We start from the raw sequence: 57,239 nt of genomic DNA on the forward strand, positions 1-57,239 counted from the left end.
GATGCCCGAGGACTTCCGCGACCTGTTTCTCGGCGTGCCGGACGAGACCGACGAGCAGCGAGCCGTCCGGCTCGCCGCCGCCCGTGACGTGCTGGCGGAGCTGCGGGAGTCGAGCGACGCCGACGAGGTGTCGACGCTGAACTCGCTCTACGCCGAGCAGCTGTTGAGCGCGGCGCCGCTGAAGAACAGGGCCGTGAAGACCCAGGCTCTCTGGTCGAGGAAGGCCGCGTGAACAGGTCCGACCCGCGCACCGCGACGCCTACTCAGCTCCCGCCACTCACGAGGAGCGAGCGGGCACTCCTCGGTGCGGTCGCTCCCACAGGCGCCGGAGTCGGCGGCCTCGGCCTGGCCTCTTCTTTCAACTCCGTCTCGGAGGCGGCGGAGCGCTGGGGCTTCACACAGCCCTGGATGCTCCCGATCGGCGTCGACTTCGCGATCCCCGTCTTCACGGCGGCGAACCTCCTGCTCATCCGATTCGGTATGCCGCTGTCCTGGGTCCGCGTGGTGCCGTGGGCGCTGACGCTCGTCACCTGCTGGCTGAACATCGCGGCCGGCTCGTCGACTTCGTCCCGAATCGCACACGGGACGATGCCACTCCTCTGGGTCGTCCTCAGCGAGATCGTCGCTCACGGGTACGCGGTCCGGATCGGCGCGGCCACCGGCCGCCGCATGGAGCGCATCCGGCGTTCCCGCTGGCTCTTCGCGCCCCGCGCGACACTCGCCCTCTGGCGCCGCATGGTGCTCTGGGAGCTGACCGACTACCGCGAGGCCCTGCACGAGGAGAAGAGGCGCCTGCTGGCCCGCGCCGAGCTGCGCGAGCAGTACGGCCGCCGGTGGCGCTCGAAGGCACCGCGCCGTGACCTCGTACTTCTCCGGATGGGCGAACTCGACCCCGAAGTGGCCCAGGACGAGCACGACGAGGAGGCCGATCCTCCGAAGCCCCAGCCGCGGCGCCGCACCGCACGCGACAAGAACAGTCCTCGCATGAGCTGGGACAAAGCGCTCACCAAGGCCCGTTCCCTGACGGCCGACTGGTCGTACGAGCACCTGGACGCCGAGCGGATTCGCAAGGCCGTCGGGTGCAGCCAGGACCGGTCCCGTCAGCTTCGGGACGTCCTCAGGACCGAACGCGAGGAACAGATGCTGCCCGACCCGGCCGGCGTCTGACGCCCCCGCACCTCTTTCGCCGGGCCCAGCCGCTGCTTTGGCGGGTAGGGCCGGGGCCCGGCTGCCCCCTCCGTTCAGGAAGGAATGTCAGTGAAACACGAGAGCGGTGACGCTCACGAGCGCGAGCTCTTCACGCGCTTGGAGAAGGAGATCGCCGCCGACTCCCCGGAGTCGGCATCCACCCCGGAGGGCGGAGAGTCGGGTACCGGCCGTTCCGCTGAGTCGGCTCCGGCCGGGCCGGACGAGTCGGCCGACCAGACTGCCGTAATCATGGTGGACCGCCCCGGCGGACCGTCGGGCCCCGGCCTCATGGATCGCGTCCTCGGCTCGAAGCGGCGCCCCGTCATCCCCGCGTGGGCGCGATCCTGGAACGAGTTCAAAACCGCGGGGAAGGGTGTCGCGGCGTACGTCTGGCACGTCGCTGCGTATCACGCTGTACGAACGCCCTGGTACGCGCTCCGGCTCACCGTGCAGGCGCCGCTCGGCGCCGCCCGGTTCCTCGGCAACTCCATGCGGTGGATGTCGGACGCCGAGGGGGATCCACTGCGGCTGGACGCCGCCAGGCGCGAGGACGTCGGCGACTACCTCAAGCTGTCCCGGCAGCGGGATCGCCGGGTCCGGTGGCGGACTCTCGTTTCGGTCGTCGCGACCGTCGTCGGCCCGATTGTCGCCATGGCCCTGTACGTCCTCGCCCCGAAATGGCTGACGGTGCTCGCCGCGGCGGTCGGCGTGATGATGCTCGGTCGGCTCGGAGAGTCGGCCGACGCTCCGGTCATCAACAGAGCCGTGGAAATCCCGAAGGCGACGAAGCTCACGAGCGACATCGTCCTTCGCGCCCTGGGCTCCCTCGGCATTCCGGCGATCAACCAGGACCAGGCCAAGGGCGGCCCCGGCTTCACCTTCACCGCCCCGATCACCCGGGACGGCCCGGGGTGGCTCGCCGAAGGAGATCTCCCGTACGGCGTCACCGTGACCGACGTCGCCGACCGGCGCGAGCGCCTGGCCTCCGGTCTGCGCCGCCCACTCGGCTGCGTCTGGCCGGAGGCCACGGCAGACGAGCACACCGGGCGCCTCCGGCTGTGGGTCGGTGACCAGGACCTGTCGAAGACCCGGCTGGCGCCTTGGCCGCTCGCGAAGTCGGGGACGGTGGACCTCTTCCGGCCGATCGACTGGGGGACGGACCAGCGGGGCCGGTGGGTCGGAATCACGTTGATGTTCATCGCCGGCGTGATCGGCGCCATCCCCCGGATGGGCAAGACCTTCCTCCTCCGTCTGCTGCTCCTCATTGCAGCCCTCGACGTGCGGGCGGAGATCCACACGTACGACCTCAAGGGCACTGGCGACCTGGACGCGGTCGGCGACCGGGTCGGCTACCGGCACCGGGCCGGGGAAGAGGACGCGGATATCGAGTACGCGATCGCCGACCTCCGCGAGGTCCGCGAGGAGATGCGACGGCGGGCGAAGGTGATCCGGTCCCTGCCCAAGGACGTCTGCCCCGAGTCCAAGGTGACCACCGAGCTCGCGTCGAAGCGCTCGCTCGGCCTCCACCCGATCGTCATCGGCGTGGACGAGTGCCAGGTCTGGTTCGAGCACGACAAGCACGGCGCGGAGTTCGAGGAGATCTGCGTCGACCTCGTGAAGCGCGGCCCCGCGACCGGGATCGTGCTGCTGCTCGCGACGCAGCGGCCGGACAAGGACAGCATCCCGAAGGCAATCAGCGCCAACGCCTCCGCCCGCTGGTGCCTCAAGGTCATGGGCCAGGTCGAGAACGACATGGTCCTCGGGACCGGCGCCTACAAGCGGGGCGTACGAGCCACCCTGTTCGCCTGGTCCGAGAAGGGCGTCAGCTACTTCCTCGGCGAAGGCGCGGACGCCCGGATCGTGCGATCCGCGTTCATCGACGCCGTGGAGGCCGACCGCATCGCGCTTCGGGCCCGTGCCCTGCGCGAGCGCGCCGGGACGCTCGCGGGCCACGCAGTCGGCGAGCAACCGGAGGCCGAGGAAGCCCCGACGTACGACCTGCTCGCCGACCTCCTCGCCGCCATCCCGGACGGCAGGCAGAAGGTCTGGAACGAGGTGGCGGTAGCCGCCCTCGCCGAGCTGCGGCCCGGTGTGTACAGCGAGTGGACGGGCGAGCAACTGACCCTCGCACTCAAGCCGTTCGGCGTCCGGGCCGGCCAGGTGTGGGGCACCGCGGAGGACGGCAAGGGCGCGAACCGGCGTGGCATCAAGCGTGCCGATCTCCTCAAGGCCGTCGCCGAACGTGACGGCGGAACCGCCGCGGCCTAGCCCTCCGCGCCACTAGACCTAGCAGGCCACCCTGCTAGGTCTAGCACCTCCGCTAGCGCCCCCAAGGGCCTCTGAACTGCGAACTAGCACCTAGCACCACTCCCTGAGCAACCCCAGAATCCTGCCCTGAGAGGGGTCTCCATGCCCTCGGTGTTCGACTTCGCCGCGGTTCTCCTGCTCCTCACGCTCAGTTACGTCGCCCTGTGCGCGGCCAGCCCCCTCGGCGCCTGCCGCAAGTGCAGGGGCTGGGGTGCCAAGGTCCGCGTCTCCCGCTTCAGCGGGCGGCTCAAGCGCGGGCGCGACTGCCGCCGCTGCGAGGGCTACGGGCAGCGCGTCCGGGTCGGACGCCGCCTCTACAACCTCGCCGTCCGGCTCCACCACGACGGCACCCGCTGACGAGGAGACCGCCGTGCGCCGACTTCTCCACCTTGCCCTGCTCGGTCTGCTGCTCGGGTTCGCAGCCACCTCGTGCCCCGCCAACGAGCCGCAGCCGGCTCGGCCGACCGTATCGCCCGAACTCCCGTGACAGAGGACTGATCTTGACCTTCACGATCTCCGCCCTGCTCCTCTTCGGACTCCTGCTCTTCATGCTCATCCGCTCGAAGTCGGTCGGGGGCGTGGCGGCAGTGGTCGCCGTGCTCTTCGGCTACTACCTCTCCCACACCCCGGCCGCACCGGCCATCGACCAGGTCATGGCGGCGCTCGCCGGTGCCATCCCCGACTTCGACTCCTGAGGAGGAACACGCGTGACCATCGACCGCACCACCGAGGACCTGGGCGCCGCCTACGCGGACGCTCCGGCGCTGGACGACGAGTTGGCATGGCTCCGGGCATGCGCTGGTCATCCGGCGTTCGAGCCGAGCCGCGAGTTCCTACTCCGTCAGGCGGCGCTGCTCGACCGCCTCGCCCTCCAGAGCGCGGTCATGCCGCTCGTCCGGGTTGCGCTCGGCGCCGCCGATCGCCTGGTCGTACACGACATCGAGCACCGTGGGCTGAGCCTCAGGGGCCACGACCTGTTCGCCGCTGACCACCAGGCGTACGTCCGCGAGGAGTACCGCGCCTGGCTGCTCGCGCAGAACCACTGAATCGACCCGGGGCAGCGGTCGACGGGCCAACGAAGCCCGCTGCCCCGGTACTCCCCATCCCATCCAAGGAATCAGGAGGTGCCACCAGGATGCACCACTTCACCCCACCCCCGGCAGTCCTGCAGTCGGCCGAGCAGGGCTGGCACGTCTTCCCGCTCGTCCAGGGCAGCAAGCGTCCGGCCGTCCGCTCGTGGGAGACCCGCGCCACAACCGACTGCGCCCGCCTCACCCGCTGCTGGTCGGCCGGTGACTACAACCTCGGCATTGCCACCGGCCCCTCGCGCCTGGTCGTCGTTGACCTGGACGTCCCCAAGGGAGACGAGGACCGTCCGCCCGCCGGGACCCAGGCAGGCGTGACCGACGGCGCGGACGCGCTCGGCCTGCTCGCCGAGGAACACGGCGAGCGGTACCCCAGCGACACGTACGCGGTCCGAAGCGGCAGCGGAGGCCTTCACCTCTACTTCATGGCCCCAGCCGGCGCCGCTTTGCGGAACACCGCGGGCAGGCTCGGCTGGAAGATCGACACGCGGGCGAACGGCGGCTACGTAGTGGGCGCGGGCAGCACGGTCGAAGGTCGGCCCTACCGGGTCGTCCACGAGGCGTCCCCGGCACCGCTTCCGAGCTGGCTGGCGAAGCTCCTCGTCCCGGCAGCGCTGCCGCCGCAGCGTCCACTGGACGTGTGCCTGCTCAGCGCTGACGGCTTGGACCGCTACCTCGCGGCGGCCGTCTCCGGAGAGATCCAACGGGTCGAGCGGGCCGTCAAAGGCAACCGGAACAACGCCCTCTATCAGGCGTCCGTGGCCCTCGGGCAGCTCGTCGCCGGCGGAGAGCTGGCGGAGGGCCACGTCACGGCGAGGCTCGTCGCCACCGCCGTGGGGAAAGCCCTGGACGAGTCGGACGCGCGCCGCACCGTCGCCTCCGGCCTCCGCGCCGGTGCCCGCAAGCCCCGCACCGTCACGCGGAGGGCCGCATGAACCTCAGCGTTCAGGACGTCTACCTCGGCTGGCGCGAGCTGGCCCACGGGGCAGACTGCCCGCGGCCGTCGTGGACCGTCGACGTCCGCGAGGACGAGCACCACCGCTCGTCGTACGGCGGCGCGACCGAGCGGCACGCATGCCCGAACGAGGACTGCGACCACAGCGGTTCCTATCCCCGCTCGACGATGCGAGTGGTCTGCCTCGCCTGCCACGTCGCCCACGTCATCAGCGGCGAGAGCGTCAGCAGCCGGAGCACGAGCACCAGAGCGACCGGCTTCGGCGAGGCTCCGCGCAAGGTCGCCGGCTTCTACCTGTGGCCGGGGCAGCCCTGGTTCGACGACGAGCCGCACGAGTTTTTGGTCAGCCGCGCCAGGCCGCAGCGGCTGACGGCGGCGGACGTGGTCGGCGAGATCTGCGAGGGACGCGGTCCGCGCGGCGGGAAGCGGTTCTCCGCCGCCGCGCTGCCGTCGCCCAACGGTGAGTACGGAATCAGGACGCTCCGCTGGTCGCGCGCCCAGGAGGGCTTCATCTCCTGCTCCGCCGCCGCGAAATGGATCGAGGCGCAGACCCCCGAGAGTGACGAGGCGAAGTGAACGACAACCCGTACGACCCGCCCCACCTGTACTCCGCCCCGCCGCCGGAGCCGCGCCCGCTCCAGCCCTCCCAGCAGCGCATCCGCACGGCCTGGACGGCCGACGAGCTGATGGCGACCGAGTTCCCGGAGCCGAAGTGGGCCGTCCCCGGGATCATCTCCGAAGGCGTCAACCTGCTCGCCGGTCCGCCGAAGGTCGGCAAGTCCTGGCTCTCCCTCGGCCTGGCCCTCTCGGTCGCGGCTGGCGGCACGGCCATGGACACGATCACCGTCGAGGGTGGGCCTGTGCTGTACCTCGCCCTGGAGGACACACCGCGGCGGCTCCAGACCCGCATGGGGAAGATCCTCGGCAGCAACCGTGCGCCGTCGGGGCTGACCCTGGCCACCTCGTGCCCGCCGTTGCCGCAGGGCGGGAATGAGGCCATCGCCCAGTGGCTCGACCGCAACCCCGAGGCACGGATGGTCGTTATCGACGTCTTCGCGAAGATGCGCGGCAACTCGGCTCCGGGCGCCTCTGCCTACGACGCGGACTATGCGGCCGTCGGTCACGCGAAGCGGATCGCGGATCACTACGGCATCGCCGTGGTCCTGGTCCACCACGTCCGCAAGGCCGCGTCGGACGACTTCCTCGCCGAAGTCTCCGGCACCAACGGCCTCGCGGGCGCTGCGGACGCCACCCTCGTCCTGAAGCGCTCGCGTGGCCAGGCCGACGGTGTCCTTCACGTGACCGGCCGCGACGTCGACGAGGCCGAGTACGCACTCCGCTTCTACGCCGAGGCCGGCGCCTGGCAGCTCCTCGAAGGCCCCGCCGTCGACCACACGATCGGCGACAGCCGCGCGACGATCCTGCGCTACGTCCGTGAGAACCCTGGGGCCGCGCCGAAGCAGATCGCCGAGGGGACCGGGCTGACGTCGGACCTCGTACGGCAGACCTGCTCGCGGATGGCCAAGGACGTTCAGCTCATGAGGAAGGACGGCGGCTACGTCGTCCCCGACGTGACCGGTGGTGATGCATGAGCCGTCACACGCGTCACAGCGTCACTCCCGTCACATCGGTCACCCGGACCCGAGGAGCCGCCCCCATGCCCCGTACCTCCACCAAACCCCGTCGGTCCGGCGACTCGAACCTCAAGCTGCCGGACGTCCTGACGGAGCTGAACATGTCCCGCTCGGCCTTCTACCGGCTGCGCGCCCGCGGCCAGGCCCCCCGGTGCATCAAGCTCCCGAACGGCCAGATCCGCGTCCGGAGGAGCGACCTGGACGCCTGGTTCGCCGCCTGCGAAGAGCTCGCCGCCTAAGCCGTTCCCTGATGTGGGGCGCGCCTGCGAAGGCGCGCCCCGTTCCGGAGGTACCACATTGCTTACCTACGAAGTGAAGATCTGGAGCGTCCGCAGCCGGCCGAGCAAGTCGTCACCGTTCCAGCTCCGCTGGAAGGTCGGGCCTGAGGTTCACTACCTGGTCTTCGCGAACAAGACGCTGGCGGACGGCCGCCGTTCTCAACTCATGTCGGCCCAGCGCAAGGGCGAGCAGTTCGACACGGAGACCGGTCTCCCCGCGTCGGAACTGCGCGCGCTCAACTCCCCCACCTGGTTCGCGCACGCCTGCGCGTACGCCCAGATGAAGTGGCCCAACGCAGCGGCAAAACACCGCGTCGGCATCGCCGAGGCCCTGACCAACATCACTCCGGCGCTTACAACGAGCCAGAAGGGAGCGCCGGAGGCCAAGACGCTCCGCCTGTCCCTGCGTAACTGGGCATTCCAGATGGTCAAGGACGACGAGGGCGAGTGGACGCCGAGGAAGGACGTCCAGGAGCCGCCGGAGGAGGTCTCTGCCGCGCTCGACTGGATCGCGGCGAACTCGCTCAAGGTCAAGGACCTGGCAGTCTCGGACAAGCTCCGCCCCGCGCTCAAGGCGATCTCGCTCACGCTGAAGGGCAAGAAGGCGGCGGACAACACGGTCGCCCGCAAACGGACGGTACTGAGCAACGCGCTCCGGTACGCGGTCGAGCGGGACCTCCTCGACGTGAACCCGCTCACCCGCATCGACTGGAGTGCACCGGAGACGGATGATGAAGTCGACTTCCGGTACGTCCCCGAGCCGAAGACCGCCCGCGAGCTCATCGACGCCGTCAGAGCCCAGGGCCCGCGCGGCGAGCACCTGTACGCCTTCCTCGGGTGCATGTACTACGCCGCGAACCGTCCGTCGGAAGTGGCCGACCTGAAGAAGTCGAACCTCGTCCTGCCGGAGGAGGGGTGGGGCGAGATGATCCTTGCCGGTAGCCGCCCAGAGGTCGGCTCCGGCTGGACCGACGACGGCAAGCCGTACGAGGAACGCGGCCTGAAACGCCGCGCCCGCCGCGCCACCCGCCCCGTACCCATCCCACCGGTCCTCGTCCAGATGCTCCGCGACCACATCGAGACCCAGGGAGTGGCCCCTGACGGCCGCCTCTTCCGGGCCGTGCGCGGGGGCCGTGTCCGGTCCAACGAGTACACCGAGATCTGGCAGAAGGCCCGCCGCAAGGTCCTCTCCGAAGAGGAGGTGACCACCCCGCTGGCCGACGTGCCGTACTCACTCCGCCACGCGTGTGTCTCGCTCTGGATCAAGGCGGGTGTCGACCCGGTCGAAGTCGCTCGCCGCGCCGGCCACAGCATCGCGGTCCTGTGGCGCTTCTACGCGAAGATCCTGCGGGGCCAGCAGCACAAGGCGAACGAGCTGATTGACGTCGCACTGAACTATTGAGTCCCGCTAACGACACCCCCGAGATCCACCATTGGTGGGCCTCGGGGGCTTCGTACGTCTCTGCCGGCTTTAGGTCAAAGCCTGCTGCTTCTCTGAGAGTGATGACCGGCATACAGGTCCCTCCGCGAGACATCCCATGCCAGCATCGCTCGTAGTACCCAACGAGAGGGCACGCCGTGGCAGTTGAACGCATCTGGTTAGACGTACCGTTCGCCGAGAAAGACGAAGCGAAAAGAGGCGGAGCTCGCTGGGACGGGACCGCCAAGCGTTGGTTTGCGCCCCGCCCGGGGATGGCTGAGCTGGAACGGTGGGCGCCAGCCCCGGACGTACCCGACCTCCTGCCGGGGGAGGATCGCAGCCTCGGCAGCGGCTTGTTCGTTGATCTCGTGCCGCAGACATGTTGGTTCACCAACGTCCGCTCATGCGTCGCGAAGAAGGACTGGGAACGCCTCCGCCGGATGATCACCCGCCGCGCCGAACAGCGCTGTGAGATCTGCGGGGCGGAGGAGAACCGTGAGACCAAGCGATGGCTGGAGGCCCACGAGCGGTGGACCTTCGACGAGCGCACCCGCGTGCAGACCCTCAAGCGGCTCATCTGCCTGTGCACCGACTGCCACACGGTCACGCATTTCGGCTACGCCCAGGTCCGCGGCGTTGAGGCCGAGGCATTCGCGCACTTGGTGAAGGTCACGAGGATGACCGTGCCGCAGGCTCGCCAGCATGTTGCATCTGCCTTCGCCGTGTGGGAGAAGCGCTCACAGGTGACGTGGGATCTTGATCTCGGGATCCTCACCAACGCCGGCATCACACTGGCCCCGCCTCCCGAGGCTCAGGACCGTGCCCGGGTCGCGGAGGAGACGCTGCGTTCGGCAGATCGTCCGGCCGTGCCACAGCAGTCCGGCTCCGTCTCGGACATTCGCCGGATTCTCGGGCGGCGCTGACAGCAGTCGTCCAGCGTCAGGCCCACATGGGCGATCAAGAATCGGCTGACCACAGGTTGACCACACGCACTGATCCACAGTGGGACTGGGTGGGACACGGTGGGACAGCCGGACACGACGAAGGGGCTGCCGATCTACTCGGCAGCCCCTCTCACGTGCAGCTTTGTTAGCTGCCGAAAGTCTCTACGATGGCCCGGATCCGCCCGCGAAGCTGATCGCGGATTTCAAGACCGTTCCCTCAGGCCGCTCGGGCAACCCACCCACGCCCCCGCACACCTGCTGCGGGCGCGCTGCAGCCCGCCGGCTGGGACACCGTGCGTGGGGCTTGGTCAGCGGTCGGCGATGTCCTCGCGGAGGCCGTCGGAGAACTCCCACCACGACAGGGGGAGCCAGTCACCGTTGACGAAGGCGTCCACCGTGGCGCCGCGGCCACGGACCGTCACCGTCGTGCCGGGTGGGTAGGTGGTGCCGGACAGGCCGGGGACGGGGACGAGCAGGGTCCCGAGTCTCTGTGCTGCCACTACTCGCCCTCACTTTCCGTTTCCTCGGTACATAGCCGGACCCACCAGGGCTTCTGGGATTCATTCCGACATTACCGGGTTGTCCGTTACCGAAGGTCGGAGAATCATGAGAGATGGGTCACGCGAAGCGCGGGCGCGGGCGGGACGCGGGCGGGGGGCGGCAAGCACACATGCATCACCGAGCGGAGGTGGCAGGCATGAAGGCCGTCGTCTACAAGGGACCGTTCACCGTCGCGGTCGAAGATGTCGGGAAACCGCAGATCCAGCACCCGAACGACGTGATCGTACGGGTCACGTCCACCGCGATATGCGGTTCCGACCTGCACATGTACGAGGGCCGCACTGCGGCGGAGCCCGGCATCGTGTTCGGGCACGAGAACATGGGGATCATCGAGGAGGTCGGCCAGGGCGTCACCGCGCTCAAGGAGGGCGACCGTGTGGTCATGCCCTTCAACGTCGCCTGCGGGTTCTGTACCAATTGCGTCGAGGGATTCACCGGGTTCTGTCAGACCGTCAACCCGGGCTTCGCCGGCGGTGCTTATGGCTATGTCGCGATGGGGCCGTGGATGGGTGGTCAGGCGGAGTACCTGCGTGTGCCTTATGCCGACTTCAACTGCCTGAAGCTGCCCCCGGGGAACGAGCACGAGACCGACTTCATGCTGCTCGCCGACATCTTCCCCACCGGGTACCACGGTTGTGAACTCGCGCAGGTGCGCCCGGGCGAGAGCGTCGCCGTGTACGGCGGCGGGCCGGTCGGGCTCATGGCCGCCTACTCCGCTCTGCTGCGCGGCGCGAAGAAGGTGTTCGTCGTGGACCGGGTCCCGGAGCGTCTGCAGAAGGCCGAGGAGATCGGGGCGGTACCGATCAACTTCGCCGAGGGCGACCCCGTCGAGCAGATCAAGGAGCAGACGGAGGGCATCGGTACGGACAAGGGCGTGGATGCCGTCGGCTATCAGGCGATGGCGCATGGCAAGGACAAGGAAGAGCCGGCGACCGTGCTGAACTCGCTGGTCGGCACGGTACGGCCGACCGGCGCGCTGGGTGTACCCGGGCTTTACGTACCCGCCGACCCGGGAGGACCCGACGAGCAGGCCAAGCACGGGATGCTGCTGGTCTCGATCGGCAAGCTCTTCGAGAAGGGCCTGCGGATGGGCACCGGGCAGTGCAATGTGAAGCGCTACAACCGCTATCTCAGGGACATGATCATCGAGGGCAGGGCGAAGCCCAGCTTCGTCGTCTCCCATGAACTGCCGCTGGACCAGGCGCCGTCCGCGTACGACAAGTTCGACAAGCGGATCGAGGGCTACACCAAGGTCGTGTTGCACCCGAACACCTGACCTGGAGTGGAGAGGGAAGAGGCGAGAGGGGCTGCCGACCCGGTCGGCAGCCCCTCCGCATGTCACATCACCTCAGCCGTCGGCCTCAGTTGTCACCCTTGCGCTCGCCCAGCGTGAGGTCGACCGTGGACTCCTTGCCGTCGCGCTCGTACGTGACGCTCACCTTGTCGCCCGGCTTGTGGTTCCAGATCTCGCTGATCAGGGTCGGGCCGCTGTCGACCGGCTTGCCGTTGAACTTGGTGATCACGTCGCCTGCCTTGAGCCCGGCCTTGGCGGCCGGGCCGTCGGGGGTGACCGCGGACGAGCCACCGGACCCCTGCGCGGCGATCACGGCGCCCTTCTGGTCGCTCATGTTCACCGTGGCGCCGATCACCGGGTAGACCGGCTGCCCCGTCTTGATCAGCTGCTCGGCCACGTTCTTGACCTGGTTGATCGGGATGGCGAAGCCGAGGCCGATGGACCCGGCCTGCGACTGACCGAGGCCGCTGCCGCCCGCGGACTGGATCGCGGAGTTGATGCCGATCACCGCACCGCTTGCGTCGAGCAGCGGGCCACCGGAGTTGCCCGGGTTGATCGAAGCGTCGGTCTGGAGGGCGCTCATGTACGAGTTCTTGCCGCTGGAGCCGTCACCCGAGGCGACCGGGCGGTTCTTGGCGCTGATGATGCCGGTGGTGACGGTGTTGGAGAGCCCGAAGGGCGCACCGATCGCGATGGTGGAGTCGCCGACGGCGACCCGGTCCGAGTTGCCGAGCGCCAGCGGGTTGAGGCCCGAGGGGGCGTTCTTCAGCTTCAGCACGGCGACGTCGTAGCCCTGGGCCCGACCGACGACCTGGGCGTCGTACTTCTTCCCGTCGGAGAAGGTCGCCGAGAGCTCACCGCCCTCGGCCGCGGAGGCCACCACATGGTTGTTGGTGAGGATGTGGCCCTCCTTGTCGTATACGAAGCCGGTGCCCGTGCCGCCCTCGCCCTGGGTGCTCCCGGACTTCGCCTCGATGGTGACGACGCTCGGCAGCGCCTTGCCGGCGACGGCGGCGACCGTGCCCGGTTCGCGCTTGAAGTCGGCGGGGGCGTCGCCCGCGGAGACGGTCGTCGAGACACCGCTGCGATCGCTCTGCTCCGCGGCCCAGTAGCCGATGCCGCCGCCCACGCCTCCGGCGATGAGCGCGGCGGCGATCACGGCCGCGACGAGACCGCTGCCACGCTTCGGTCCGGACGCGGGTACGCCGCCCGGTGCCGCCGCGCCCCAGGGCGCGGCGGGTGGCGGCCAGCCCCCGGAGCCGTGGCCGGCCGCGGGGGGCGAGGCCGGCGGCACGGACGGCATCTGCTGCGTCGGGTGAGTCGGCGGCACAGGCGGCACAGGCGGCACAGGCGGCATCGGCTGTGTCGGCGCCTCCGGGGCCGCGGGGCCGGGCCGGCCAGGCTGGTCGGCGTGGCCACGGTGATCCGCGTGACCGGCGTGGTCGGGAGCGGCCGACGGCACTGAAGGGGGCATGGGAGGTACGGACGGGGCGGTCTGACCCGCGGGGCCCGTGATGCCCTCGTTGCCCTCGTTCTCGGTGCTCACAGCTGTCTCCTCGATATGCGTGTCAGTGTCAGGTGCACAGCTTTTCCCACTGCCTGTCAGGCCACTGTAAGCAGGACCTGTGCATATCCGCGCGACCCTTATCACGGACATTGCGGGCAGGGGTGCGGCGCGGCGTGATGGCGTCTTTCAGACAGTGACACCATGACGCGGTGACACAACTGCCGATTCAGGTCGTCGCCCATCGAGGCGCATCGGAGGACGCTCCGGAGCACACCCTGGCCGCGTATGTGAAGGCCATAGAGGATGGGGCCGACGCCCTCGAGTGCGATGTCCGGCTCACCGCCGACGGGCACCTCGTCTGTGTGCACGACCGTCGTGTCAACCGTACGTCGAACGGCCGCGGGGCCGTCTCCGCCCTGGAGCTGGCCGAGCTGTCCGCCCTCGACTTCGGCTCCTGGAAGGACAGCGAGGAGAGCCCCGACTGGGGCGATCGCGACTTCACCTCCGTGCTGACCCTGGAGCGCTTGCTGGAGCTGGTCGCCGACGCCGGGCGGCCGGTCCAACTGGCCATCGAGACCAAGCACCCCACCCGCTGGGCGGGCCAGGTGGAAGAGCGCCTGCTCCATCTGCTGAAGCGCTTCGGCCTGGACGCTCCCGCCGCGCAGGAGGAGTCCCCGGTGCGCATCATGAGTTTCTCGGCGCGTTCGCTGCACCGGATCGCCGCCGCGGCACCGCAGATCCCCACGGTCTCCCTGATGCAGTTCCTGCCACTGCGTGCCCGCGAGGCGCGCCTCCCCGCGGGAGCGCGGATCGCGGGACCGGGCATCCGCCTCGTACGCAACCACCCCTCTTATGTGGAGCGGCTGCACGCGGCCGGTCACCAGGTGCATGTCTGGACGGTCAACGAGCCCGAGGACGTCGAATTCTGCGTGGGCCTCGGTGTCGAGGCGATCATCACCAACCGGCCGAAGCAGGTCCTGGGACAGCTGGGACGCAGTTGAGCGCCCACGCGACTACAGGGAGTGCACCGGCGCGTTCGGAGAGTATCCGGATGTGACGAGTGCGTCACCAGACGAGCATTGGCCGGTTTCCGGCCCAGTCCACTGGGGCATCCACACCGTGGCGTGGGGTGAAGGAGGTCTCGGGGGTGGCGTTGGTGGTGGCACAGGAGGTGCCCGCGTCGTCGAGCATGGCCGTTCCCCATGGCCCTGCGGGCGTGGGCGAGGCACGGCGCCGGATGCGTGAGCAGCTACGACGCGGCGGGGTGCCGGAATCGGTCGTCGACGATGCCGTTCTGATCCTTTCCGAACTGCTCAGCAATGCCTGCCGACACGGCAGGCCGCTGGGGCAGGCGGAGATCGGGGACGGCGCCATCCGCGCGGCCTGGCACGTCGACCCAGCAGGCAGTCTGACCGTCGAGGTGACGGACGGGGGTGGTCCGACCCGCCCGGTTCCGGCCACGCCTTCGGTCACCGCGCGCGGCGGCCGGGGGCTCAACATCATCAGCGCACTCGCCCACGACTGGGGTGTACGGGACAGCGCGGCCGGCGAGGTCACCGTGTGGGCGCTTGTGTACGAGGGACACTGCCATGACGATTTCGCTACGCGCGTCACTGGCCCTGGGGTACCGGGCAGCCGGTCCGGCTTCGAGTTCGCGGACGCGTACGACGAGCCGCACGAGCACGCCTAGGCCCGGCCCGGCACGCGACGTGCTGTCCGGGCGGCCCTTGAGGACCGGCCCGCGGTGACGCCGAGGGGCGATGAAGCTCCGGTTGCCGCCTCCGCACGTCCTGTAACGGCTAGGCTCGCGCCCGAGACCAAGGCACCACACAGCACCGCAGTCCTCGGGAGAAAGCCACACCATGGCCAAGAAGCGCCCCCAGACGAAGGCCGCCACACCTCAGATCACCGACGGCGAGATCCCGGTGGTCGGGGCCCGCGAGCCCTGCCCCTGCGGTTCGGGCCGTCGCTACAAGGCCTGTCACGGCCGCGCCGCCGCTCACGCGGTGACCGAACTGGTCCAGCGCCCCTTCGAGGGGCTCCCAGGTGAATGCGACTGGGTCGCCCTGCGCGAGCTGGTCCCCGCGGCCACGGTCGAGCTGACCCTGAAGGGCGGACTCCCCGACGACGTGCCGTCCGTGACGCTCGCGACCGTGCTGCCGATGGCCTGGCCCGCACTGCGCCGCGACTCCGGGGCCGTACTGCTGGCGCTTCAGAACGACACCTCGTCCGGCGACCTGAGCCGCGACATGGCGCACACGCTGCGCCGCGCGCTCACGGCCGCGCCCGGCACCCCGATCGCGGGCGAGCGGGTACCGGCGGACGGGCCGCGTCTCCAGGACCTGCTCGACCTGGACGCGCCTTTCGAGCCGGTGGTCCACAGCGGCTTCGAGTTCTGGATCCCGGACGCCGCCGAGAACGCGAGCCCGGAGGTCGCCGCTTCCCTGGAGCGCGCCAACGCCGCCGCGATCCCCACGGTCAAGCTGTCCGGTGTGGACGCGGCCTACTGGTGCGAGACGCCGGAGAAGAACCACCTGCGCTGGGTCATGCCGCACCCGGAGGAGCAGCTGCTCGACGGCCTCGCCCGGCTGCATGCCGCGGGCACGTCCAGCCTCGGCGAAGGCACCCGTCTGGTCGGCTCGTTCCGCGCGCACGGACTGATGGTCCCGGTCTGGGACCTGCCGAGCGGGATGGGCGCCGAGGAGTGCGAGAAGCCGGCCGCCGAGCTCGCCGAGCGGCTCGCCGAGGCGCTCGCCTCCGATGCTCCGCTGACCGCGGACGAGCGCCGTGCCCGGGGTGGCCTCACCAACCGCCAGGTGACCCTCAGCTGAGTCCTGTCCGGAGCGATCCACCGATTGACCGACCGTGCGGTCAGTGTGTGCGGGCTGCGCTATTCCTGTCCGCGCCTGACAGCCGAAAGGTGATTCCGGTCACAAACACCCCTACGGACCGGTAATTCGGTGTCCGAATACCCGAGATCGAATTTGCGAACAGCCGATCTCTTGTTACGGTTCTGACAGCCCGGTCGCTGGTGCATCCCCCGTCGCCAGCGACCGGGCGTTGCTATTTCCGGATTACGTCCCCACCACATCGGCGGACCTCCGCTTCCGTCAACTCATCCCGACGGAACGCAAGTTGATCACGGAGCGCAGCAGAGCGACTCGTGTCCGAGAACCTGGAAGAGCGCCGCCGGCTCCGAACTGAGCGCCGAACTCGTCAACGCCGGGAACTGGATGACCGGCACATAGACATCGCTTCACACAAGGTGTTCTCAGGCGATCTCAGCGGCGCGCGGTGGTGCCGGTCACGAGCCGGCACCACCGCGAATCGTTCGCCGTTCTGTTCATCCCACCGCTTCCGCAGAGCAGCGCGGCATAGCGGGATATCGATTCCGGCCAGAATTCGCGACTGCCACGCCCCCTTGCGAACCCCGCACCTGGCTCGGTAGACGAGCCACGCCTCAGTTCAGTAGGCGCCGCTCAGTAGGTGAGCCACGCGCCCTCGCCCGCCTCCGGAGGACTGAACCCGTCGGCGGGTGCGCTCACACTCGCCTCGACCAGCGCGTCGACGACCGCCTCCACATCCGGCAGCCAGGGCCGCGCGGACCCGGGCAGCGGTGCGCGCACCCAGTGGACCTGCCCCGTACCGGCCTCCGACGGGGGCAGCACCAGATAGCCGCCGTCCCCATGGAAGCGGAGCGAACCGGGCACCCAGTCCTTGGTGTGGAGCAGCTCGCCGAGCTGCTCCATCGAATACGGCGCCACCAGCAGCGACCACCGGGTGGGCGTCGCCACGACCGGGCCGAGCCGGATTCCCATCCGGTCCAGCGCCGCCAGCGCCCTTGCCCCCGCCACGGCGGGCAGGCTCACCGCGCAGGGCGCCGAACCTCCCGTCGCCAGCACGATCGGGGCCTTGGGGCGATTGGTCCACCACCAGCGCACCATGCGCCCGTCGGTGGTCGCCGCGAGGATTCCGGGGTCAAAGGGGTGTGCGCCGGGGACGACGCACTCGGGATTGGGGCAGGCGCAGCCACGTGCCCGTCCGCCGCGCCCCTCGGGCCCGAGGCCCACACCGGGGAGCACCGGCCAGTGCCAGTCAGTGGCGCAGACGAGCGCCGTATCGAGCAGGGCAGGCGCCCCCTTCTTCTGGTTCCGCTGGTTCCGCCGGAACCGGAGCCTGCGTCGCCTTCCGGGGATCTCGCGCATGAGCGCTCGTTCCTTTCAGTTGAACGCCGAGGGCCACATCACACCATGTCAACGTCTCTTCACCGTGCGTACCGCTGTACGTGCTGCCATGCGAACTGCCGTGCGTACCGCTGTTCATCTCGCGTGCATCTCGTGCGCGTTTCGCTCTGCGCCTTACTCGCGTACCGCTGTACCGCTACCGCTTGTACGTCCGTACGTGTCCTTACGACTCACTGCGCGCTCACGCCCTCTGCCCACCGCTCCGCACCGTGGACTTGCCACAGGCATGAGCTGCGGCAATGAGCGCCGCAGGGCCGAACGAGATGGGCTGTGTCCATTAAACGCATGGCGAGGGGTGGCGCGTGCATGGCGCTTTACTGTCCCGTGGATCCGGTCCGCCACTCGGGATGGGGCGCGGTGGCCTCGGCGGCTAAGACGCCCGGGCTCCCCGCGAGGTTCCAGGGCTGTTCCAACTGCCCCTGGCCATCACCATGTACGTACCCAACGCACTCGGAAAGACGCTCCTCCTGGAGCACCGGCCCTCGGTGTCCGCTCCGGGAGGTTTGGCCTCTCGAACGCCCTCAGTCGACCGCAAATGACGGCCTCAGGGGGCATTTTTTGGACAAGTTTTCCGCAGTCCCACCCAATCGACAACCCCTCGAACACCCCATTGACACCGGCGATTCCGCAGGGACAATGCTGGACATCCCCTTGCGAGTACGTGTAGATGTGGATGCATTGATAGCGGAGCAGCGCGACATGGGGGTTTGCGATGCTATTGGCCGAAACGCACCAGCCGGAAGGCCGGCAGCCATGAGCACCCCTCACCTGCCGAAAGTGGCTGGAATCGATTCAGCTGTTCCCGGTTCCGCGCACACTGCGGCAGCTCTCGCCGCCGGTGACCCGGGCCCCGTCCCGGCCATCGGGCCCGGCGCTCTGATCCAGGACCGGCTCGCGAGCTGGGTCTCCGACCTCACCACGCTCCACGAACTCACCGAGCGCCTCGCCAGGACCGCGACTCTGGACGACGCCCTCCATGAACTCCTGCGCGCGGGCGCGGCCCTGGTCGGCGCCCGCCGGGGCATGGTCGTGCTCGAGCCCCCCGAGGGCCGCGGGCCCGCCATCACCACCGGTCTGGGCCTCGCTCATGCCGACCTCGGCCACATCGAGACCGTCCCCCGCAGCGCCACCCCTCACGGCCGCATCCTCGACGGGGCCCCGGCCACGATTCCCGGCGCGGTCGCCCAGGCCGACCTCTTCCGTGACGAGGGCCTGGACCCCCGGCTGCGCGAGGTCGCCGCGCGCCTCGGCTACGCGGCGAGTTACGCCCTGCCGCTGGCCACCAAGGAGGCGGGGAAACTGGGCGTCGCCGTCTGGTTCTACGACGAACCCGCGGAACCGCTCGAGCGGCAGCGCCATCTCGTCGGCCTCTACGGACGCTATGCCACCGAGCATCTGGCCCGGCTCCTCGAACTGGACCGGGCACGACGGCGGCTGGCCACCATCACGGAGGAACTGCTGCCCAGCCGGCTGCCCCGGGTGCCGGGAGTACGGCTGGCCGCCCGCCAGCTGAGCGGCCCCCGCGGGGGTGGCGAATGGTACGACGCGCTGCCGCTTCCCGAGGGGGCGCTGGGGCTCGCCGTCGGCGCGGTCTCCGGGTCCGGCCCGAGCACCCTGGCCGCGATGGGACGGCTCCGGGCGAGCCTGCGGGCGTACGCGGTGATGGAGGGCGAGGACCCCGTCGCCGTGCTGTCCGACCTGGAGTTGCTGCTGCGTCTCACGGAGCCGGCCCGTTCCGCGACCGCGCTGTTCGCCTACTGCGAGCCCGCGCTGCGCAGGGTCGTCCTGGCCGGTGCCGGGCACACACCGCCGCTGATCACCGGCACCAGGCGCACCGAGTTCGTGGAGACCTCGCTGTCGGCACCCCTGGGCATGCTGGCCTGCTGGGAGGCACCCAGCGTGGAGTTCTCCCCGGCTCCCGGAGAAACGGTGCTTCTCTATTCCGACGGACTGCTCAGACGTACCGGGGACTCCATGGACCGGGCCTTCGCCCGGCTGCACGCGGCGGCGGCGGGTGTGCCCAGGGCCCTGCGGGACGACCCGGCCGCGGTCGTCGACCATGTGCTGCGGACGGTGCTGCCGGGGGTCGACACCGACGGACCCGGGGACGCCGACGGGCCTGGTGACGCGGATGACGTGGTGATGCTGGCGGCCTGGTTCGCGTGAACGGCGCTGTCGGCCGTCGAGCGTGCCCGGGCTCATTGAGGGGCGCCCTTCCGCACGACCGTACGATGGGTGAGGGTTCGATGTCGTAACCCATAGGGACCAAAGGAGGCCTACCCGTGGCAGAGGAGCTCACCCCGGAGACCCCGGAAGAGTCGGGCGAAGAGCCGATCAAGCAGCGGAAGAACGGGCTGTATCCGGGAGTCTCGGACGAACTCGCCGAGAACATGAAGTCCGGCTGGGCCGACACGGAACTGCACGGCCTGGAGCCGATCGCACAGGCTGAGCACACCGCCCGCCGCCGTGCCGCGCTGTCCGCCCGCTTCCCCGGCGAGCGTCTCGTCATCCCCGCGGGAAACCTTCGGACCCGTTCCAACGACACCGAGTACTCCTTCCGTGCCTCCACCGAGTACGCATATCTCACCGGTGACCAGAGCGAGGACGGCGTCCTGGTCATGGAGCCGGTGGCCGGCGCGAAGGGCACGGACGGCGCAGACGGCTCGGGTGGCGGCCATGAGGCGACCATCTACCTGCTGCCCCGCTCCGACCGCGAGAACGGCGAGTTCTGGCTGGACGGCCAGGGCGAGCTGTGGGTCGGCCGCCGCCACTCGCTGGCCGAGGCCGAGCAGCTCCTGGGCATCCCGGCGAAGGACGTACGCAAGCTGCCCGAGCAGCTGCGCGAGGCCACCGGACCGGTCCGCGTCGTCCGGGGCCATGACGCCGCCATCCAGGCGGCCCTGACCGACAAGGTCACCGCGGAGCGCGACGAGGAGCTGCGGGTCTTCGTCTCCGAGGCGCGGCTGATCAAGGACGAGTTCGAGATCGCCGAGCTCCAGAAGGCCTGCGACTCCACCGCCCGCGGCTTCGAGGACGTCGTCCGGGTCCTGGACCGCGCCGAGGCCACCAGCGAGCGCTACATCGAGGGAACGTTCTTCCTGCGCGCCCGCGTCGAGGGCAACGACATCGGCTACGGCTCGATCTGCGCCGCGGGACCGCACGCCACCACCCTGCACTGGGTGCGCAACGACGGTGCCGTCCGGGCCGGTGAGCTGCTCCTGCTCGACGCGGGTGTCGAGACCACCGAGCTCTATACCGCCGATGTCACCCGCACGCTGCCGATCAACGGACGCTTCACCCCGCTCCAGCGCAAGATCTACGACGCCGTCCACGAGGCCCAGGAAGCCGGAATCGCCGCGGTGCGCCCCGGCGCCGCATTCCGCGACTTCCACGACGCCGCCCAGCGTGTGCTCGCCACCCGGCTGGTGGAGTGGGGCCTGCTCGGCGACCTGGACGTGGAGAAGGTGCTGGAGCTCGGCCTCCAGCGCCGCTGGACCCTGCACGGCACCGGTCACATGCTCGGCATGGACGTGCACGACTGCGCCGCCGCGCGGACCGAGGCCTACGTGGAAGCCACCCTGGAGCCGGGCATGTGCCTGACCGTGGAGCCGGGGCTGTACTTCCAGGCCGACGATCTGACCGTGCCGGCCGAGTACCGCGGCATCGGCGTCCGGATCGAGGACGACATCCTCGTCACGGAGGACGGCAACCGGAACCTGTCGGCGGCGCTGCCCCGGGACGCCGACGAGGTCGAGGCGTGGATGGCGCAGCTCAAGGGCTGAGGGCCCGACGGGCTGACGCCGGCCCGAGGTCACCAGCTGCGGGGACGTCCGCTCAGTTCACCCTGAGCAGGGCGTCCTCCCGCCATTTGAGGATCTTGTCGAAGCTCACCACCGCGCCGCACCCCGGCCTGTTCCCGAAGTGGACGTGGTCGGCGAGCTGCTCGATCAGACACAACCCCCGCCCGTGCTCGGCGGACAGCGACGCTGCGTTGGCGAGAGGCGCGTACGCGCCTGCCGCCCGGCCGTCGGGGAAGCCCGGGCCCGAGTCCGCCACCTCGATCAGGCACTTCTCCCCGTCGAGGTAAGCCGTCACCCGGTACGCCGCCGAGGGCACACCGGTCCGTGTGTCGCCGCCGTGCTCTACGGCGTTGGCGCATGCCTCGCTCAGCGCGACCGAGAGGTCGTAGGAGATGTCCGGGTCGACGCCCGCGGTCTCCATCGTGCCGAGGAGGAGACGACGGGCGAGCGGAACGCTCGCAGCCTCGCGCCGCAAGTGGAGGGACCACCAGATGCTCATGCTCCAGCCTCCTGGCCGCGGCTCGACATACCGATACGTATTGCCGCACAGCACCGTTCGTAAGCACCTCGTCGGCCGAGAGTCGGCATTCCCCCTCGTTCGGCCGACGCGGGGGTGAGGTGCGCCGGTGTACGAGGGGGCGCGGAAGCACCCGGGGCGCGTGAACACCGAGCTGACGCAATCACAAGGGGCCCGTAAAGCCGCCGCAAAGCGACCTTCCGGACCTGCCGCCCGGCCGCCGGGGACACAGTGGGATGATGACCCGGCCATGTCTGCCCAACCGTCGGTCGAGCCCTCGATCGCCCACGCCGGAGCCGGTCTGCGGCTGCTGAGGGCCGCGGTGTTCGCCGCGGTCTGCGTCGTGCTGTCCGCGCTCGGGCACGTCATGGCGTCCTGCGCGGCGGTCCCGTGGTGGACGCTGGTGGCCGGGTTCCTCGGCGTCTTCGCCGTGGTGACACCGCTCGCGGGGCGTGAGCGGTCGATGGCGGTCATCGCCACCGCGCTGACCGGCGGGCAACTCGCCCTGCACGCCCTCTTCGGTCTCGGCCAGCGCCGGCTCACCCTGTCGCCGACCGCGGACGACGCCCTGATCAGGACGGCGGCGAAGCTGCTGTGCGGATCCGGCGCCACCGCTCTGAGCCCCGCCGACGCCCACCGGATCGTGACCCGCGCGGGGATCGACCCGGCGAGTCTCCACTCCGCCCCATCCGCCGCCGGCGCGGCCCACGCGGCCCATCAGCATCCGGCCATCACCCCCGCGGAGGCCACCGGGCTGCTGCCCAGCCTCCCGATGGTGCTCGGCCATCTGCTGGCCGCCCTCGCGGTGGGCTGGCTGCTGCGCCGCGGCGAGATCGCGCTGTTCCGGCTGGCCCGGCTGTCGGCCCGCGGCGTCACCGAGTTCGTCGAGGAGACGCGGGCACGGGGCCTGCGCGCGGCCCTCGTGTTCGCACGGGCGCTGCTCGCCGGGCTGTCCGGTGCGCCCGGACGGGCTTCGCGCGCCCTGCCCGCACTTCCCGACGCGCCCCCGCCACCGGTGACCGGGGCACTCCAGCACACGGTGATCAGGCGCGGCCCACCGGCCGCCTGCGTGCTCGTACTCGCAGCCTGACGCGGACCACCCGACAGGAGTGGTGCCGCAGCGTACGCGCGTACCCGCGTACGGACCGATCACCTATCAGCTTCTGCTCCGTGGAGTGTCCTTCACCATGAACACCCTGTCTCGTCTCACCGCCGCCGCCGGTATCGCCGCCTCCTCCGTGCTGCTGCTCTCCGTCCCCGCCTTCGCCCACGTCAGCGTGCAGCCGCAGGGCGAGGCGGCCAAGGGCGGCTACGCCACGGTCAACTTCAAGGTCCCCAACGAGCGCGACAACGCCTCCACGGTGAAGCTCGAGGTCACCCTCCCCACCGAGCACCCGCTGTCCTCCGTGATGCCGCAGGCCGTACCCGGCTGGAAGGTCGAGACGACCAAGAGCAAGCTCGCCAAGCCGCTCTCCGTGCACGGCAAGCAGATCACCGAGGCCGTCACCAAGATCACCTGGACCGCTGACGGCGGCAAGATCGAGCCCGGGCGCTTCCAGCAGTTCCCTGTCTCGCTCGGCCAGCTGCCCGAGGACACCGAATCGCTGGTCTTCAAGGCCCTCCAGACGTACGACAACAAGGAGGTCGTGCGCTGGATCGAGGAGCCGAAGGAAGGCGCGGCCGAGCCGGAGAACCCCGCGCCGGTACTCAGCCTGTCCGCCGCGACGGGTGACCACCACGGCGGTGGCGCAGCGAGCGACGACAAGAACGCCAAGGCCGGGCACGACGCCGGGCACAGCGATGACGCCGCCGAGGCCGCTGCCGACTCGGCGGGCAGCGACACCACCGCCCGAGTCCTGGCCGTCGTGGGCATCGCGGTCGGCGTCGCGGGGGTCGCGTTCGGCGTGCTGGCCGGCCGCCGCCGCGCCTCCTGACCCGAATACCGGCACCCATCACGTCACCACTGGGACATTCCTCCATGCACGCCAAACACGGCACACACGGCACACACATGAAGAAGCTGACGGCCGCCGCCCTGGCGGTGGCCGCCGCGCTGGCACTCTCGGCCTGCGGCCCCACCGACGACCCGGCACCGGCCGGAGGCAACGGCTTCGGCGATGTCTCCGCCCAGCCGAAGACCAAGGCGGCCACGGTGCTCGACCGCCCCTTCGCGAAGCCCGACCTCGTCCTGAAGGACACCAAGGGCAGGACCTACGACTTCCGTGCGCAGACCAAGGGCAAGCCGACGCTCGTCTACTTCGGCTACACCCATTGCCCGGACGTGTGCCCGCTGACGATGAGCAACATCGCCATCGCCAGGAAGAAGCTGCCCAAGGCCGACCAGGACAAGCTCCAGGTCGTCTTCGTCACCACCGACCCCGAACGGGACACCTCGGCCGAGCTCGCCAAGTGGTTGCCGTCGGCCGGCGACGCCTCGTTCGTCGGCCTGACCGGCGACTTCCCCACCATCCAGGCGGGCGCACGGCAGCTCGGCATCGGTATCGACCCGCCGAAGAAGGAGAAGGACGGCTCCGTCGTCTCCATGCACGGCGCACAGGTGATCGCCTTCTCCCCGAAGACCGACCAGGGCTACGTCCTGTACGGGGAGGACACCAGCGCCGACGACTACGCCAAGGACCTGCCGAAACTCATCAAGGGGGAGCAGCCGTGAGCCGCCACAGCGCTGCCGCCCTCGCCGCGGCCATCGCCGTCACGACGAGCGGCATGGCGCTGACGGGGTGCTCGTCGGGCTCCGGGTCGGGCGGTCCTGACATAACGGTCAGCGGGGCGTTCATGCCCCAGCCCGTCGGGGACATGGCCTCCGGGTTCCTCACCGTCGCCAACAGCGGTGGTGAGGGGGACAAGCTCACCTCGGTCACCAGCGCGATAGCCGACGAGGTGACCATCCACGAGACCAAGGACCAGAAGATGCAGCGGGTGACGTCCTTCGACGTCCCCGCGAACGGCGAGCTGAACCTCGAACGCGGCGCGAGTCACATGATGTTCATGGGTCTCAAGCGACAGCTGAAGGCAGGCGACAACGTGTCCGTGGAGCTGCACTTCGAGAAGTCCGGCCAGGTCAAGGTTGAGCTTCCGGTGAAGGAAGCCACGTACAACCCGAAGCACCACTGACGCACCGACGCAACTGATGCACCGAGGGAACACACCATGACGGCCACCGCCCCGCGCTTCGGGACCCTGGGCACCCCCCTGGTCCGGCTGCTGCTCGTCACCGCCGCCCTGCTCGGCACCCTGCTCGCGGGCGCCTCGCCCGCGAGCGCTCACGCCGCGCTGACCGGGAGCAACCCGAAGGACGGGGCGGTGCTCGCCACCGCGCCCAGGGACGTCACGCTCACCTTCTCCGAGCAGGTCGCCATGGGGAACGACTCGATCCGGGTGCTCGACCCCCAGAGCAAGCGGGTCGACACCGCCCAGTTGCGCGATCTGTCCAGCGGGGCCGTCGTCCAGTACGGCGTCTCCCTCCAGTCCGGCAGCCTGGCGAAGGGCACCTACACCGTGGCCTGGCAGGCGGTGTCGGCCGACAGCCATCCGGTCGCGGGCGCCTTCACCTTCTCCATCGGCGCCCCCTCACAGACCGCGGTCACTCTGCCGAAGCAGCAAGCGGGGGGCGGGCTCGTCGGGACGCTGTACGGGATCGCGCGGTACGCGGCCTACGGGGGCTTCGTTGTGCTCGCGGGCGGCGCGGCGTTCATCCTCGCCTGCTGGCGGAAGGGCGCAGGCGAACGGCCGTTGCAGCGGCTGATCGTACGGGGCTGGGTGACGCTCGTCGCGGCGACGCTGGCCATGCTGCTGCTGCGCAACCCCTACACCGGCTCGGGAGAGCTGCCCGACGCGCTCGATCTGGGCGGTCTCAAGGCGGTCCTGGAGACCAAGACCGGGGCGGCGCTGGTCTCCCGGCTGCTGCTGCTCGGGGCGGCGGCACTGTTCCTGGCCGTGCTGTTCGGCGCGTACGCGAGGCGCGGCACCGAAACGGACCAGACCGAGCAGCCGGGCCGAACGGACAAGACGGACAAGAGTGGGAGCGACCTCGCCTTCGGGCTCGGCATCGGCGGCACGGTCGTGGCGGCCGGGATCGCGGGCAGCTGGGCGCTCTCCGAGCATGCCTCGACCGGCCTCCAGCCGGGCATCGCGATGCCGGTGGACGTGCTTCACATGCTGGCCGTCGCCGCCTGGCTCGGCGGCCTGGTGGCGGTGCTGGTGGCCCTGTACCGGACCCGGTCGCTGGACCGTGACGCGGTGCTCCGCTTCTCGCGGCTCGCCTTCCTCTCGGTGATCGTCCTGACCCTGACGGGGCTGTACCAGTCCTGGCGCCAGGTCGGCTCCTGGTCGGCTCTGACCGGGACCTCGTACGGACAACTGCTGCTGATCAAGGTGGGCTTGGTGGCCGTGCTCGTGGGGGTCGCGGCGATCTCCCGCCGCTGGACGACCCGGCTCGCGGAAAGCGGCACGACCGAGGAAGAGGAGCGCGAGGAGGACAAGGAGCACAAGGAGGACGAGGAGAAGGACGAGAACAAGGCCGGGACCGAGACCAGGACCGAGGACGAGCCGGAGACGAAGCGAGAGCCGGAGCCGGAGACAGTCGACCCCGAGCGGGCCGCCCAACTCTCCCGCCAGCAGGTCGCACTGGCGACCGCCCGGCGCAAGCGGCTCAGGGACGCGGACCCCGCGCGCACCGGACTGCGGCGCTCGGTGCTGGCCGAAGCGGGCGTCGCCGTCGTCCTCCTCGCCGTCACGACCGTACTGACGTCCACCGAACCAGGGCGCACGGCAGAGAGCGCCGCACAGGCCAACGGCTCCCAGGCGCCAGCCGAGACAGCCCCCGGCAAGCCGGTCGACTTCACCCTGGACTTCGACACAGGCGGCGAGAACGGCAAAGGCACGGTCCGCATGAACGCCACCCCCGGCCGCTCCGGCGCCAACGCGCTGCGGATCCAGGTGAACGGCCCTGATGGGAGCCCTCTGGACGTCCCCGAAGTGAAGGTCTCCTTCACGCTCAAGGCCCAGGCGATCGGGCCCCTTCCGGCCCGCCTCGACCGCGCCGCGCCCGGCCGGTGGGGTGCCGACAACATCCAGATCCCACTGCCGGGCGAGTGGCAGATCCTGCTCACCGTACGGACGTCCGACATCGACCAGACGTCCGTCGAGAAGAACGTGAAGATCGGCTGACGAGGGTCATGAACGACGGCACCACCCAGGACACCGGAAACGGCCCCAGCGGTATCTCGCGGCGCCGGCTGCTCGGCACGGCGGGCGCGGCCGGGGCCGCCGGCCTCGCGCTCGGGGGCGTCGCCGGGGCCGCGACCCACGCCGCCGCGGCCGGTGAGGCGCCGACCACGCTGGCCTCGGTCGGCTCCGCGTCCGTACGCTTCCACGCCACCGGTTCCTCCGGGCACCAGGCGGGCATCACCACCCCCCTCCCGTCCCGCGGCTATCTCATCGCCTTCGACCTCGCCCCGGGCGCGGGCCGCAAGGAAGCCGCCGCGCTGATGCGCCGCTGGTCGACGACGACAGCCCTGCTGATGGCGGGACAGCCCACGGGCGAGGGCGACACGGGCGTCGCCCTGGACGCGGGCCCCTCCTCGCTCACGATCACGTTCGGCTTCGGCCGCACGTTCTTCGACCGCACCGGTCTGACCGCGCAGCGCCCGGCCGAGCTGGACCCGCTGCCGCCCTTCTCGTCCGACCAGCTCGACCCCCGGCGCTCGGACGGAGACCTGTGGGTGCAGATCGGTGCCGACGACGCGCTGGTCGCCTTCCACGCCCTGCGGGCGATCCAGAAGGACGCGGGCGAGGCGGCGAGGCCGCGCTGGCAGATGAGCGGCTTCAACCGCTCGCCCGGCGCCACCGCGCAACCCATGACTGCCCGCAATCTGATGGGCCAGGTCGACGGCACCCGTAACCCGAAGCCGACGGACCAGGACTTCGACCAGCGGATCTTCGTACCGGCCGAGGGCACGCCCGCGTGGATGGCGGGCGGTTCGTACGCGGTGTTCCGCAGGATCCGGATGCTCCTCGACGACTGGGAGCGGCTGTCCCTGACGGCACAGGAGCGGGTGATCGGCCGGCGCAAGAAGGACGGCGCCCCGCTGACGGGCGGCGATGAGACCACGGCACTCGCGCTCGACAAGACGGGCCCCGACGGGAAGCTGGTCATCCCCGACAACGCCCACGCCAGGATCTCCGCCCCCGAACAGAACGGCGGCGCGGCCATGCTGAGACGCCCCTTCTCCTTCCACGACGGCATCGCCGCCGACGGGACCCCGGACGCCGGGCTGCTCTTCGTCTGCTGGCAGGCGGACCCTCTGAAGGGCTTCGTCCCGGTGCAGCGCAAGCTGGACCGCGGCGACGCGTTGTCCCCGTTCATCCGGCACGAGGCGAGCGGACTGTTCGCCGTGCCGGGCGGGCCGAAGGAGGGCGAGTACGTGGGGCAACGGCTTCTCGAGGCGTGATCACGGACGCGGCGGAGCGGGCGAGCGCACTAGGGTGACGGGTATGTCCGCCACGCGCTACACCTATCTCGGTCCCGAGGGCACCTTCACCGAGGCGGCCCTGCGCACCCTCCCCGAGGCAGCGACCCGGGAGCTCGTCCCGATGGTGTCCGTACCTGCCGCGCTCGACGCCGTACGCAACGGGGAGGCCGCTGCCGCGTTCGTGCCGATCGAGAACTCGGTGGAGGGCGGGGTCACCGCGACCCTCGACGAGCTGGTGTCGGGCGAGCCGCTGATGATCTACCGCGAGGTGCTGCTGCCGATCACGTTCGCGCTGCTGGTGCGGCCCGGCACCAAGCTGTCCGACGTGAAGACGGTGACCGGGCATCCGGTCGCCCAGCCGCAGGTGCGGAACTGGCTGCGGGCCCATCTCCCCGATGCCCTGTGGGAGTCGGCAGCGTCGAACGCGGACGGTGCACGGCTGGTGCAGGAGGGGCGGTTCGACGCCGCCTTCGCGGGGGAGTTCGCGGCGGCCACGTACGGGCTCGAGCCGCTGGTCACCGAGATCCACGACGCCAAGAACGCGGAGACCCGCTTTGTGCTGGTCGGACGGCCCGCGAGGCCGGCCGCACCGACCGGGGCCGACAAGACCTCGGTGGTCATCTGGCAGCGCGACGACCACCCGGGTGCCCTGCTCGAGCTGCTCCAGCAGTTCGCGGTCCGCGGGGTGAACCTGATGCTGTTGCAGTCGCGGCCGACGGGCGCAGGCATCGGGAACTACTGCTTCGCGATCGATGCCGAGGGGCACATCTCGGACCGCAGGGTCGGCGAGGCGCTGATGGGTCTGAAGCGGATCTGCCCGAAGGTGCGGTTCCTCGGGTCGTATCCGCGGGCCGGTGTGTCGCCACCGGTCTCCCGTGGAGAGACGCTTCGCCCGGGGCCGTCGGACGCGGAGTTCGTCGACGCCGCGGAATGGCTGGCGCGCTGCCAGGACGGCCGCGCGTAAGCCTTCCCGTAATCAGGTGGGGTCTCCCCCTTTTCCCGTAACCCAGAGTTTCCTTTGGACGGGTTCCGGGTGCCCCGCCGGGCCGTCGCCGGCTGGTTCCGGTGGTCCCCGGCCCTTGCTCTTCCTACTGTCCGTGACCCCGGACAGAGTTATCCACAGGGCGTCCTCCAGCCTGGGGACAAGTCGATATCGACCGACCGTCATAGTCGACAAATCGCTCTTGTCGCCTCACATGCATCCACAGCGCATCCCGAGGACCTCGCCGCGGCAATCTTCTTGATCAACTCAAGAGATCCAGGAATTCCCACTCGAAAGAGTGCATGAAGCGGGTTTGAAAGAAGTTTCGCCTCAAACTTGATGACCCTTAAACCTGACGGAGGCCCACCCCGGAACGATCTCCTCCATAATCCACAGACACCGGGTACACCCTGTGGATAACTCAGTCAGATGCCCCGCTCCTGTGGACAACCGGAGCTCCAGCGCCCCATACCCGCCGCCTCCGGACCCCAGGCGAGTCAAGCACGCAGCCCGGCTCGCGCCCTTACGAAGTCCGGAATGCCGCTCTTCGACCGATGCCGTTCCGGATTCACCTGCGGCTTCCTCATATCCGGCATTTTCAATCATCTCTCGCAATTAGGGCAAAAGTGACACGCATGCGATATCAACTGGGTGGGGAGGCGGTGGTCCACACCGGTAGCCTGGTGGGGTGATTGACCTTCGCCTGCTCCGTGAGGACCCCGACCGTGTTCGCGCCTCCCAGCGCGCCCGTGGAGAGGACGTCGGCATCGTCGACGCCCTGCTCTCAGCCGATGAGCGGCGCAGGTCGTCCGGCATCCGCTTCGACGAACTCCGTTCCGAGCAGAAGTCGCTCGGCAAGCTCATCCCCAAGGCATCGCCCGACGAGCGCGCCGAGCTGCTGAAGAAGGCCGAGCAGCTGAAGACCGACGTCAAGGCCGCGGAGGCGGAGCAGCACGAGGCCGACGAGGAGACCCGCCGGCTTGCTCTCCAGCTCGGCAATCTGGTTCACCCGGACGTGCCGGTCGGCGGCGAGGAGGACTTCGTCGTCCTGGAGACGCACGGCACGATCCGCGACTTCGCCGCCGAGGGCTTCGAGCCCAAGGACCACCTGGAGCTCGGCGAGGCGCTCGGCGCCATCGACGTCGAGCGCGGCGCGAAGGTCTCGGGCTCGCGCTTCTACTACCTGACCGGTGTCGGCGCCCTGCTGGAGCTCGCGCTGGTCAACGCGGCGATCGCCCAGGCCACCGAGGCCGGCTTCATCCCGATGCTGACCCCGGCGCTGGTCCGCCCGCGCGCCATGGAGGGCACCGGATTCCTCGGCCAGGCCGCGGAGAACGTGTACCACCTGGAGAAGGACGACTTCTATCTGGTGGGCACCTCCGAGGTGCCGCTCGCGGCGTACCACATGGACGAGATCATCGACGCCGGCAAGCTGCCGCTGCGGTACGCGGGCTTCTCCCCCTGCTTCCGGCGTGAGGCCGGCACGTACGGCAAGGACACCCGTGGCATCTTCCGCGTCCACCAGTTCGACAAGGTCGAGATGTTCACCTACGTCGATCCTGACGACGCCGAGAACGAGCACAAGCGTCTCCTGGAGTGGGAGAAGCAGTGGCTGAACGCCCTGGAGCTGCCGTTCCAGGTGATCGACGTGGCCTCCGGCGATCTGGGCTCGTCCGCCTCGCGTAAGTACGACTGCGAGGCGTGGATCCCCACCCAGGGCAAGTACCGCGAGCTGACCTCCGCGTCGAACTGCGACGGCTTCCAGGCCCGTCGGCTGTCGGTGCGCGTGCGGGACGGCAAGCAGGTCAAGCCGCTCGCGACGCTGAACGGCACGCTGTGCGCCGTGCCGCGCACGATCGTGGCGATCCTGGAGAACCACCAGCTCGCGGACGGTTCGGTGCGGGTGCCCGAGATGCTGCGGCCCTACCTCGGCGGCCGTGAGGTCCTGGAGCCGGTCGGCAAGTGAGCTCCAGCCCTCTTCCCTACCGTCTGATAGCCACGGACCTCGACGGGACCTTGCTGCGCTCCGACGGGACGGTTTCCGGGCGTACGCGCGAGGCGCTCGCCGCCGCCACGGCGGCGGGCGCGGCGCATATCGTCGTCACGGGACGGGCCGTGCCCTGGACCCGGCACATACTGGACGATCTGGGCTACCGGGGTCTTGCGGTCTGCGGCCAGGGAGCCCAGGTCTACCACGCGGGTGAACACCGGCTGCTGACCTCCGTGACCATGGACCGGCAGCTCGCCGGGATCGCCGTCGCCAAGCTCGAGGCGGAGGTGGGGCCGCTCGCGCTCGCCGTGAGCCGGGACGGCCTGGACGGCAAGGTGGTGCTCGGGCCCGGCTATGAGTTCCAGGGCTATGAGCTGCCGGTGGTGGCCGCCACCGATCTGGCCGAGCTCTGGTCGGCGCCGCTCACCAAGCTCTATATCCAGCATCCGACGCTCGACGACGACACGCTCACGCGGATCGCCCGTGAGACGGTGGGCGGTCTGGTCGATGTGGTGCTGGCGGGGGCGGGGATCGTCGAGATGCTGCCCCTGGGGCTCACCAAGGCGACCGGGCTTTCACTGGCCGCGCGCCGACTGGGTGTGAAGGCCGCGGGGACGATCGCTTTCGGGGACATGCCCAATGACATCCCGATGCTCGCCTGGTCGGCGCATGGTGTGGCGATGGCCAACGCCCATGACGAACTCAAGGCGGTGGCGCGGGAGATCACCGCGTCGAACGACCACGACGGCATAGCCGTGGTGATCGAGGAGCTGCTGGCCGGCTGAGTTCGCCGCGGGGCTGGATGTGTGTTGCGGAGGATGCGCGGATCGAACGCGCGCGGGGGACGACCCCCGACCTCGGCTCGCTTCTGACCGTAACCAGCGCGAGCCGGTGCCTTACCACTCGGCCAATCCTCCGGGAGGGCGGCCCGCGCTTTCGCGCGCTCGAAGCGGCCGCCCGGGCAGTGTGCGGGCGGCTCTACGGAGTCCGATGAATTACTCCGAAGCCTGCCGCGCGCTGCCCTGTAGGGAGCTCGGCGGACTCGTACTCTCGGTCATCGCCGCGCTCCTCCCCGGTCTCGGTGCATCGTCACGTTCCACATCGCACTTCTGTGCGATGCCTCAACCACTCTGTCGCGGGGGGCAGTTCGACGCCACCGAATTACGCCGAGGCCCCCGGAATCGGAGGATTCCGGGGGCCTCGGCGCATATCGCTCGTGTCACTCGTCTCCGGCCAGGGTCAGCGTGCGCAGCTTCTGCCCCGCGTACACCGTCGCCAGCAGCGTCACACCCACCAGCAGCGACACGGCCACGGGCATCCCCACGTCCGAGGCGATCATCCCCTCGGGGCCGATCCTCTCGGCGAGGGCCAGTGACCACTGCTGGACACTGAGCGTCTTGGCACCCGACACGAGACTGCCGAACAGCGTCTCCCACACCAGGGCGTAGACGAGTCCGATCACCACGGCATGCCGGCTGAGCGTGCCGAGGAGCAGGAAGAGCGCGCTGTACGCGATCGAGGCGACCAGGGCCGCGACCGTGTACGCCGTCGCGATCTGCTGTCCGTTGCCGTTCAGGATGAGGCCCGCCAGCAGCGTGGGGATGGCGGAGAAGGCCATCGTCACGGCGATCGCCACGATCAGCTTGGTCGTGATGATCGTCGGGCGTTTCACGGGCTTGGCGAGCAGATAGACGATCGAACCGTCGTCGATCTCCGGCCCGATCGCGCCCGTCCCTGCGATCACACCGATCAGCGGCACCATCGTGGCGATGGCGAAACCGCCCAGGACATCGGAGGCGATCTGGTCGTCCACTCCGTTGAACGCCCTGACCGTGACGGCGATCAGCAGCAGCAGTCCGGGCAGTACGAAGAGGACCGCGGCTCGGCGGCGGCCGAGGAGGGCCCGGTAGGTGAGCCGGGCGACGGTGGGGTTGTACATGTCGATGGCTCCTTTCAGGCCGCTACGAGGTACGAGAAGACCGATTCGAGTGACTCGTCCGACGGCGAGACCGTGAGCAGCCGGATCGAGTGCTCGCGGGCGACCCGCGGCAGGAGTTCGGTGAACCTGCCGAAGTCGACCGCCTGGATCCGCAACGCGCCTTCGCGCAGATCCACTTCGATGCCCGCGGTCGACGGGTCGGCGATCAGCGCGGCGGCGAGCGCCCGGTCGTCGCTGGAGCGGACCAGATAGCGGTGCGGCCGGTCCGTCATCAGGCGCCGGATCTTGCGGAAGTCGCCGCTCGCGGCATGCCGTCCGGCCACGACGACCTCGATGTGCGAGGCGAGTTGTTCCACCTCCTCCAGGATGTGCGAGGAGAACAGGACCGTACGACCCTCGGCGCCCATCCGCCGCAGCAGGTCCATCAGCTGCATCCGCTGGCGCGGGTCCATGCCGTTGAACGGCTCGTCGAGGAGCAGCACGCTGGGCTGGTGCACCAGGGCGGAGGCCATCTTGACCCGCTGGCGCATGCCCTTGCTGTAGGTCGCGATCTTGCGGTCCTGCGCGTACTCCATCTCGACCGTCGCCAGCGCCTGCTGGGCCTCCTTGGCTCCGAGGCCGTGCAACTCGGCGTTGGCGACGACGAATTCCTGACCGGTGAGGAAGTCGTACATGGCCTCGCGCTCGGGCACGACGCCGATCTGCCGGTAGACCGTCTCATTGCGCCAGATCGGCTGCCCGTCGAGGGTGACGGTGCCCGTGGAGGGGGCGAGGAAACCACCCATCATGTTGATGAGCGTGGACTTGCCCGCGCCGTTGGGGCCGAGGAGTCCGGTGACACCCGGACCGATCTCCATGGTCACGTCGTTGACGGCGACGACGTTGCCGAACCAGCGAGAGGTGTGGTCGATGGAGAGAGTACTCATGGGCGCAGCCCATTCCTTAGAGGGGTGGTGGCGGGCGACGGGAGGGCACTCACAGCCCGACCTTTCGGTAGCGGCGCATCATTACGGCGTAGGAACCGAGGATCAGCGCGAGGACGACCAGCAGATAGACCGCACCGGCACCGGTGCCGGGCCCCTGACCGCTGGGGAAGGCGGTGGTCGCACCGAGGAAGGCGGTCTGCACTCCGTCGATGAGCGTGATGGGCGAGAACAGCCCCAGCCACTGCACCGCGTCGGTGGATCCGGTCTCGCCTGCGATGACCTGGACCGTGGACACCGCGCCGTAGGAGAGGGTCAGGGTGGCGATGACGGCGGCGACGCCGAAGCCGCGGCGGGGTGTGAGGGCCGCCATGACGAGACCCAGACCGCCGAACAGCAGCGACAGCAGGGCCACGGACACCAGACCCTGGGCCAGTCCCTTGGTCTGGTCGGCGAAGTCCATCTTCGCGAGCAGCGACCCGATGTAGAGGATCAGCAGCGGCACACCGGTGAGGACGAACAGCGCCGATGCCATGGCACCGTACTTGGCGAGCACGTAGTCCACGCGCTCGATCGGCCGCGAGAAGTAGAGCGGCACCGTCTTGAACCGCAGGTCGCGGGAGACGGACTGCGGCGCTTGCGCGGCCAGGAAGAGGCCGATGACGGCCTGCATGGTGATCGCGTAGCGCGTGTAGTCGAGCGGTAGATCCGTCATCTTGGTGGCGACCGCGACAGCGACGATGATCGCCGCGGGTACGCACATCACGGCGAAGAGGATCATCGGTAGCACTTTGGACTTGGCGCTGCGGCCGAGTCCGTACGCGCCGCGCAGCGACTGCGAGTAGAGCGAGCGGCGGGCGTAGGCGCGGCCCAGCCGGGCGCCGTCGTAGTTGCGGTAGCCGATGTTGTGGATGCGTGTCGTGTCGCGACGGTCGTCCGCGGTGCGGGGTGTCGGGGTGCTCATCGCGCCGGGACCTCCATGGGCTGGGCCGCTGCCTGCGGGCGGAAGACCTCCGCGATGTGGTGGCGGCGCTGTTCCATCCGTACGAGTCCGAGGCCGAGTGCGGCGACGGTGTCGCGGACGATGTCGTAGGTCTCCTCGCCTGTCGCTTCCAGCAGGAGGATGTGGCCGGCGCCCGGCAGGCCCTCCTCGACCCCGGCGTGCAGGGTGATCCCGGCGGCCGTCAGGGCCTTGCGGAGCGCCGCCGCCCCGTCGGGGTGGGCGTCGCTGTCCGTGACCTCGACCGCGAGGGTGGTCGTGGACTGGGTGAAGTCGCTGGTGGAGCTGGAGCGCAGCAGGGCGCCGCCGTCCACGACCACCACGTGGTCGCAGGTGCGCTCGAGCTCGCCCAGCAGATGTGAGGTCACCAGCACGGAGATGCCGAAGTCGGTGTGGACACGGCGGATCAGGCCGAGCATCTCGTCACGGCCGACCGGGTCCAGGCCGTTGGTCGGCTCGTCGAGCAGCACGAGCTGGGGATCGTGAACCAGCGCCTGGGCGAGCTTGACCCGCTGCTTCATGCCCGTCGAGTAGCCGCCGATCGGGCGGTAGCGCTCCTCGTAGAGGCCGACATGGCGCAGGGTGTCGGCGGTGCGCTCACGGGCGGCGGTCGGCGGGAGTCCGGACATGCGCGCCATATGGACGACGAACTCCGTGGCGGAGACGTCAGGCGGCAGGCAGTCGTGCTCGGGCATGTAGCCCACGCGCTCACGAATGGCGGCGCCCGAGGTGGCGACGTCCAGGCCGAGCACCTCTGCGCGGCCTTCCGTGGCGGGGGACAGACCCAGCAGGATCTTGATCAGTGTGGACTTGCCGGCCCCGTTGGCACCCACAAGTCCGGTCACACCGGGCCCGATGTCCAGGGAGAGCCGGTCAAGCGCGGTCACCCGGGGGAACCGCTTGCTCAGGCTTTCGGTCACGATCACAGTCACGCTTCGACGGTAGTGGCGCAGCCCACAGCCCGCGTCAGCCCTGACGGTTGTTCCGCATCAGACTCGAGGCGTACGGACCCGTAGGGGCCCGGCGCCGAAGGAGGAGACGAAACGCAGATGAAGGCAGACGAACGCTGACGACCGGGGACGACCGGGGACGTCGCCCGGGGCCACCCTGGAAGTTGTCCACAGGCTTGCGCACCGCCCTTGACGCAGTCGCCGGGCATTGTCACATTCATCACTGTCACATTGCGGATACGCAGCGCATGCGACGCGGGACGGATCGTCGAGGGGCGGGGTGAGCATGAGCCTTGAGGGCGCGCGCGAACGACGGGTACGGACGGGCGGGATCGAGCTGTGCGTCGCCGAGCTGGGCGACGAGACCCGGCCGACGGTGGTGCTGGTGCACGGCTATCCGGACAGCAAGGAGGTGTGGTCCGAGGTCGCGTCCCGGCTGTCCGCGAGCTTCCATGTGGTGCTGTACGACGTCCGGGGGCACGGCGGCTCGACGGCCCCGCTGCCGCTGCGCGGCGGCTTCACCCTGGAGAAGCTGACGGACGACTTCCTGGCGGTCGCGGACGCGGTCAGCCCCGACCGCCCGGTGCACCTGGTCGGTCACGACTGGGGGTCCGTCCAGGGCTGGGAGTTCGTCACGGTCGAGCGGACCAGGGGCCGGGTCGCCTCGTTCACCTCGATGTCCGGACCGTCGCTCGACCACTTCGGGCACTGGATCAAGCAGCGCCTCAACCGGCCGACTCCGCGCCGGGTGGGCCAGGTACTCGGCCAGGGGGCGAAGTCCTGGTACGTGTACGCGCTGCACACACCCGCGCTGCCCGAGCTGGCATGGCGCGGCCCGCTCGGCAGGCGGTGGCCGAAGATCCTCCAGCGGATGGAGAAGGTACCCGGCGGGGACTACCCCACGGCGTCACTGCCGTCCGATGCCGCACACGGCGCCTGGCTCTACCGTGACAACGTGCGCGCCCGGCTGCGCCGCCCACGCCCGGACGCGCATGCGCATGTACCGGTGCAGCTGATCACCCCGACCGGGGACGCCTACCTGTCGGAGCGGCTCTACGACGACCTCGGGCAGTGGGCGCCCCGGCTGGTGCGCCACACCCTGCCCGCGAAGCACTGGGTGCCCCGCACACGGCCGGACCAACTGGCCGTCTGGATCACGGACTTCGTCAACGCCCGGGATGCGGACACGGAATCCGCACGTCCGGCAGCGATCCGGAGCCGTTCCCTCTCCCAGGCGAAGCAGCGCCGGCACCGCACGTCCGCCGAGCGCTTCGGTGGACGGCTGGTGCTGGTGACGGGCGCGGCGAGCGGGATCGGACGGGCCACCGCGCTGGCCTTCGCCGAGGCAGGGGCGAGGGTCGTCGCCGTCGACGTGGATGCCGCAGGAGCCGGCAGGACCGCCGCCAAGGCCCGGCAGCTCGGCTCCCCGGAGGCCTGGGGAGAGCCGGCGGACGTCGGTGACGAGCAGGCGATGGAGAAGCTCGCCGGGAGGGTCGCAGCCGACTACGGCATGGTCGATGTGCTGGTCAACAACGCGGGGATCGGGCTCGCGGGCTCGTTCTTCGACACCACGGACGAGGACTGGCGCAGGATGCTGGACGTCAATCTGTGGGGTGTGATCCACGGCTGCCGGATCTTCGGCAGGCAGATGGTGGAGCGGGGCCAGGGAGGCCATATCGTCAACATCGCTTCGGCCGCGGCGTTTCAGCCGTCGAGGACGCTTTCCGCGTATGCCACGTCCAAGGCCGGCGTCCTGATGCTCAGCGAGTGCCTGCGGGCGGAGCTGGCGGGCCAGGACATCGGAGTCTCGGCGATCTGCCCGGGCATCGTGAACACGAACATCACGGCCACCACGCGCTTTGCGGGGGTGTCGGACGAGGAGCAGCGACGCCGGCGGCAGAAGTCGTCACGGCTGTACGAGCGGCGCAACTACCCTCCGGAGAAGGTCGCCGACGCGGTGCTGCGCGCGGTGGTGCGGAACGAGGCGGTCGTGCCCGTGACCCCGGAGGCCCGCGGCGCCCGCTTCCTGTCCCGCGTCGCTCCCGGGACGCTGCGTGCGATGGCCCGCTGGGAGCCACGGCTGTGAGCATGTCCGGGCAGCAGTCGGCCGGTTACCGGGCCGAGTACCGCATCGAGGACCTGGCGCACCACAGCGGTGCCACGGTCCGGACGATCCGCGCCTACCAGGACCGGGGGCTGCTTCCCAAGCCGGAGCGGCGCGGGCGGTCAAATGTGTACGGAGACGCGCATCTGGCCCGGCTGCGGCAGATAGCCGAGCTCCTTGACCGGGGCTACACGCTGGCCTCGATCAAGGAGTTGCTGGAGGCATGGGACACGGGCCGAGGGCTCAGCGGAGTGCTGGGGCTGGTCGCCGAGGTCCAGGGGCCGTGGACCGACGAGGTCGCCGACCGCATCAGCCGCGCCCAACTCGCCGAGAAGTTTCCGGCGGTACCGGGCGACGCGGCCATCGCCGAGGCGCTGGAGCTCGGTGTCCTGGAGCGTATCCCCGACAGGGACGACGAGTTTCTGGTGCCGAGTCCCCAGGAGCTTTCCGTGGCCGTCGAGTTGCACGCGGCGGGTGTGCCGCTCGCCGCGATAGCCGTTCACCTACGGGAACTTCGCGGCCATATGGAACATATCGCGTCCCGCTTCATGGAGTTCACGACCGAGCACGTCTTCGCCCCCAGCCTGGGCCATCGTCCGCCGACAGACGCGGATGCCGCCGAAGCGGCAGCATTGGTGCGGCGGCTGAGACCACTGGCACAACAGACCGTGGACGCCGAACTCGCCCGGGCCATGCACATGTTCGCCACCCGGGAGCTCGATCACCACCTGAGGGCGGACAGCTCGCCGGAGCGCGAGGAGGAGACGCGCTCGGTACTGCTGCCTGCCGCCACGGTTCATGCCGTGGAACGGCTCGTTGGGGCGGAGAGCACGTCCGTGTTCATCGCCTCTGCGGTCGAACGCGAGGTGCACGCGCGGACATTGGAGACACTTGCGCCAACACGTCGCATATCGGGTGATATTGATCAAACAACATGAACCCAGCGCGGGTTGTCCACAGAGACGTCAATTCTCCTTGTGGATAACGGACTTGGCTGTGGAACAAACATGTGGATCGCTATCGTCCGGATGAAATCCCATGGCGGTGAATCGACTGCCCGGGCACGCTGACGGGATGGACGAAATGGACGAGAGACGCACCGTGAAGGTGTCGAAGTACCTCGCGAAGCATCTGCGGCACCAGCCCGAGCGGATCGGCATCACCCTCGACGCGAACGGCTGGGTCGCGATCGACGAGCTGATCCGCGCAGCCGCCGCTCACGGCTTCACTTTCACCCGGGACGAGCTGGATCATGTCGTCGCCGTCAACGACAAGCGGCGCTACACGATCGACGGCGACCGGATCAGGGCCAGCCAGGGCCACACCGTCGAGGTCGACCTGGAACTGCCGGCCGCCGAACCGCCCCCGTACCTCTACCACGGCACCGTGGCCCGCCATCTGACCGCGATCCGCAAAGAGGGCCTGCGCCCCATGGCGCGTCACCATGTGCACCTGTCACCCGACCGCGAGACCGCCACCCGGGTCGGCGCCCGCCGCGGCCGCCCGGTCGTGCTCAGCGTGGACGCGGGCGCCATGCACCGGGCCGGTCATGTGTTCCGCGTCAGTGCCAACGGCGTCTGGCTCGCGGACGCGGTGCCACCGGAATTCCTGCGCTTTCCCGGCTGACCGGTCACTGGCCGGGCCCACGCGCCACGGCTCGCGGCTCGCGGCTCGCGGCTCGCGGCTCGCGGCTCGCGGTTCAGCCGAGCTGGGCGACTGCCTCGGTGGCGATCTTCTCGAAGACGGCCTGGTCCGCGGCGAAGTACGAATCAGCAATGGGCCAGTGGATCGCGATCTCGTTGAAGCCCAGCTCCTGGTGGCGCCCCGCGAAGTCCACGAAGGCGTCCAGGGACTCCAGGGGACGGCCCCGGTCCGGGGTGAAGCCGGTGAGCAGGATCTTGTCGAGCTCTGCCACGCCCCGTCCGATGCCCTCGCAGGCCTCGGCGAGCTTCCGTGCCTGGCCGCGGATCGCCGCCACCGACTGCTCCGGGGTGCCCTCCTCGTACAGCTTCGGGTCGCCCGTCGTCACCCACGCCTGCCCGTACCGGGCGGCCAGCTTCAAACCGCGCGGGCCGGTGGCCGCCACGGCGAAGGGAAGCCGGGGGCGCTGGACGCAGCCGGGGATGTTGCGGGCCTCGACTGCGGCGTAGTGGGTGCCCTGCGCGCTGACGGCGTCCTCGGTGAGCAGCCGGTCGAGCAGCGGCACGAACTCGGCGAACCGGTCCGCCCGCTCCTTCGGCGTCCATGGCTCCTGCCCCAGCGCCGTGGCGTCGAAGCCGTTGCCGCCCGCCCCGATGCCGAGAGTGATCCGGCCGTCCGAGACATCGTCCAGGGAGATCAGTTCCTTGGCGAGCGTGACCGGGTGCCGGAAGTTGGGCGACGTCACGAGAGTACCCAATCGCATACTCTGCGTAGCCGTTGCTGCTGCGGTCAACGTGGGTATGGCCCCGAACCACGGACCGTCCCGGAAGGACCGCCATGAGAGGTGGTCGTACGTGTACGCGGCGTGGAACCCGAGGTCTTCGGCCCGCCGCCAGATCTTCTGTCCTTCGACCCACCGGTGGATGGGGAGGATCACCGTGCTCAGACGCATGACCCCGACGATACGCGGGCTTCCCGCTGCCACGGATTTGCCGACTGCGCCGACGCAAGCCCTGGCACTACGAGAACGAGCCCCGTCCGGGCGTCTCCGTCATCGGCGACCGCCTCAGCAGGCTCGCCGCCGGCCGCCGGTAGTCGCCGCGGAGCGCCAGCGAGTTAATAGGCCATGTAATACACTTCCCTTATGGACACGCCCCGCCCCGGCAAGACCCGAGTCACCAGCGTCTCCCTGCGTGCCGAGACCCTGGAGGCGATCCGCGCACGCGCCGGCAAGCAAGGCGTCTCCTCCTATATCGAGGAGGCCGTACAGCGGCAGCTCCAGCGCGAAGCCATCGACGAGTACATCGCCGCCGCTGAATCGGAGCACGGCCCTGTCGACCCTGCCGAGGTGTCGGACAAGGCCGAGCGCATCCGCGCCCACCACGCTGCCCACCGCGGGGAGTCCGCTCCAGCGGACGCCGCATGAGCGGGACTCTCGTTCTCGACAGCGAGGCCCTCTCCAAGCTCTCCCGTCGGCACCGCGACATGACCGTATGGCTGGACGTCGCCCGCAGACTGGACCTGCTCGTCGTGACGAGCGCCGCCACGCTGGTGGAGGCACGCGACCCGAAGGTGCCGCAGGCGGCGTTCGACCATGCCGTTTCCCTGGCCAAGGTGCGCCCCGTCACGGAGGAGATCGCACGTGCGGCAAGCAGACTACTCGCCGCCGAAAGCCTGCACGGTCACAAGTACGCCATCGATGCGATGCTCGCGGCCACGGCTCACGTGGAGCACGGCGACGTCACTGTCATCACGAGCGACACGGATGACCTGCGCCGGCTGTGCCCCGCTCGCATCGCCGTCGAGCCCGTCTGAGCGCCCGCGTCGGCCCTTCCTGAGACCTTGCCGTGTTTCCGCAGGTCAGCGTGTGATGGGTGAACGACGCTTGACCGAGGTCACGAGCGTGCCCAGGCGCAGCCGGTCGGTGGCCGTCGCGGCAGCGGTGAGCGTGGGCAGAGCGCCGAACCACGGTCCGTCCCGGAAGCTGCGCCAGGACAGGTGGTCGTAGGTGTAGACGGCGTGGAAACCGAGCTCTTCCGCCCGCTGCCACTTCCCGCGGCTCCCTCACGCCAGCGGTAGACGGGGAGGATCACGGTGCTCAGACGCAGGCTCATGGACCCGAGAGCCTACGTCGCCCCCGCACATGCCCGTGCACACGCTCGAGAGCCCGTGACCAGGTCGAACACGCTGCGTCCCGGGGCGCCTACTCATATGTGCACCCTCCCGCACGCACGTGCGGTGAGTGCGGGAGAATGCCAGCGTGACCTCAGCTAACGATCCCCTGCCGCTTCCCCCCGCCGTCCGGCTGATCGCCACCGACCTCGACGGCACCCTGCTGCGGGACGACAAGTCCGTTTCGGACCGCACCGTCGCCGCGCTCGCCGCCGCTGAGGAGGCGGGGATCGAGGTCTTCTTCGTCACCGGCCGCCCGGCCCGGTGGATGGGTGTCGTCAGCGACCATGTCCATGGTCATGGCCTGGCGATCTGCGCCAACGGCGCCGCGGTCGTCGATCTGCACGCGGGCAAGCTGGTCCAGGCACGGCCGCTCGAGCGGACGACCGCGCTCGACGTGGTCAGGACGCTCCGTGACGCTGCCCCCGGCACCACCTTCGCGGTCGAGCTGAGCACCGGGATCCACTACGAGCCGGACTACCCGCCTTTCCATCTCGACCCCGGCGCCACCACCGCCACCGCCGAGAAGCTGCTCGGCGCCGAAGGTCCGGACTCCGCCGCCCCCGTGCTCAAACTGCTGGCCCAGCATCCCGAGCTGACTCCGGACGGTTTCCTCGCCCTGGCGAGGACCGCCGCAGGAGACTTCGCCTCCTTCACCCGCTCCAGCCCGACCGCTCTGCTGGAGATCAGCGGCAGGGGCGTCTCCAAGGCGTCCACACTCGCGCTCTGCTGCGCCGAGCGCGGGATCTCGTCGGACCAGGTCGTGGCCTTCGGGGACATGCCCAACGATGTGGAGATGCTGTCCTGGGCGGGCTGCTCGTACGCGATGGGCAACGCTCACCCCGAGGTCGTGGCCGCCGCCTCCGGGCGCACCGTCGCCAACAACGAGGACGGGGTCGCGGTCGTCATCGAGGAGATCCTCGCCTCGCTGAAGGCTGTCCCGTAATCCAGTGGCCATGAGGCCGTACCGGCGAGGCTCGGGGCCTGCTTCGCGGGCCCGAGGGGGTCGCCCGGACAGGGCCTCATTCAGACGAACACGCCGCGGTCCGCCAGCCAGCCCACCGGGTCGACCCCCGAACCCAGATAGGGCGTGACCCGCGTCTCGAAGTGCAGATGCGGCCCGGTCGAGTTGCCGGTGGTCCCCGACTGGGCGATCCACTGCCCGGCGCGCACCCACTCCCCCTGGTCGACGGTGACCGCGGCGAGATGCGCGTACTGCGTGTACCAGCCGTCCTCGTGCTGGATGACGACTTCGATCCCGAAGCCCCCGCCGCAGGACACGGAGACCACCCGGCCGTCGCCGGCGGCCCGCACCGGCGTGCCGATGCTGACGGCGAAGTCCTGGCCGGTGTGGCGCTTCGCCCAGCGCTCACCCGCCTTGTCGAAACCGGCCGAGAGCGTGTAGTTCTGCACCGGCGCCACCCACTGGGGGCCATCCGGCGGCTCCGGCTGGTCCAGGCGCACCGCTCCCGCGCACTGGCCGGCGGCGGCGCTGCGGTTGGCCTTGTCCTGGAGCATCCACTGCGCCGCCTGGAGTTTGGTCTCGATCTCCTTCTTGATCTCGGCCAGCCGCGCGGCCTGCGCCTCGAGTTCGAGCAGCGCCTCCTGCGCCTTCTGCTCGGCTTCGGCGCTGCGGCGCTCGGCCTGCTTGGCATCGTCCAGCAGCCGGTTCACGGTCAGCTGCATCCGCCAGGCCAACTGCCATCCGCGGACCATCTCATCGGGGTCGTCGGCGAGCAGCAGTTTCGCCGCCACGGCGAGGGATCCGCCGCTGCGATACTGGGCGCGGGCGACCGCCCCGATCCGGCCGTGGAGCCGCTCGAGTTCACGGCGCGCCTGCCACAACCGCTCCTCGAGCTCCTCGGTGTGGGCCCGCTCGGCATCGGCGGCGCGCCTGCCCTGCTCGTACGACGCGGCCGCCTCTGACGCTTCCTCATACAGCCGCGCCACCTGGGCGCTGACGGTGGGTCCGTCGCTGGCGGCGGCCGGCGGCGCGGGCAGGAGGAGCACCAGGCATGCCAGCGCCACGAGCAGCATCCGGCAACGGTCGTGGTGGTGGTGGCCCATTCACGGATCGTCACACCACATTTGTCTGATGTGCGGCATTTCCTTGGTGTCGTACCATCAACCGGCCCATTCAGCGGTGTGCCGGGTCAAGCCACTCAGCGGTGCGGAACGCCGACCGGCTCGGCGGCGTGCTCGCGTTCCAGCATTCGCCGCAGCGGCCCGTCCACCGTGGCCAGTTCGGCGTACGGCCCGCGCTGAACGGTCCTGCCCTCGTCCAGCACCATGACCTCGTCGACAGCGTCGAGACCGCGGAGCCGGTGGGTGATCAGCACCGTGGTGCGCCCCTGTGTCGCCGCCAGCAGATCGGCCGTGAGAGCGTCCGCCGTCGCCAGGTCCAGATGCTCGGCCGGTTCGTCGAGGAGCAGTACGGGGAAGTCGGCGAGCAGCGCACGGGCGAGGGCGAGGCGCTGGCGCTGCCCCCCCGAGAGCCGGGCACCGTGCTCGCCGACCAGTGTGTCCAGTCCGTCGGGCAGGCCGTCCACCCACTCCAGGAGCCGTGCCCCGGCGAGTGCCGTGCGCAGTCCTGCCTCGGACGCGTCGGTGCGGGCGAGCCGGAGGTTCTCCCGGATGGTGCTGTCGAAGATATGGGCGTCCTGCGCGCAGAGTCCGACGAAACGGCGGATCGTGTCCCCGTCCAGTGCGGTCGCATCCGTCCCGCCAAGGGTGTAGCTGCCTTCTCGCGCGTCAAGGAAGCGCAGCAGCACCTGGGCGAGTGTCGTCTTGCCCGAGCCGGATGCGCCGACGACGGCGACCCGTCTGCCCTCGGTGAGGCTCAGGTCGAAACCGCTGAGGGCGTCACCCTCCTGACCCGCGTGGCGGGCCGCGAGCCCGCGGAGATGGAGCGGGAAGGCGGAGGAGGGCGCAGGCGCCGCGTCCCCCGGCTCATGCACGGGCACCGGGGCATCGAGCACTTCGAAGACCCGCTCCGCGCTCCGCAGCACCCGCTGGCGGTACCGCACGGCGAGCGGCAGACCGGTGACCGCCTCGAACGCGGCGAGTGGGGTCAGTACGACCACGGCGAGCTCCACGCCCTCGATGCGACCCGAGTGCACGGCCATCACGCCCGCATACGCGGCGAGTACCACGGTCAGCCCGCCGGCCAGGGCGGAGAGAGCGCCGCCGAGTGCTCCCGCTGACGCGGTGCGCGAGGCGATCCGGGTAAGCCGGGCATCGGCCTCGCGTACCGCGTCCACCCTGCTGCCGAGTGCCCCGGTCACGCTCAGCTCGGCGGTACCGCGCAGCAGATCCACGATCCGGGCCGCGAGAACACCGCGCGCCGGGGCCATGGAGTGTTCGGCCCGCCGCGCCCACGCACCACTGACCATCGGCACCGCGACTCCGGCGATCAGAAGCCCCCCGGCCAGTACGGCCCCGGCCTCGGGCAGCAGCCAGGCCGTGAAACCAGCTGACAGGGCGCCCACGATGACGGCCGTCCCCACCGGCAGCAGCCAGCGAAGCCAGTAGTCCTGGAGCGCGTCCACATCGGCGACGAGCCGGGACAGCACATCACCGCGCCGGGTGTCGCGCAGCCCGGCCGGGCTGATGCGCTCGAGTCGCCGGTACACGGTGACCCTCAGCTCGGCGAGCATCGACAGCACGGCGTCATGGGACACCAGCCGCTCGGCGTACCGGAACACGGCGCGACCGATCCCGAAGGCACGCGTCGCCGTCACCGCAACCATCAGGTAGAGCACCGGCGGCTGTTCGGACGCCCTGGAGATCAGCCATCCGGACACCGCCATCAGGCCCACGGCGGACCCGAGCGCCAGACTCCCGAGCAGCAGCGCCAGTACGAGTCGCCCGCGCAGCCCTCCGGCCATCACACGCACCCGCCCCAGCACGCCGCCCGGGGTTCCCGGGGGCAGCCCGTGGTCCGCCTCGGCCGGTGATCCCAGTGATCCCGATCCCCATGAGCCCGAGGCCGATGAGCCCGAGGCGCCCGATGAGTCGTCAGACGGCATCGAGGTGTCGGCCTTCGGGCCCGCCACCAAGCCGTGCGTCCCTTGGCCGACGCGCGCACCAACGCCTTCCGCCGGCTCCCCCGGAAGCAGCTCCACCACCCGGTCGGCCACCGCCAGCAGGGCGGGACGGTGCACGACCAGCAGCACGGTCCGCCCCTGCGCCAGCCGCCTCACCGCGTCCACGACACCCGCCTCGGTCTCACCGTCCAGCGCGGCGGTCGGCTCGTCGAGCAGCAGCAACGGCCGGTCGGCCAGGAAGGCCCGGGCCAGCGCGAGCCGCTGCCGCTGCCCCGCGGACAAGCCCGCACCGTCCTCACCGAGCACGCTCTCCACACCGCCCGGCAGCCGGGCCACGAAGTCCTCGGCCCCGGCGTCCCGCAGCGCTGTGGCCACCTCCGCGTCGGTCGCGTCCGGCCGGGAGAGCCGTACGTTCTCCGCGAGGGTTCCGGCGAAGAGATACGGACGCTGCGGCACCCAGGCGATGCGCTCCCGCCATGCGTCGGGGTCGACGTCGGCCAGGTCCACCGCCGCGGCATCAGCGGCACTGATCCGAACCGCGCCCGCGTCCGGGCGGACGAACCCCAGCACCACATCCAGCAGAGTCGACTTGCCTGCCCCACTCGGCCCGACCAGGGCGACGGTCTCACCGTCCCGTACGGTCAGCGAGGCACTCTCCAGCGCGGGCGCCGGGCGGCCCTCGTGCCGCACGGTCACCGAGTCAAGCTCCAGCCGGATCCCGCCAGGGCCCGGCGCCGCACCCGTGCCCCTCGCGGGGGCGGGGGCCTCCAGCACTTCGAAGATCTCCTCCGCTGCCGACAGCCCCTCCGCCACCGCGTGGTACTGCGCCCCGACCTGCCGGATGGGCAGATACGCCTCGGGCGCGAGGATCAGCACCACCAGACCGGTGTAGAGGTCGAGATCGCCGTGGACGAGCCGCATACCGACACCCACGGCCACCAGTGCCACTGACAGCGTCGACAGCAGCTCCAGCGCGAAGGACGACAGGAACGCGATACGCAGCGTCCGCAGCGTCGCCCGCCGGTACTCGCCCGTGATCGTCCGGATCGACTCGGCCTGCGCCTTCGCCCGCCCGAACACCTTCAGCGTCGGCAGCCCCGCGACCACATCCAGGAAGTGCCCGGACAGCCGGGACAGCAGCGCCCACTGACGCGTCATCCGCGACTCGGTGGCCCAGCCGATCAGCACCATGAACACGGGGATCAGCGGCAGCGTCCCCGCGATGATCGCCGCCGACACCCAGTCCTCGGTGACGATCCGCGCCAGCACCGCCACGGGCACGACCACCGCGAGACCCAGTTGCGGCAGATAGCGCGCGAAGTAGTCATCGAGTGCGTCGACTCCGCGCGTGGCCAGGGCGACAAGCGAGCCCGTGCGCTGCCGGCTCAGCCAGCCCGGGCCCAGCCCAGCCGCCCGCTCCAGCAACCGCATCCGCAGTTCGCTCTTGACCGCCGCACTCGCCCGGTGCGCCGCCAGCTCCGTCAGCCAGCTCACCAGCGCCCGTCCGGCCGCGACTGCGGCCAGCAAGGCCAGCTGCGTCCCCAGCCCGGAGACAGCCAGCCCCTTCTGGAACGCCCCCACCACCACTTCGGCGATGAGCATCGCCTGGGCCACGACCAGCGCCGCCCCGATCGCGCCGAGCACCACCACCGCCACCATGAAGCGGCGGGTGGCGTGGGCGTACCGGAGCAGACGCGGGTCGACGGGTTTCACGTGAAACATCCCTCGCTTGTGGTGAGCTGAGCCGGTGCGGACCAGTGCGGGTCAGTGCACGTCAGTGCGGATCTGCGATGTGCTGCGTGCCGATCCGCTTCCGGAACACCCAGTACGTCCAGCCCTGGTAGAGCATCACCAGCGGGGTGGCGATCGCCGCACACCACGTCATGATCTTCAGGGTGTAGGGGCTCGACGAGGCATTGGTCACCGTCAGGCTCCATGCCGCGTTGAGCGATGAGGGCATCACGTTCGGGAAGAGCGTCAGGAACAGCATCGCCACCGCGGCCGTGATGGTGACGCCCGACAGCGCGAACGACCATCCCTCACGGCCCATCCGGATCGCCCCGACCGCACCGAGCAGCGCGAGCACGGCCACGATCATCGCGACCAGGCTGGCGCCACCGCCCTTCTCCGCCTGCGTCCAGCTCAGGAACCCGAGGGCCAGTACTGCCGTGACCACCCCGAGCTTCAGCGCAAGACCCCGCGCCCGCCCCCGGATGTCCCCCACGGTCTTGAGCGCGGCGAACACCGCTCCGTGGAAGGTGAACAAGGACAGCGTGACCAGACCGCCGAGCAGGGCATACGGGTTCATCAGATCACCGAGGGTGCCGACGTACTCCATATCCGCGTCGATCTTCACTCCGCGCACGATGTTGCCGAAGGCCACGCCCCACAGCACGGCAGGCAGCAGCGAGGTCCAGAAGATGGCGTGCTCCCAGTTGCGCTGCCAGCGCTCCTCCGGTCGCTTCACCCGGTACTCGAAGGCGACACCCCGCACGATCAGGGACACCAGGATGACCAGCAGCGGCAGATAGAAGCCCGAGAAGAGCGTGGCGTACCAGTCGGGGAAAGCGGCGAACGTGGCGCCGCCGGCCGCCAGCAGCCACACCTCGTTCCCGTCCCAGACAGGTCCGATCGTGTTGATGAGGACGCGCTTCTCGGCCCGGTTGCGGGCGAGTAGCTTCGTCAGGATGCCGACCCCGAAGTCAAAGCCCTCGAGGAAGAAGTAGCCGGTCCACAGCACGGCGATGACGACGAACCAGACGTCGTGGAGTTCCATACCTCAGCTCCCAGTTCCAGTCTCAGTCGCGGGCTCAGTACGAGAAGGCCATCGGCCGGTCGGGGTCGCGGTCATGGCCGCCGATCTTGGTGGGGGGATTGAGGTCCGCCTCGGTGAGCTCGGGGGGACCCGCCTTGACGTACTTCACCAGCAGCCTGACCTCGATCACGGCCAGCACCGCGTACAGCGCCGTGAAGACGATCATCGAGGTGAGCACCTCCGCCTGCGAGACACCGGGGGAGACCGCGTCACTGGTGCGCAGCACGCCGTACACCACCCAGGGCTGGCGCCCCATCTCCGTGAAGATCCATCCCCAGGAGTTGGCGATCAGCGGGAAGCCGAGGGTCCAGACCGCCGCGAGCCAGTAGAGCCCGCTGAGCTTCGCGCCGAGCGGCTTCCTGAAGAGCACCAGATGCGGCACCTCGTCGTCACCCACCCTCAGCGCGGCCGGGAGCAGGAACTTCTTGCGGGTCAGCCAGAGTCCGGCGAGGCCGAGGGTGAGCGACGCCATGCCGAAGCCGATCATCCAGCGGAATCCCCAGTAGGTGACGGGGATGTTGGGCCGGTAGTCGCCGGGTCCGTACTTCTCCTGCTCGGCCTTGTTGGTGTCGTTGATCCCCGGTACGTACGAGGTGAAGTCGTCGTTGGCCAGGAAGGACAGCAGGCCGGGGATCTCGATCGCGACCTTGTTGTGGCCCTTGTCCACATCGCCGTACGCAAACACGGAGAAGGGCGCCGGCTTCTCCCCGTCCCACAGCGCTTCCGCCGCGGCCATCTTCATCGGCTGCTGCTTGAACATGACCTTGCCGAGGAAGTCACCGCTGAGAGCGGTGAGCAGCCCCGCGATGACGACGGTGATCAACCCCAGCCGCAGCGAGGTCTTCATCACCGGAATGTGCTTCCTGCGCCTCAGATGGAAGGCGGCGATGCCGACCATGAACGCGCCGCCGGTCAGGAAGGCCGCGGCGAGGGTGTGGAAGGCCTGCGAGAGTGCGGTGTTCTGCGTGAGCACCAGCCAGAAGTCGGTGAGCTCCGCCCTTCCGTTCTCCTTGTTGATCCGGTAGCCGACGGGGTGCTGCATCCAGGAGTTGGCCGCCAGGATGAAGTACGCCGAGAGGATGGTGCCGATCGAGACCATCCATATGCAGGCGAGATGGATCTTCTTGGGGAGCTTGTCCCATCCGAAGATCCACAGGCCGATGAAGGTCGACTCGAAGAAGAAGGCGATCAGCGCCTCGAAGGCGAGGGGGGCTCCGAACACATCGCCTACGAAGCGCGAGTAGTCGGACCAGTTCATGCCGAACTGGAACTCCTGCACGATGCCGGTGACCACACCCATGGCGATGTTGATCAGGAAGAGCTTGCCCCAGAACTTGGTCGCCTTGAGGTACTTCTCCTTCCCCGTACGCACCCAGGCGGTCTGGAGGCCTGCCGTCAGGGCGGCCAGGGAGATCGTCAGAGGGACGAAAAGGAAGTGATAGACGGTGGTGATGCCGAACTGCCAGCGCGCCAGAGTCTCCGGCGCCAGGGCCAGGGCTGAGTCCACATCGTCCTCCTTGCGGGCGAGCTTGTGAACGCGTTCACATTCACAAGCATTATGCCCCATCCCAAAACCGCACTGGTGGGCGGGGGCCCACCCCTGTGAGCGACATGGGGTGAGCCCCCGCGGCAGGGCGCTCACGGGGGCTCACCAGGGCTTTCCGCCTTTCAGGCGCGGGGCTGCACCTGGGCTACATCTCCTTGCGGAAGGCCTCCGCCGTGTGCAGGAACACATCGTTCGCCTCGCACTCGCCGATGGTGACGCGCACGCCCTCCCCCGGGAACGGCCGCACGATGACACCGGCCCGCTCGCACGCCGCCGCGAAGTCGACCGTGCTCTCGCCGAGCCGCAGCCAGACGAAGTTCGCCTGGGTCGCCGGCACGGTCCAGCCCTGCTTCACCAGTCCCTCGTACACGCGGCTGCGCTCGGTGACCAGCGAGCCGACCCGCCCCAGCAGCTCGTCCTCGGCCTGCAGCGACGCGACCGCCGCGTCCTGCGCGAGCTGGCTCACCCCGAAGGGCACCGCCGTCTTGCGCAGGGCCGCCGCCACCGGCTCGTGCGCGACGGCGAAACCGACCCGCAGACCCGCCAGTCCGTACGCCTTGGAGAAAGTGCGCAGCACGGCGACGTTCGGCCGGCTCCGGTAGAGCTCCAGCCCGTCGGGCACGTCCGTGTCCCGGATGAACTCGCGGTACGCCTCGTCCAGCACCACCAGCACATCGGATGGCACCCGGTCCAGGAACCGCTCCAGCTCCTCACGGTGCACCACCGTGCCGGTGGGGTTGTTCGGGTTGCAGACGAAGATCAGCCGCGTCCGGTCGGTCACCGCGTCCGCCATGGCGTCCAGATCGTGCACATCGCCCGGGGTGAGCGGCACCTGGACCGGCGTGGCACCGCTGACCCGCGTGATGATCGGGTATGCCTCGAAGGAGCGCCACGCGTAGATGACCTCGTCGCCCGGGCCCGAGGTGGCCTGGATCAGCTGCTGGGCGACCCCGACCGAGCCGGTGCCGGTCGCCAGGTGCGACAGCGGGACCCCGAAGCGGTCCGAGAGCTCGTTCATCAGCCCGGTGCAGGCCATGTCCGGGTAGCGGTTGAAGTCCGCCGCCGCGGCGACCGCCGACTCCATCACCCCGGGCAGGGGCGGATACGGATTCTCGTTGGAGGACAGCTTGAAGGCGGTAGGCCCGTCAGCACCTGCCGCGGCGGGCTTTCCCGGCTTGTAGGTGGGGATGCCGTCCAGCTCGGCGCGCAGCTTGGGGCTTGTCTCGCTCACCGCAGGTCCTCCTCGACCGTCGTACACACAATCACTCACCAATACTGCTCACCATATGAGGATTCCCGGCCCCTGCGAATGGGGGAATGTCGTTCCCCTGGAACGGGGGAGCCTCTCCAGGAGCAGGGGGGCGCGTTTCGAAGACCGCGCGCCGGTGGCTCACTCCGTGGCGCGCATCACCCGTAGTAGTGAGTTGAGACCTCTTCGCAACATCACGCCATCGACAGGTCCATCCCCATCGACAACCATAAGACCACCGCATCAGCACTCAACTACCTTTGTTTCCAAGGTAATTGGACCCTTGCTGCCATGCAGAAACGTGCCTGTCAACAGGTGCATATGCGACCGGACCAACCGCTCGTCATCGCCCTACTATCGGCTCGCCATGACAGCAGCAGGGAAGCACCAGGTGAGCCGGACAGAGACAGCGCGCCGGGGCCGCCGGCAAGGTCGGGCGGGCATCCGGGACGTGGCCGCCGCGGCGGGTGTCTCCATCACGACGGTCTCCGACGCGCTCAACGGAAAGGGCAGACTCCCGGACGCCACCCGCCGCCACGTCCGCGAGGTCGCCGACCGGCTGGGCTACCGCCCGTCGGCCGCCGCCCGGACCCTCCGTACCGGCAAGTCGGGCCTCATCGGCCTGACGGTGACCACCTACGGGGATGAACCTTTCACCTTCACCGAGTTCGCGTACTTCGCCGAGATGGCGCGGGCCGCGACCTCCGCGGCGCTGGCCCGTGGCTACGCCCTGGTCATCCTCCCGGCGACCTCGCGCCATGACGTCTGGTCCAACGTCGCCCTCGACGGCACCGTCGTGATCGACCCCTCCGACCACGACCCTGTGGTCACCGAGCTGGTCCGCCAGGGTCTGCCCGTGGTCTCAGACGGCCGCCCGGCGGGCACCCTGCCCGTCACCGCCTGGGTCGACAACGACCACGAAGCGGCCGTACTCGATCTGCTGGACCACCTCGCGGCGGCCGGGGCACGCCGGATCGGCCTGCTCACCGGCACCACCACGGACACCTACACCCGGCTGTCCACCACCGCCTACCTCGGCTGGTGCGAGCGGGTCGGGCAGGAACCGGTCTACGAGGCCTACCCGGCACACGACCCCTGCGCGGGCGCCGTCGCAGCCGACCGGCTGCTCGCCCGCCCCGACCGCCCCGACGCGGTGTACGGCCTCTTCGACCCCAACGGCACCGACCTACTGGCCGCCGCCCGGCGCTACGGACTGCGCGTACCCGACGACCTGCTGCTGGTCTGCTGCAGCGAGTCGGCGGTGTACGCCACCACCGAACCGCCCATCACCACCCTCTCGCTCAAGCCGCGGCGCATCGGCACCGCCGTGGTCCAACTGCTCATCGACGCCATCGAGGGTGTCGACGGCGGGGGACCGGTCGAGCAGGTGATACCGACAGAGCTGATCGTCCGCACCTCGTCGCAACGGCGCTCCCCGCGGACCACGGTGAGCCCGCCACGCTCACCCGCACAGGACTGAGAGCTCCCAAATCGGGGTGAAACAGTCAGCGAACCCGGGGTGTACCCGGATTCAGCACCCCTGGTGCATCACACAACACGGGCCGCATTCCTATGATGGGCGCACGACACCGCGGAGCTCCCCGACCAGGACGGTCCGACGGTGTACGGCGGCGCGACGGTGGTGGAGGGGTCGATGACTCAGGGGGCCGGTCAGGGACCCGTGGTGCGGACGGATACGGTGCGCGACTTCCGGGTGCCCCCGTACGCGCAGGTCCCGGTGCAGTCTCAGGACCCGCAGACCCCGCCGGCGCAGACCGCGCTGCCCGAGCAGATGCCGGATCCGGCGACGGAGACAGCGACGGAGCCCGTGCCCGCGCACCCGGAGCCGGCCCCGGCCCGGCAGCCGGTGTCTGCAGACGCCATGAGCGCGCCCGCGCCCCCTGGCGACCCCCGTACCGCCGCTCCCAGCGCTCCCCCCGCCGTCCACCCGGGCGACGCTCACCCCGACGAGGAACCACCGGACGGCTACACCCCCACCGAGCGGGATCTGCCGATCATCGTCCGCCGCGGTGACACCGTGCAGGTGGAGCTCACCCCCGTCGAGACACCACAGCAGGTCACCGACGGGCCCGGCCCCCTCTTCGTCGTCGGTGACGTACACGGCTACCTCGACGAACTCGTCGCCGCCCTCACCGAGAAGGGCCTGATCGACGCCGAGGGCAACTGGGCCGCAGGCAACACCAGGCTGTGGTTCCTCGGCGACTTCACCGACCGCGGCCCCGACGGAATCGGCGTCATCGACCTCGTCATGCGCCTCTCCGCGGAGGCCGCGGCGGCGGGCGGTTACTGCAAGGCCCTGATGGGCAACCACGAGCTCCTGCTGATCGGCGCCAAGCGCTTCGCCGACACCCCCGTCAACTCAGGTGCCGGAACCGCCACCTTCCAGGCGGCCTGGCTCCTCAACGGTGGCCAGAAGAGCGACATGGACCGGCTCCAGGACGTCCACCTCCAGTGGATGTCCCGGCTGGACGCGGTGGTGGAGGAGGACGGCCACCTGCTGCTGCACTCCGACACGACCGCCTACCTCGACTACGGCACCACCATCGAGGACGTCAACGACACCGTCCACGAGATCCTCAACCGGAACGACGCGGACGAGTGCTGGGACCTGTTCCGCAAGTTCACCAAGCGCTTCTCCTTCCGCGACGAGGACGGCGCGGACGCCGTGCGCGAGCTGCTCGGCGCGTATGGCGGCAGCCGCGTCGTCCACGGCCACAGCCCCATCCCGTATCTGCTCGGGCAGGTCGGGACCGAGGACGCCGCCGACGGCGAAGAGAGCTCGGACCCGGTCGTCGACGGCCCCCATGTATACGCGGACGGACTGGCCATCGCGATGGACGGCGGAGTGACCATGGCCGGAAAACTGCTGGTGGTCGAGCTTCCGCTCGCCGACTGAGGCCCTGACCGAGCCGAGACGGTACATGCCATTTCCGGAAACCCCCTGTCACCCCGTGCCGTGACCGCTCTACCATCGGCTTATCCGTAGCAGGCTCTCCTCCGTTTCCGCCCAACCGCCCACCCAAGCGGGCGATGCGGCCCTACGGAGCATCGGGGGATGCAGATGAAAAGCGCTCCGCACCTGCTGTCCGAGGATCGCGCAGCATACGAGCGAATCCTCGATGAAGTGCTGCGCCAGGCACACGACCGCCCCGATCTCTCCACGGTCGGAGACCGGCTCAACGCCGAACAGCTGCGCACCATGGCGCTCAACGCCACGGCGCTGATCACCAGCGCGGCCGCGGCCGAGTACGACCACTTCGTCAAGGTCCGCGAAGAACTGCGCTCACCCACCGCGTCCTCACCCTCCCGTGGGGCCCTGCAGGACCAGGCGTCCGCCGACCTGTCAGCCCCCGGATCAGGCGCGGGCCTCGGCGCCGTGCTCACCGTACTGGCCCCCGTGCTGGCGGGCACCGCCGCGGTGATCCTCCTCTTCGTGGGCTATGTGCTGAAGGCGCTCAAGCCCGAACCCTCCTTCGCACAGACCCTGCTGGCGGCGGGCTGGTTCTTCGGCGCGCTCACCGCGGTCAGCCTGCTCGCGGCGGTGGTCGGGCTGCTGATCACCGCACTGCGCAACAGCGCGACGGAGGTGCCCGCCGACGAGACGAGCGGAGCACTGCCGGAGGAAGTGGCGGAAGTCGCCCGCGCCCGCGAGGCCTGGCGCCACGCCCTCCTGGAGCGGGGCGTCCTCCCTTTCCTCCGCTCGGCGCTGGCCGACCCCGGCCCCGGCCCCTCCTCCAGCGCGCCGGGCCCGCTGAACCGCATCCCGAAGGTTGGCTACAGCGGCCCCGACTTCACGAGCCCCAGCCAGGGTTCGTCGACCTCGTCCCGCCCCGCGTTCACCAGCCCGGACTTCACCAGTCCCGAGTTCGGGCCCCCGGAGCACCAGCCGGAATAGCGCGGGCGGAGTGCTACGGGGGCCTTTCCGGCCGCGCCCTTAGCCGGTCAGTCGGCCAACGGGAGGTAGACCCTGTTCCCGGACTCCGCGAACTCCTTGGACTTCTCGGCCATGCCGGCCTCGATCTCGTCCGCCGTCCCGCCGTGCTCCCGGCGGATGTCCTGGGAGATCTTCATCGAACAGAACTTCGGCCCGCACATCGAGCAGAAGTGCGCGGTCTTCGCCGGCTCCGCGGGCAGCGTCTCGTCGTGGAACTCCCGGGCCGTGTCCGGGTCGAGGGCCAGATTGAACTGGTCCTCCCAGCGGAACTCGAAGCGGGCGTCGGACAGTGCGTCGTCCCACTCCTGCGCGCCCGGGTGGCCCTTGGCGAGGTCGGCGGCATGGGCGGCGATCTTGTAGGTGATGACGCCGGTCTTGACGTCGTCCCGGTTGGGGAGGCCCAGGTGCTCCTTGGGGGTGACGTAGCAGAGCATGGCCGTGCCCCACCAGGCGATCATCGCAGCGCCGATGCCCGAGGTGATGTGGTCGTAAGCGGGTGCCACGTCCGTCGTCAGCGGACCCAGGGTGTAGAACGGCGCCTCTTCGCAGATCTCCTGCTGGAGGTCGATGTTCTCCTTGATCTTGTGCATCGGGACATGCCCCGGGCCCTCGATCATGGTCTGGACGTGGTGCCGCTTGGCGATCTGGTTGAGCTCACCGAGCGTCCTCAACTCGGCGAACTGCGCCTCGTCGTTGGCATCCGCGATCGAGCCGGGCCGCAGGCCGTCGCCGAGCGAGTACGTCACGTCGTACGCGGCGAGGATCTCGCAGAGCTCCTCGAAGTTCTCGTACAGGAACGACTCCTTGTGGTGCGCGAGGCACCAGGCCGCCATGATCGAGCCGCCGCGCGAGACGATGCCGGTCTTGCGGCGCGCGGTCAGCGGCACGTACCGCAGCAGCACTCCCGCGTGGACCGTCATGTAGTCGACGCCCTGCTCGGCCTGCTCGATCACGGTGTCCTTGTAGATCTCCCAGGTCAGCTCCTCGGCCCTGCCGTCGACCTTTTCCAGCGCCTGGTAGAGCGGCACGGTGCCGATCGGCACGGGGGAGTTGCGCAGCACCCACTCGCGGGTGGTGTGGATGTTGCGGCCGGTGGAGAGGTCCATGACCGTGTCGGCGCCCCAGCGGGTCGCCCACGTCATCTTCTCCACCTCCTCCTCGATGGAGGAGGTCACGGCGGAGTTGCCGATGTTGGCGTTGACCTTCACCAGGAACCGCTTGCCGATGATCATCGGCTCGATCTCCGGGTGGTTGACGTTCGCCGGCAGCACGGCACGTCCGGCGGCGATCTCCTCGCGTACGACCTCGGGGGAGACGTTCTCCCGGATCGCCACGTACTCCATCTCCGGCGTGATCTCGCCACGGCGGGCGTAGGCGAGCTGGGTCACCGCCTGCCCGCCGCGGCCACGGCGGGGCTGGCGCGGGCGACCGGGGAAGACGGCGTCGAGGTTGCGCAGCCCGCCGCGCGGCGAGGTGTGCTTGATCCCGTCGTCCTCGGGGCGGACGGGGCGTCCTGCGTACTCCTCGGTGTCCCCGCGCGCGATGATCCAGTTCTCGCGCAACGGCGGCAGACCACGGCGGACATCGGTCTCGGTGTGTGGGTCGGTGTACGGTCCGGACGTGTCGTACAGGGTCACGTCCTTGCCATTGGTGAGGTGCACCTGACGGACCGGCACGCGGATATCGGAGCGGGAGCCCTCGA

At 69.8% G+C, this 57,239-nt stretch carries 51 protein-coding genes, 1 tRNA gene and 1 pseudogene (2 of these 53 running past the window's edge); 36 read left to right on the top strand and 17 right to left on the bottom strand.

Features of this window, described 5'->3' with window-relative positions; translation table 11 throughout:
- The 12 genes from ABZ532_RS10590 to ABZ532_RS10645 all read left to right on the top strand — a co-directional run.
- Positions 1 to 232, top strand: the 3' portion of a protein-coding gene (locus tag ABZ532_RS10590; RefSeq protein ID WP_361280948.1) for a hypothetical protein. It extends 83 nt beyond the left edge of the window; only the last 232 of its 315 coding nucleotides appear in the window; its start codon lies beyond the left edge, outside the window; its stop codon occupies positions 230 to 232.
- The gene (locus tag ABZ532_RS10595) at positions 229 to 1,167 is read left to right on the top strand and encodes a DUF2637 domain-containing protein (protein WP_361280949.1); all 939 of its coding nucleotides are present in this window, start codon (positions 229 to 231) and stop codon (positions 1,165 to 1,167) included. Before ABZ532_RS10590 ends, ABZ532_RS10595 begins: the two co-directional genes overlap by 4 nt.
- A gap of 84 nt (positions 1,168 to 1,251) precedes the next feature.
- Positions 1,252 to 3,456 carry a cell division protein FtsK gene (locus ABZ532_RS10600; protein WP_361280950.1) on the top strand — a complete coding sequence of 735 codons (2,205 nt, stop codon included), beginning with the start codon at positions 1,252 to 1,254 and terminating at the stop codon, positions 3,454 to 3,456.
- Between the two features lie 141 nt (positions 3,457 to 3,597).
- Positions 3,598 to 3,852 (top strand): hypothetical protein, encoded by a 255-nt coding sequence (locus tag ABZ532_RS10605; protein ID WP_361280951.1) that lies wholly within the window; start codon positions 3,598 to 3,600, stop codon positions 3,850 to 3,852.
- A gap of 143 nt (positions 3,853 to 3,995) precedes the next feature.
- Complete coding sequence (locus ABZ532_RS10610) at positions 3,996 to 4,190, top strand: hypothetical protein (RefSeq protein WP_361280952.1); 195 nt, start codon at positions 3,996 to 3,998, stop codon at positions 4,188 to 4,190.
- Positions 4,191 to 4,202: 12 nt separating this feature from the next.
- Complete coding sequence (locus ABZ532_RS10615) at positions 4,203 to 4,541, top strand: hypothetical protein (protein ID WP_361280953.1); 339 nt, start codon at positions 4,203 to 4,205, stop codon at positions 4,539 to 4,541.
- An 89-nt stretch (positions 4,542 to 4,630) separates the two neighbouring features.
- The gene (locus ABZ532_RS10620; protein ID WP_361280954.1) at positions 4,631 to 5,515 is read left to right on the top strand and encodes a bifunctional DNA primase/polymerase; all 885 of its coding nucleotides are present in this window, start codon (positions 4,631 to 4,633) and stop codon (positions 5,513 to 5,515) included.
- A complete protein-coding gene (locus ABZ532_RS10625) occupies positions 5,512 to 6,111 on the top strand; it encodes a hypothetical protein (protein ID WP_361280955.1) in 600 nt (199 codons plus the stop codon). The genes ABZ532_RS10620 and ABZ532_RS10625 overlap by 4 nt, the downstream gene beginning before the upstream one ends.
- A complete protein-coding gene (locus ABZ532_RS10630) occupies positions 6,108 to 7,127 on the top strand; it encodes an AAA family ATPase (RefSeq protein WP_361280956.1) in 1,020 nt (339 codons plus the stop codon). The genes ABZ532_RS10625 and ABZ532_RS10630 overlap by 4 nt, the downstream gene beginning before the upstream one ends.
- Positions 7,128 to 7,192: 65 nt before the next feature.
- On the top strand, positions 7,193 to 7,408 hold the full coding sequence (locus ABZ532_RS10635) for a helix-turn-helix domain-containing protein (protein WP_282685908.1): 216 nt from the start codon (positions 7,193 to 7,195) through the stop codon (positions 7,406 to 7,408).
- Between the two features lie 58 nt (positions 7,409 to 7,466).
- Complete coding sequence (locus ABZ532_RS10640; RefSeq protein ID WP_361280958.1) at positions 7,467 to 8,849, top strand: tyrosine-type recombinase/integrase; 1,383 nt, start codon at positions 7,467 to 7,469, stop codon at positions 8,847 to 8,849.
- A 176-nt stretch (positions 8,850 to 9,025) separates the two neighbouring features.
- A complete protein-coding gene (locus tag ABZ532_RS10645; RefSeq protein WP_361280959.1) occupies positions 9,026 to 9,790 on the top strand; it encodes a DUF5710 domain-containing protein in 765 nt (254 codons plus the stop codon).
- 329 nt (positions 9,791 to 10,119) lie between these two features.
- On the opposite strand, the gene ABZ532_RS10650 is transcribed toward ABZ532_RS10645, so the two are convergent.
- Positions 10,120 to 10,311 (bottom strand): hypothetical protein, encoded by a 192-nt coding sequence (locus ABZ532_RS10650; protein ID WP_030931808.1) that lies wholly within the window; start codon positions 10,309 to 10,311, stop codon positions 10,120 to 10,122.
- A gap of 197 nt (positions 10,312 to 10,508) precedes the next feature.
- On the opposite strand from ABZ532_RS10650, the gene ABZ532_RS10655 reads away from it, so the two are divergent.
- The gene (locus tag ABZ532_RS10655; protein ID WP_361280961.1) at positions 10,509 to 11,648 is read left to right on the top strand and encodes a glutathione-independent formaldehyde dehydrogenase; all 1,140 of its coding nucleotides are present in this window, start codon (positions 10,509 to 10,511) and stop codon (positions 11,646 to 11,648) included.
- Between the two features lie 85 nt (positions 11,649 to 11,733).
- Here ABZ532_RS10655 and ABZ532_RS10660 read toward each other — a convergent pair whose 3' ends face one another.
- Positions 11,734 to 13,212, bottom strand: coding sequence for a trypsin-like peptidase domain-containing protein (locus ABZ532_RS10660; protein ID WP_361280963.1), 1,479 nt, complete (start codon positions 13,210 to 13,212; stop codon positions 11,734 to 11,736).
- A gap of 170 nt (positions 13,213 to 13,382) precedes the next feature.
- Between ABZ532_RS10660 and ABZ532_RS10665 the strand changes: the two genes are divergently transcribed.
- From ABZ532_RS10665 to ABZ532_RS10675, 3 genes are all read left to right on the top strand, one after another.
- Positions 13,383 to 14,174: a glycerophosphodiester phosphodiesterase gene (locus ABZ532_RS10665; RefSeq protein ID WP_361280964.1), complete on the top strand. Its 792-nt coding sequence runs from the start codon at positions 13,383 to 13,385 to the stop codon at positions 14,172 to 14,174.
- Positions 14,175 to 14,233: 59 nt separating this feature from the next.
- Positions 14,234 to 14,863 carry an ATP-binding protein gene (locus ABZ532_RS10670; protein ID WP_361280965.1) on the top strand — a complete coding sequence of 210 codons (630 nt, stop codon included), beginning with the start codon at positions 14,234 to 14,236 and terminating at the stop codon, positions 14,861 to 14,863.
- A 172-nt stretch (positions 14,864 to 15,035) separates the two neighbouring features.
- On the top strand, positions 15,036 to 16,004 hold the full coding sequence (locus ABZ532_RS10675; protein WP_361280966.1) for a DUF5926 family protein: 969 nt from the start codon (positions 15,036 to 15,038) through the stop codon (positions 16,002 to 16,004).
- Positions 16,005 to 16,652: 648 nt separating this feature from the next.
- Here the strand turns inward: ABZ532_RS10675 and ABZ532_RS10680 are convergent.
- On the bottom strand, positions 16,653 to 17,378 hold the full coding sequence (locus tag ABZ532_RS10680) for a bifunctional DNA primase/polymerase (protein ID WP_361280967.1): 726 nt from the start codon (positions 17,376 to 17,378) through the stop codon (positions 16,653 to 16,655).
- 675 nt (positions 17,379 to 18,053) lie between these two features.
- On the opposite strand from ABZ532_RS10680, the gene ABZ532_RS10685 reads away from it, so the two are divergent.
- Both ABZ532_RS10685 and ABZ532_RS10690 read left to right on the top strand, forming a co-directional pair.
- A complete protein-coding gene (locus ABZ532_RS10685; RefSeq protein ID WP_361280969.1) occupies positions 18,054 to 19,583 on the top strand; it encodes a PP2C family protein-serine/threonine phosphatase in 1,530 nt (509 codons plus the stop codon).
- A 116-nt stretch (positions 19,584 to 19,699) separates the two neighbouring features.
- Positions 19,700 to 21,199 carry an aminopeptidase P family protein gene (locus ABZ532_RS10690; protein WP_361280971.1) on the top strand — a complete coding sequence of 500 codons (1,500 nt, stop codon included), beginning with the start codon at positions 19,700 to 19,702 and terminating at the stop codon, positions 21,197 to 21,199.
- A 52-nt stretch (positions 21,200 to 21,251) separates the two neighbouring features.
- Here ABZ532_RS10690 and ABZ532_RS10695 read toward each other — a convergent pair whose 3' ends face one another.
- Positions 21,252 to 21,716 (bottom strand): ATP-binding protein, encoded by a 465-nt coding sequence (locus ABZ532_RS10695; RefSeq protein WP_361280972.1) that lies wholly within the window; start codon positions 21,714 to 21,716, stop codon positions 21,252 to 21,254.
- A gap of 268 nt (positions 21,717 to 21,984) precedes the next feature.
- Between ABZ532_RS10695 and ABZ532_RS10700 the strand changes: the two genes are divergently transcribed.
- The 9 genes from ABZ532_RS10700 to ABZ532_RS10740 all read left to right on the top strand — a co-directional run bounded on the left by ABZ532_RS10700 (position 21,985) and on the right by ABZ532_RS10740 (position 31,982).
- Positions 21,985 to 22,824: a hypothetical protein gene (locus ABZ532_RS10700; protein WP_361280974.1), complete on the top strand. Its 840-nt coding sequence runs from the start codon at positions 21,985 to 21,987 to the stop codon at positions 22,822 to 22,824.
- A 97-nt stretch (positions 22,825 to 22,921) separates the two neighbouring features.
- Entirely contained in the window at positions 22,922 to 23,668 is a 747-nt protein-coding gene (locus tag ABZ532_RS10705) for a YcnI family protein (protein WP_361280976.1), read from the top strand.
- A gap of 86 nt (positions 23,669 to 23,754) precedes the next feature.
- Positions 23,755 to 24,405, top strand: coding sequence for an SCO family protein (locus ABZ532_RS10710; protein ID WP_361281157.1), 651 nt, complete (start codon positions 23,755 to 23,757; stop codon positions 24,403 to 24,405).
- Positions 24,406 to 24,458: 53 nt separating this feature from the next.
- Entirely contained in the window at positions 24,459 to 24,866 is a 408-nt protein-coding gene (locus ABZ532_RS10715) for a copper chaperone PCu(A)C (RefSeq protein WP_361281159.1), read from the top strand.
- A 36-nt stretch (positions 24,867 to 24,902) separates the two neighbouring features.
- The gene (locus ABZ532_RS10720) at positions 24,903 to 26,921 is read left to right on the top strand and encodes a copper resistance protein CopC (RefSeq protein WP_361280978.1); all 2,019 of its coding nucleotides are present in this window, start codon (positions 24,903 to 24,905) and stop codon (positions 26,919 to 26,921) included.
- Between the two features lie 8 nt (positions 26,922 to 26,929).
- On the top strand, positions 26,930 to 28,204 hold the full coding sequence (efeB, locus tag ABZ532_RS10725; protein WP_361280979.1) for an iron uptake transporter deferrochelatase/peroxidase subunit: 1,275 nt from the start codon (positions 26,930 to 26,932) through the stop codon (positions 28,202 to 28,204).
- A gap of 43 nt (positions 28,205 to 28,247) precedes the next feature.
- Entirely contained in the window at positions 28,248 to 29,189 is a 942-nt protein-coding gene (gene pheA, locus ABZ532_RS10730; protein ID WP_361280980.1) for a prephenate dehydratase, read from the top strand.
- A 706-nt stretch (positions 29,190 to 29,895) separates the two neighbouring features.
- Positions 29,896 to 31,173, top strand: coding sequence for a serine--tRNA ligase (gene serS, locus ABZ532_RS10735; protein WP_361280981.1), 1,278 nt, complete (start codon positions 29,896 to 29,898; stop codon positions 31,171 to 31,173).
- Positions 31,170 to 31,982, top strand: a complete 813-nt coding sequence (locus tag ABZ532_RS10740) for a Cof-type HAD-IIB family hydrolase (protein ID WP_361280982.1) — start codon at positions 31,170 to 31,172, stop codon at positions 31,980 to 31,982. Before serS ends, ABZ532_RS10740 begins: the two co-directional genes overlap by 4 nt.
- A gap of 27 nt (positions 31,983 to 32,009) precedes the next feature.
- Here the strand turns inward: ABZ532_RS10740 and ABZ532_RS10745 are convergent.
- The 5 genes from ABZ532_RS10745 to ABZ532_RS10765 form a co-directional block, all read right to left on the bottom strand.
- Positions 32,010 to 32,114, bottom strand: a tRNA-OTHER gene (locus tag ABZ532_RS10745).
- A 302-nt stretch (positions 32,115 to 32,416) separates the two neighbouring features.
- A complete protein-coding gene (locus ABZ532_RS10750) occupies positions 32,417 to 33,136 on the bottom strand; it encodes an ABC transporter permease (RefSeq protein ID WP_361280984.1) in 720 nt (239 codons plus the stop codon).
- Between the two features lie 14 nt (positions 33,137 to 33,150).
- Positions 33,151 to 34,062: an ABC transporter ATP-binding protein gene (locus tag ABZ532_RS10755; RefSeq protein WP_361280985.1), complete on the bottom strand. Its 912-nt coding sequence runs from the start codon at positions 34,060 to 34,062 to the stop codon at positions 33,151 to 33,153.
- 49 nt (positions 34,063 to 34,111) lie between these two features.
- Complete coding sequence (locus ABZ532_RS10760) at positions 34,112 to 35,023, bottom strand: ABC transporter permease (RefSeq protein ID WP_361280986.1); 912 nt, start codon at positions 35,021 to 35,023, stop codon at positions 34,112 to 34,114.
- Entirely contained in the window at positions 35,020 to 35,985 is a 966-nt protein-coding gene (locus ABZ532_RS10765) for an ABC transporter ATP-binding protein (RefSeq protein ID WP_361281161.1), read from the bottom strand. Before ABZ532_RS10765 ends, ABZ532_RS10760 begins: the two co-directional genes overlap by 4 nt.
- Positions 35,986 to 36,295: 310 nt before the next feature.
- On the opposite strand from ABZ532_RS10765, the gene ABZ532_RS10770 reads away from it, so the two are divergent.
- The 3 genes from ABZ532_RS10770 (at position 36,296) to ABZ532_RS10780 (ending at position 39,739) form a co-directional block, all read left to right on the top strand.
- Positions 36,296 to 38,095: an SDR family oxidoreductase gene (locus ABZ532_RS10770; RefSeq protein WP_361280987.1), complete on the top strand. Its 1,800-nt coding sequence runs from the start codon at positions 36,296 to 36,298 to the stop codon at positions 38,093 to 38,095.
- Positions 38,096 to 38,097: 2 nt separating this feature from the next.
- Positions 38,098 to 39,051 (top strand): MerR family transcriptional regulator, encoded by a 954-nt coding sequence (locus ABZ532_RS10775; protein WP_361281163.1) that lies wholly within the window; start codon positions 38,098 to 38,100, stop codon positions 39,049 to 39,051.
- A gap of 145 nt (positions 39,052 to 39,196) precedes the next feature.
- Positions 39,197 to 39,739 (top strand): RNA 2'-phosphotransferase, encoded by a 543-nt coding sequence (locus ABZ532_RS10780; protein WP_361281165.1) that lies wholly within the window; start codon positions 39,197 to 39,199, stop codon positions 39,737 to 39,739.
- 73 nt (positions 39,740 to 39,812) lie between these two features.
- Here ABZ532_RS10780 and ABZ532_RS10785 read toward each other — a convergent pair whose 3' ends face one another.
- Positions 39,813 to 40,706, bottom strand: a complete 894-nt coding sequence (locus ABZ532_RS10785) for an LLM class flavin-dependent oxidoreductase (RefSeq protein WP_361280988.1) — start codon at positions 40,704 to 40,706, stop codon at positions 39,813 to 39,815.
- Positions 40,707 to 40,898: 192 nt separating this feature from the next.
- Between ABZ532_RS10785 and ABZ532_RS10790 the strand changes: the two genes are divergently transcribed.
- On the top strand, positions 40,899 to 41,180 hold the full coding sequence (locus ABZ532_RS10790) for a hypothetical protein (RefSeq protein WP_361280990.1): 282 nt from the start codon (positions 40,899 to 40,901) through the stop codon (positions 41,178 to 41,180).
- Positions 41,177 to 41,569, top strand: a complete 393-nt coding sequence (locus ABZ532_RS10795) for a PIN domain-containing protein (protein ID WP_361280991.1) — start codon at positions 41,177 to 41,179, stop codon at positions 41,567 to 41,569. The genes ABZ532_RS10790 and ABZ532_RS10795 overlap by 4 nt, the downstream gene beginning before the upstream one ends.
- Before the next feature lie 75 nt (positions 41,570 to 41,644).
- On the opposite strand, the pseudogene ABZ532_RS10800 reads toward ABZ532_RS10795, so the two are convergent.
- Positions 41,645 to 41,868 (bottom strand): annotated as a pseudogene (locus ABZ532_RS10800) (LLM class flavin-dependent oxidoreductase); the annotation flags it as partial.
- Positions 41,869 to 42,014: 146 nt separating this feature from the next.
- On the opposite strand from ABZ532_RS10800, the gene ABZ532_RS10805 reads away from it, so the two are divergent.
- Positions 42,015 to 42,872 carry a Cof-type HAD-IIB family hydrolase gene (locus ABZ532_RS10805; protein ID WP_361280992.1) on the top strand — a complete coding sequence of 286 codons (858 nt, stop codon included), beginning with the start codon at positions 42,015 to 42,017 and terminating at the stop codon, positions 42,870 to 42,872.
- An 80-nt stretch (positions 42,873 to 42,952) separates the two neighbouring features.
- Here the strand turns inward: ABZ532_RS10805 and ABZ532_RS10810 are convergent, their stop codons facing one another.
- The 5 genes from ABZ532_RS10810 to hisC form a co-directional block, all read right to left on the bottom strand.
- A complete protein-coding gene (locus ABZ532_RS10810; RefSeq protein WP_361280994.1) occupies positions 42,953 to 43,993 on the bottom strand; it encodes a peptidoglycan DD-metalloendopeptidase family protein in 1,041 nt (346 codons plus the stop codon).
- A 95-nt stretch (positions 43,994 to 44,088) separates the two neighbouring features.
- Positions 44,089 to 47,685, bottom strand: coding sequence for a thiol reductant ABC exporter subunit CydD (gene cydD, locus ABZ532_RS10815; protein WP_361280995.1), 3,597 nt, complete (start codon positions 47,683 to 47,685; stop codon positions 44,089 to 44,091).
- 61 nt (positions 47,686 to 47,746) lie between these two features.
- On the bottom strand, positions 47,747 to 48,748 hold the full coding sequence (gene cydB / locus ABZ532_RS10820) for a cytochrome d ubiquinol oxidase subunit II (RefSeq protein ID WP_361280996.1): 1,002 nt from the start codon (positions 48,746 to 48,748) through the stop codon (positions 47,747 to 47,749).
- Positions 48,749 to 48,782: 34 nt separating this feature from the next.
- Positions 48,783 to 50,354 (bottom strand): cytochrome ubiquinol oxidase subunit I, encoded by a 1,572-nt coding sequence (locus tag ABZ532_RS10825; RefSeq protein WP_361280997.1) that lies wholly within the window; start codon positions 50,352 to 50,354, stop codon positions 48,783 to 48,785.
- Positions 50,355 to 50,478: 124 nt separating this feature from the next.
- Positions 50,479 to 51,564 (bottom strand): histidinol-phosphate transaminase, encoded by a 1,086-nt coding sequence (hisC, locus tag ABZ532_RS10830; protein WP_361280999.1) that lies wholly within the window; start codon positions 51,562 to 51,564, stop codon positions 50,479 to 50,481.
- A gap of 385 nt (positions 51,565 to 51,949) precedes the next feature.
- Here hisC and ABZ532_RS10835 point away from each other — a divergent pair, with 385 nt between their 5' ends.
- The 3 genes from ABZ532_RS10835 to ABZ532_RS10845 all read left to right on the top strand — a co-directional run bounded on the left by ABZ532_RS10835 (position 51,950) and on the right by ABZ532_RS10845 (position 55,498).
- Entirely contained in the window at positions 51,950 to 53,062 is a 1,113-nt protein-coding gene (locus tag ABZ532_RS10835) for a LacI family DNA-binding transcriptional regulator (protein WP_361281000.1), read from the top strand.
- 159 nt (positions 53,063 to 53,221) lie between these two features.
- The gene (locus tag ABZ532_RS10840) at positions 53,222 to 54,499 is read left to right on the top strand and encodes a metallophosphoesterase (RefSeq protein WP_361281167.1); all 1,278 of its coding nucleotides are present in this window, start codon (positions 53,222 to 53,224) and stop codon (positions 54,497 to 54,499) included.
- Positions 54,500 to 54,658: 159 nt separating this feature from the next.
- Entirely contained in the window at positions 54,659 to 55,498 is an 840-nt protein-coding gene (locus ABZ532_RS10845) for a hypothetical protein (protein WP_361281001.1), read from the top strand.
- Positions 55,499 to 55,545: 47 nt separating this feature from the next.
- Here ABZ532_RS10845 and thiC read toward each other — a convergent pair whose 3' ends face one another.
- A protein-coding gene (gene thiC, locus ABZ532_RS10850; protein WP_361281003.1) for a phosphomethylpyrimidine synthase ThiC crosses the window boundary here: on the bottom strand, positions 55,546 to 57,239 show its 3' portion. Its footprint extends 91 nt past the window's final position; only the last 1,694 of its 1,785 coding nucleotides appear in the window; the start codon falls outside the window, past its right edge — the gene reads right to left on this strand; it ends in the stop codon at positions 55,546 to 55,548.

The sequence above is a fragment of the Streptomyces sp. NPDC019396 genome (genome assembly GCF_040632375.1).
Classification (GTDB): Bacteria; Actinomycetota; Actinomycetes; order Streptomycetales; family Streptomycetaceae; genus Streptomyces.

What these genes read in the sequence shown, in the direction of transcription:
- ABZ532_RS10600 (WP_361280950.1), top strand. Translation starts at nt 1,252, where the DNA reads ATGTCAGTGAAACACGAGAGCGGTGACGCTCACGAGCGCGAGCTCTTC.
- ABZ532_RS10605 (WP_361280951.1), top strand. Translation starts at nt 3,598, where the DNA reads ATGCCCTCGGTGTTCGACTTCGCCGCGGTTCTCCTGCTCCTCACGCTC.
- ABZ532_RS10620 (WP_361280954.1), top strand. Translation starts at nt 4,631, where the DNA reads ATGCACCACTTCACCCCACCCCCGGCAGTCCTGCAGTCGGCCGAGCAG.
- ABZ532_RS10625 (WP_361280955.1), top strand. Translation starts at nt 5,512, where the DNA reads ATGAACCTCAGCGTTCAGGACGTCTACCTCGGCTGGCGCGAGCTGGCC.
- ABZ532_RS10635 (WP_282685908.1), top strand. Translation starts at nt 7,193, where the DNA reads ATGCCCCGTACCTCCACCAAACCCCGTCGGTCCGGCGACTCGAACCTC.
- ABZ532_RS10655 (WP_361280961.1), top strand. Translation starts at nt 10,509, where the DNA reads ATGAAGGCCGTCGTCTACAAGGGACCGTTCACCGTCGCGGTCGAAGAT.
- ABZ532_RS10675 (WP_361280966.1), top strand. Translation starts at nt 15,036, where the DNA reads ATGGCCAAGAAGCGCCCCCAGACGAAGGCCGCCACACCTCAGATCACC.
- ABZ532_RS10680 (WP_361280967.1), bottom strand. Translation starts at nt 17,378, where the DNA reads ATGCGCGAGATCCCCGGAAGGCGACGCAGGCTCCGGTTCCGGCGGAAC.
- ABZ532_RS10685 (WP_361280969.1), top strand. Translation starts at nt 18,054, where the DNA reads ATGCTGGACATCCCCTTGCGAGTACGTGTAGATGTGGATGCATTGATA.
- ABZ532_RS10695 (WP_361280972.1), bottom strand. Translation starts at nt 21,716, where the DNA reads ATGAGCATCTGGTGGTCCCTCCACTTGCGGCGCGAGGCTGCGAGCGTT.
- ABZ532_RS10700 (WP_361280974.1), top strand. Translation starts at nt 21,985, where the DNA reads ATGTCTGCCCAACCGTCGGTCGAGCCCTCGATCGCCCACGCCGGAGCC.
- ABZ532_RS10705 (WP_361280976.1), top strand. Translation starts at nt 22,922, where the DNA reads ATGAACACCCTGTCTCGTCTCACCGCCGCCGCCGGTATCGCCGCCTCC.
- ABZ532_RS10715 (WP_361281159.1), top strand. Translation starts at nt 24,459, where the DNA reads ATGGCGCTGACGGGGTGCTCGTCGGGCTCCGGGTCGGGCGGTCCTGAC.
- ABZ532_RS10720 (WP_361280978.1), top strand. Translation starts at nt 24,903, where the DNA reads ATGACGGCCACCGCCCCGCGCTTCGGGACCCTGGGCACCCCCCTGGTC.
- efeB (WP_361280979.1), top strand. Translation starts at nt 26,930, where the DNA reads ATGAACGACGGCACCACCCAGGACACCGGAAACGGCCCCAGCGGTATC.
- pheA (WP_361280980.1), top strand. Translation starts at nt 28,248, where the DNA reads ATGTCCGCCACGCGCTACACCTATCTCGGTCCCGAGGGCACCTTCACC.
- ABZ532_RS10750 (WP_361280984.1), bottom strand. Translation starts at nt 33,136, where the DNA reads ATGTACAACCCCACCGTCGCCCGGCTCACCTACCGGGCCCTCCTCGGC.
- ABZ532_RS10755 (WP_361280985.1), bottom strand. Translation starts at nt 34,062, where the DNA reads ATGAGTACTCTCTCCATCGACCACACCTCTCGCTGGTTCGGCAACGTC.
- ABZ532_RS10760 (WP_361280986.1), bottom strand. Translation starts at nt 35,023, where the DNA reads ATGAGCACCCCGACACCCCGCACCGCGGACGACCGTCGCGACACGACA.
- ABZ532_RS10770 (WP_361280987.1), top strand. Translation starts at nt 36,296, where the DNA reads ATGAGCCTTGAGGGCGCGCGCGAACGACGGGTACGGACGGGCGGGATC.
- ABZ532_RS10775 (WP_361281163.1), top strand. Translation starts at nt 38,098, where the DNA reads ATGTCCGGGCAGCAGTCGGCCGGTTACCGGGCCGAGTACCGCATCGAG.
- ABZ532_RS10780 (WP_361281165.1), top strand. Translation starts at nt 39,197, where the DNA reads ATGGACGAGAGACGCACCGTGAAGGTGTCGAAGTACCTCGCGAAGCAT.
- ABZ532_RS10785 (WP_361280988.1), bottom strand. Translation starts at nt 40,706, where the DNA reads ATGCGTCTGAGCACGGTGATCCTCCCCATCCACCGGTGGGTCGAAGGA.
- ABZ532_RS10790 (WP_361280990.1), top strand. Translation starts at nt 40,899, where the DNA reads ATGGACACGCCCCGCCCCGGCAAGACCCGAGTCACCAGCGTCTCCCTG.
- ABZ532_RS10795 (WP_361280991.1), top strand. Translation starts at nt 41,177, where the DNA reads ATGAGCGGGACTCTCGTTCTCGACAGCGAGGCCCTCTCCAAGCTCTCC.
- ABZ532_RS10810 (WP_361280994.1), bottom strand. Translation starts at nt 43,993, where the DNA reads ATGGGCCACCACCACCACGACCGTTGCCGGATGCTGCTCGTGGCGCTG.
- cydB (WP_361280996.1), bottom strand. Translation starts at nt 48,748, where the DNA reads ATGGAACTCCACGACGTCTGGTTCGTCGTCATCGCCGTGCTGTGGACC.
- ABZ532_RS10825 (WP_361280997.1), bottom strand. Translation starts at nt 50,354, where the DNA reads ATGGGGCATAATGCTTGTGAATGTGAACGCGTTCACAAGCTCGCCCGC.
- ABZ532_RS10835 (WP_361281000.1), top strand. Translation starts at nt 51,950, where the DNA reads ATGACAGCAGCAGGGAAGCACCAGGTGAGCCGGACAGAGACAGCGCGC.
- ABZ532_RS10845 (WP_361281001.1), top strand. Translation starts at nt 54,659, where the DNA reads ATGCAGATGAAAAGCGCTCCGCACCTGCTGTCCGAGGATCGCGCAGCA.